Genomic DNA, 55,683 nt, shown 5'->3' with positions numbered 1-55,683 from the left:
CGTACGACAGATTTACGAGACGCAATCGTTGCCGTATAAGCATAATCAATGAAAAAAGTATCCCGTAACCGCCACTATTGTCGCATTTTGGTATAGGATAGCGACGAATTTTCCCTCCTTGTTCGGAAATTGATGATGAGTCAACAACACACAACCCAGACATCTGGTCAGGGTCTGCTTGAGCGCGTATTCAAACTGCGCGAGCACGGCACAACGGCACGCACCGAAGTGATCGCCGGTTTCACCACCTTCCTGACGATGGTCTATATCGTTTTTGTGAACCCGCAAATTCTGGGCGTCGCTGGCATGGACACCAGCGCCGTCTTTGTTACCACCTGTCTGATCGCGGCCCTTGGCAGCATCCTGATGGGCGTTTTCGCTAACCTGCCTGTGGCGCTGGCACCCGCTATGGGCCTGAATGCGTTCTTCGCGTTCGTGGTGGTTCAGGCGATGGGCCTGCCGTGGCAGGTTGGTATGGGCGCTATCTTCTGGGGTGCGGTCGGCCTGCTGCTGCTGACCATCTTCCGCGTCCGCTACTGGATGATTGCCAATATCCCGGTGAGCCTGCGCGTGGGTATCACCAGCGGTATCGGTCTGTTCATCGGCATGATGGGGCTGAAAAACGCCGGTGTGATCGTGGCGAACCCGGAAACGCTGGTGAGCATCGGTAACCTGACCTCGCACAGCGTGCTGCTGGGCGTGCTGGGCTTCTTCATCATCGCGATCCTGGCGTCGCGCAACATCCACGCTGCGGTGCTGGTCTCTATCATCGTGACCACGCTGCTGGGCTGGATGCTGGGTGACGTGCATTACAGCGGTATTGTCTCTGCGCCGCCGAGCGTCTCTACCGTGATTGGTCACGTTGACCTGGCGGGTTCCCTGAACCTGGGCCTGGCGGGCGTGATCTTCTCCTTCATGCTGGTCAACCTGTTTGACTCCTCCGGTACGCTGATTGGCGTGACGGACAAAGCGGGTCTGGCTGACGAGAAAGGCAAATTCCCGCGCATGAAGCAGGCGCTGTATGTGGACAGCATCTCGTCCGTCGCCGGCTCTTTCATCGGCACCTCATCTGTTACCGCTTACATTGAATCCTCTTCCGGCGTGTCCGTGGGTGGCCGTACCGGCCTGACGGCGGTGGTGGTGGGTATCCTGTTCCTGCTGGTGATCTTCCTCTCTCCGCTGGCGGGTATGGTTCCACCGTATGCGGCTGCCGGCGCGCTGATTTACGTGGGCGTGCTGATGACCTCGAGCCTGGCGCGCGTGAAGTGGGAAGATTTAACCGAAGCGGTGCCGGCCTTTATTACCGCCGTGATGATGCCGTTCAGCTTCTCGATCACCGAAGGTATCGCGCTGGGCTTTATCTCTTACTGCGTAATGAAGATCGGTACCGGCCGCTTCCGCGAACTCAGCCCGTGCGTGATTATCGTTGCGCTGCTGTTTGTGTTGAAGATTGTGTTTATTGACGCGCACTAAGGTGCGGTTTGTGGTGTCAGGTGGCGCTTCGCTTACCTGACCTACAGACGAGTGTAGGCCCGGTAAGCGCTAGCGCCACCGGGCTTTTTTATCAGGCTTTAACCCGCTTAATATAATCCCCAAACGCGGTCAGCTGGCCAGAGAGATGGTCACGCGTGCTCTGTTCCACCACTTCACCCGTCTGCGGGTCGACCTTGTTTTGAATCACACCGCCCATAAATTCCGGCTTGTTCATCACCATCGCATCCAGGAACACCAGGATCTGACGCAGGTGATACTGGCAGCGTGCGCCACCAATCGCGCCCATTGAGCTGGTCTGGATCAGCACCGGTTTGCCAGACAGCGGCTGCTCCGGTAAACGGGATAACCAGTCAATCGCGTTCTTCAGGCCACCCGGCACCGAGTAGTTATACTCCGGCGTGACAATGACCACACCGTCGGCCTGGCGGATTTGCTCGGCTATCGCCTCCACGCTCTGCGGGAACCCCTCTTCCTGCTGGACATCTGCATCATACAGCGGGATATCGCCAATAGATGGCAGGGCACTAATTTCCATACCTGCCGGGGCCAGCTGCGGCAGCGTGCGGGCAACCATTCCGTTAAATGAACCTTTGCGCAGGCTTCCCAGCAACGTAACTACTTTCAACGTATCAGACATGATTACTCCTGTTTCATCATGATGACCCTGATTGGATCAGCTATGGGTAAATGCTTTTTCTGCCGGTAAACTGGTTAAACGCATCAGGCGTGCGGCGGGCTCGTTGGCGCGCTCGGGCACATCCGGAAGGCTACTCCATCCCTCTTTACTGTCAAATTCCCAAATCTTTAGCCGTTCGATGGCTGGGCTAACTGCAACAGACCATATCAACACATCTTCTGCATCGCTGAGCGCCTCTACAAGCGTAGCTTTAGCGGCACGCAGGCGTCCGGAGCCGGGCAACAATTGCAACAGACTGGCGTCGTCTGAAGCGCATCCGCAGAGCTTGCGAATACTCTGGCGCAGGGTGATGAGCTGGGCTCTGGCCTCGACGGAGTCGTTCTGGTTGCGTACCCACAGCTTCTCATTACTGGAGAGCGGGTAGTCATCGTGCGGGCTTGCGCCGTGGAAGCTCCGCGTCGCACGCTGAAGCTCCATATCCAGCCCGCAATCCCCTTCGGTGGTCAGCGCCACGCCAATGATATTGCCCGTATAGGCAATGGAAAAACGGGGGAGTTCCGGGTCAGCAAAGACCGGGCGGCCTTCTGGTTGCGTGACGATCTCCGGCAGTTCGCTGGTGCCGTACAGCATAAACAGCAGTTCTGCGAGAAGTGCTCTCGAGGCTAAAAACCGCGTCCTGCGGTGTTCGGGGAGTTTGAGCGCCTCACTGTGACAGGCTGAAGAGAGTCTGGCCGATACGAGACGTCCTTCTGTAAGTATCCCTCTTGCAAAGTGCGTTGCCATTTTTCGCTCCTTGATAATGGTCGTAATCGGTTAAACGGTTACATGATTATCGCTTAACTTGACTCCTGTTTTAATCAGTAAATCGGAGTAAGAGAAGCCTGAAGGCCGAACTTTACATTTTCTTAGGCAAAAATTGGATCGCTGCCACCGTACAACGCCTTGATGGTCTCCCGCAGCCAGAGGATTTTCGGATTATGGCTGTTCCGTTTATGCCAGATCAGCGTGAAGGGAACGGTCAGCTTTTCAGCCTGCGCTTCGTCAATGGGAATAGGAAGCGCGATCAGCTTCCGCTGGTGGAGATCATTGTAGTGGCGGCAGTAGTGGGGAGCCGTGGCGATATAGTTATGGCCGGGCTGCGCCGCCATAAACATCGACTGCTCAAAACCCGGCAAACACATGGCAATGTTTCTCTCCCGCCCCATCTCTTTTAGCACCTCATCCAGCGCCCAGGTGTCGCTCCGTTCCCAGAAGATACTGATATGGGGATAGCGCAGGAAGGTCTCCAGATTCCACTCCTCCTGCAGAGCGGGGTGGTCCTCACGCAAATAGACGTATGGACGGTCGCTAAACAAGATTTCGTAGTCGATAAACCACGGCATCAGCTTCAGCAGTTCACGCGAGCGCGGGTGGGTTTCGCGACCGGTGAAGCCAACGTCCACTTCCCCGCGCGTAATGGCGTCCAGCGAGTCGTAATCCCAGTGACGCATCTTCACCGTCGCCTGCGGATAACGCTGGTTCACCTGCTCAAGCAGGGCGTTAAAGCGGATGAGCATCAGCGGCGTTTCGGCGGCCAGCACAAACGTCAGCCCGCCAGGCGAATCATGGTGAGATTTATCGAGGATCTGGTTGCCAATCTGCATCCAGTCGGCCAAATCCTGCTCCAGGCTGACCGTCAGCGGCGTAGGCAGCAGCCCTAACGGCGTTTTGACAAACAGCGGGTCGTCAAACCAGTCGCGCAGCCTGGCCAGCGATTTACTCACCGCCGACGGCGTCACGTTCATCCGCTTTGCGGCTTTGGTGACGCTGCGCTCCTGCAGCAAAAGCTGCAGGCAAAGCAACAGGTTAAGATCGAGACTGCTGATGGGCTTCTTCATACTGTGCCGCGGGCTGGATGACCATAAGTAAGGTGATGCAGACTATGCTACAGCCAATCAGAATCCCGATCAGCATATTGAGCGCGTTAAGTCCGATGACTGCCGCCAGCCATATCCACAGAGACGAACCGCAGACCTGCGCGATCCCCAGGACCGAGCTTGCCACGCCTGCCCGCAGCGAGAAGGGACCAAGCGCCTGACTCATCGCCACGCCAAAGCCAACCGAGAACCCGGCACAGATGAGGGTAATGCCCGCCAGCATCAGCGCATGCGAGCTGGTGGTTGCCAGAACCACACCTGCGGCGAGAAACAGTGCCTGCGAGGTCAGCATCAGCGTGCGCTGGCGGAAGATATTCAGCGCAAACGGGGTGGAGAACGATACAGCCATACTGACCATAGCGGTTAATGCCATCACGGTGGAATACTCACCGCGATCGAAACCCATGGTCTCCATCAGCAAAACCGGGGAAACGTTTACATACGTCAGGATCACCGCCACGCTTAACGTGGTTACGGCCAGACGGCTGAGGAAAAAGCGATTGAGAAGTTTCTCTGCCGGATGAATGGTCGCGGTATGGCTGGGATTCTGCGAGCCCGGGTGGGTTTCTTTCAGTACGGCGATCGACAGCATAAAGACCAGGGCGCCCATTGCAGCCATGGTCCAGAACAGGCTCTGCCACGGGAATTTCAGCATGATCAGATAGCCTACAACCGGTGCCAGCACCGGAATGATGCAGGTTATCCCGTTCAGCATGGAGAGCACTTTAGCACGGCGCTGGGCGCTTAAGGTGTCGCGCAAAATGGCAAACGCCACCACGTAACAGCCGCCGGCACCAATGCCCTGGATGAACCGTCCTGCCAGGAACAAGGTGCTGTTCTGTGCCTGTGAGCAGAGAAGAGAGGCCAGGGCAAAGATAATGGCTCCGGTTATTGCGACGGGCTGACGGCCAGCCTTATCCGCGATCTTCCCGGCAAAGACCATCGACGACGCCATTCCTGCGAGGTAGGCCGAAAACGCGATGTGCAGCTGCGCTTCGCTGGCACCCAGATCGCGGGCGATGTGCGGTAATCCCACCAGATACATATCAATACCCGACGGATAAAGCAGAACTAATGCGAAACTACAAAACAGAAAACGCGCCATAAACCCCCCATAAATGCAGGCATGCAGAATAGGGGGTGAAAAGGGTTAAGGCGAGTTGCCATTTGGACAATGGTGATTTCCTGAGAGGAAATCACCATCAATTAGCGGAAACTATTTACCAATACAGAAGCTCGAGAAAATCCTGCCCAACAGATCGTCCGACGTGAACTCCCCGGTGATCTCGCTCAGATTCTGCTGCGCCAGACGCAGTTCTTCCGCCAGCAGTTCACCCGCCCACGCACCAATCAGCTGCGCTTTACCCTGGTCAAGATGGCGTGCCGCCTCTTCCAGCGCCTGCAGGTGACGGCGACGCGCCAGGAAGCCGCCTTCCATGCTGGTATCAAAGCCCATGCTCTGCTTGAGATGGTTACGCAGGGCTTCCACGCCTTCCCCTGTACGTGCCGAAAGGCGAATAAGTGAGTGACCATTCACATCGCTGATGCCCAGCGTTTCGCCGGTCACGTCTGCCTTGTTGCGCACTACGGTGATCGGCAGTTTGGCCGGCAGACGGGCGATAAAGTCCGGCCAGATCTCCGCCGGGTCAACGGCGTCGGTCGTGGTGCCATCTACCATAAACAGCACGCGGTCGGCCTGCTCAATCTCCTGCCAGGCGCGTTCGATGCCGATACGCTCGACTTCATCGCTGGCATCGCGCAGGCCCGCGGTGTCGATAATGTGCAGCGGCATCCCGTCGATGTGGATATGCTCGCGCAGCACGTCGCGGGTGGTCCCGGCTATGTCGGTTACGATTGCCGCTTCACGGCCCGCCAGGGCGTTCAGCAGGCTCGATTTCCCGGCGTTAGGGCGACCAGCAATGACGACCTTCATCCCTTCACGCAGCAGGCTGCCCTGACGCGCTTCGGCGCGGACGGCATCCAGATCGCTCATCACCTGGTTCAGCTGTGCTTCGATTTTACCGTCAGAGAGGAAGTCGATTTCCTCGTCCGGGAAGTCGATAGCCGCTTCGACATAGATTCGCAGGTGAGTAAGTGCTTCCACAAGGTGATTCACACGTGCGGAAAACGCGCCCTGCAGCGAGTTCAGGGCGGAACGGGCCGCCTGTTCAGAGCTGGCGTCGATCAGGTCTGCAATCGCCTCGGCCTGTGCCAGGTCGAGCTTGTCGTTCAGGAAGGCACGCTCGGAGAATTCGCCCGGCTTCGCAATGCGCAGGCCAGGCAGGGTCAGAATACGTTTTAACAGCAGGTCGAGGATAACCGGGCCGCCGTGGCCCTGAAGCTCCAGCACGTCTTCACCGGTAAAGGAGTTTGGGCCGGGGAACCACAGCGCAATGCCCTGGTCCAGCGGCGTGCCGTCGGCATCTTTAAACGGCAGGTAATCAGCGTAGCGCGGCTTTGGCAATTTACCCAGCACCGCTTCAGCCACCTCGCGCGCCTTCAGGCCGGAGATACGCAGAATGCCTACACCACCGCGTCCCGGTGGGGTTGCCTGGGCGACGATAGTGTCGTTATGGCTCATGGTTGCTCTCGTTCAATACAAATAAAAAAGGCGGTCAATCGACCGCCCTTATTTTAGCGTTATCTTACCGAATCAGGACTTTTTCTTTTCGCGGCTATGCAGGCCACGTTTTTCCAGACCACGGTAAATCAGCTGCTGCTGGATGATGGTCACCAGGTTGCTGACGATATAGTACAGCACCAGACCTGACGGGAACCACAGGAAGAACACGGTGAAGATGACCGGCATAAAGGTCATGATCTTCTGCTGCATCGGGTCGGTTACGGTGGTTGGCGACATCTTCTGGATGAAGAACATCGTCACGCCCATCAGGATCGGCAGGATGTAGTACGGGTCCTGTGCGGACAGGTCATGGATCCACAGGGCGAACGGCGCGTGGCGCAGCTCAACGGAACCCATCAGCATGTAGTACAGCGCAAGGAAGATTGGCATCTGAATCAGCAGCGGGAAACAACCACCCAGTGGGTTCACTTTCTCTGCCTTATACAGGGCCATCATCTCCTGGCTCTGACGCTGTTTATCATCGCCCAGACGCTCACGCATCGCCTGAATCTTCGGCTGCAGCATGCGCATCTTCGCCATGGAGGTGTACTGCGCTTTGGTCAGCGGGTACATGATGCCACGAACGATGAAGGTGATAACGATGATGGAGAAGCCCCAGTTACCCAGGAAGCTGTGGATGAACTTCAGCAGCTTAAACAGCGGCTGAGAGATGAACCACAACCAGCCGTAATCAACGGTCAGATCCAGGTGAGGCGCGACGGCAGCCATTTTGTCCTGAATTTCCGGGCCGACCCACAGGGTGCTTGCCAGCTTACCGGTTTGACCCGGCTGAACCAGAACAGGCTGTGATTTGTAGCCGATGGCTGCAATACCGTTGCCCAGGTTCGCGGTGTAGAAGTTATTCGTACCGTCGTTATTCGGGATCCACGCGGTCGCGAAATACTGCTGCAGCATTGCTACCCAACCGCCTTTGGAGCTGACGTTCAGGTTTTCGTTATCGGCAATGGTGTCGAATTTGTATTTCTCGTACTTCGCATCAGGCGTGGAGTACGCCGCGCCACGGAAGGTATGCAGCGCAAAGTTGCTGCTTCCGGTGTCACGGTGTGACGGCAGATTGATGGACTGCTTCAGCTGACCGAAGGTAGACAGTTCCAGCGGTTTCGCACCGGCGTTCTGTACGCTGTAGCCCACGTTCACCGCATACTCACCGCGTTTCAGGGTGAAGGTTTTGGTGAAGGTGTTGCCTGCCGCGTCGGTGTAGGTCATCGGGATAACGAGTTCGTTCTGGCCATCAGCCAGTACAAAGGTGTCGTTCTCGACGTTATACAGTGGACGCGCACCGTTAGCCGGATTGTCCGGGCCATCACGACCGGTCAGGCCGCTCTGCGCCTGATACAGGAACTCCGGTGTGGTTTCCAGTAACTGGAACGGTTCGTTAGACTTCAGCTCTTTCGGGTAGGTCAACAGCAGCGCCTGCTCAACATCACCACCACGGGTGTTGATAGTCAGCTCAAGCACATCGGTCTTAACCGTAATCTGTTTCCCCTGGCCACTGGCCGGTACGCCCTGGTCGGCGGCGCTACCCGCTGCGGTGGTCGTGGTCTGCGTGGTCTGCTGCTGGGGTTGAGGATTTTTATCCTGCTCCCATGCCTGCCAGATCATGAAAGACACGAACAACAAAGCGATGATAAGAAGATTGCGTTGCGAATCCATCGTTAGTGTTCTCTGGTATCAAAAGGTCCTGGGGGGACGGGGTCGTCTCCACCGGGGTGTAAAGGGTGGCATTTTAATACGCGTTTCACCGTCAACCAACTGCCTTTTATCACTCCAAACCTGCGCAATGCCTCAATTCCGTAGCTTGAGCATGTTGGTGTGAAACGGCAGTGCGGCCCGAGTAGCGGACTAATCAGGCGTTGATAGACCCGAATGAGGGCTATCAGGACCCGTGAGCCAGGCGACAGTGGCGGCGCCATAATTTTTCCAACGCTTCCGAGAGAGCACGGTTATCGAGGTCGGCAACCCCCTTTTTAGCCACCACCACGAAATCCATAGAAGGCAGTTCGTGCTGACGTAAACGGAAGCTTTCACGCGTCAGACGTTTAATCCGGTTGCGTTCATGCGCACGCTTAACGTTTTTCTTAGCGACTGTGAGACCGATGCGGGGATGCCCCAGCGAATTTTGGCGGCCGAGGATGGTGATTTGCGGCGTGCCAGCCCGTTGTGGCTGCTGGAAGACGAAAGTGAAATGAGTGGGAGTTAACAAACGTAACTCCCTGGGAAATGCTAGCTTAACCACTCAGGGGTTAGCTTTATTACTTGGAAACGGTCAGACGAGCGCGGCCTTTAGCACGACGACGTGCCAGAACCTGACGACCATTTTTAGTAGCCATACGAGCACGGAAGCCGTGAGAACGGTTGCGCTTCAGTACAGACGGTTGAAAAGTGCGTTTCATGGCGATTTCTACCTAAACTTGAAAAAATTCATGACTTTTGCGGATGCCCGACCGAGTTTCGAATGACGGACGCCGAAGCCGTGGGTGATTAAAGAGGCCGGATTGTAATAATTGTACACTCCGGAGTCAATTCTCTTTCCTTATTTCCCGCGTATTTCCGCACGATTTCGCGTGGAAAATGAGCAACGGACGACGCAGGAAGATGAGCATCACGCGCCGGGTCGAGGATTATACGGCCTCGCCAACAAAGCGCAAGGATCGTCCCGGATCTTCGTTAGATCATTTAAGCAATAAATTGTCGCTGCTCATTAAATTTTCCAATATGCGGGCTAAATCGCGGGGCACTCGCCTCAGGATCGTTTACACTTACCCGGTTTCGGATCTTCCTGTGGATAAATCGGGAAGAATCTGTGAGAAACAGAAGATCTCTGGCTCAGTTTACGCTATGATCCGCGGTCCCGATCGGGATCCGAGGATCCTGGTCAGGATAAATTGCAGATAGCAATTCGCACGTCCCCCTTTACGCAGGGTCATGTCGATGTGCGCCAACAATCATGAATATTCAATAGTTTTCTTTTATTGTTCGAGTGGAGTCCGCCGTGTCACTTTCGCTTTGGCAGCAGTGTCTTGCCCGATTGCAGGATGAGTTACCAGCCACAGAATTCAGTATGTGGATCCGCCCGTTGCAGGCGGAGCTGAGCGATAACACGCTGGCTTTGTATGCGCCAAACCGTTTTGTGCTCGATTGGGTAAGAGACAAGTATCTTAATAACATCAATGGCCTGCTGAACGATTTTTGCGGGTCAGATGTCCCACAGCTGCGTTTTGAAGTGGGCACAAAGCCGGTCACCCAAACCGTTCGTGAAACCGTAAATGTAGCCGCGCCCGCTCAGGCTGTTCCGGCTCCGGCGCCTCGCGTTGCACCTGCTCGTCAGGGCTGGGATAACGTCCCTGCCCCCGCAGAGCCAACCTACCGCTCTAACGTTAACGTGAAACACACGTTCGATAACTTCGTTGAAGGTAAGTCGAACCAACTGGCGCGCGCGGCAGCCCGTCAGGTTGCCGATAACCCCGGCGGTGCTTACAACCCGCTGTTCCTGTATGGCGGCACGGGTCTCGGTAAAACCCACCTGCTGCATGCGGTGGGTAACGGCATTATGGCGCGCAAGCCCAACGCGAAAGTGGTGTATATGCACTCCGAGCGCTTCGTTCAGGACATGGTAAAAGCCCTGCAAAACAATGCGATCGAAGAGTTTAAACGCTACTACCGTTCCGTTGACGCGCTGCTGATCGATGACATCCAGTTCTTTGCCAATAAAGAACGATCGCAGGAAGAATTTTTCCACACCTTCAACGCCCTGCTGGAAGGTAATCAGCAGATCATTTTGACCTCGGATCGTTATCCTAAAGAGATCAACGGCGTTGAAGATCGTCTCAAATCCCGCTTCGGCTGGGGCCTCACCGTGGCGATCGAGCCACCGGAGCTGGAAACCCGCGTCGCGATCCTGATGAAGAAAGCCGATGAGAACGACATCCGCCTGCCGGGTGAAGTGGCGTTCTTCATCGCCAAGCGCCTGCGCTCCAACGTGCGTGAGCTGGAAGGGGCGCTGAACCGCGTTATCGCCAATGCCAACTTCACCGGTCGTGCGATCACCATCGATTTTGTGCGTGAAGCGCTGCGCGATTTGTTGGCATTGCAGGAAAAACTGGTCACCATCGACAATATTCAAAAGACGGTGGCTGAGTACTACAAGATCAAAGTGGCAGATTTACTGTCTAAACGTCGTTCCCGCTCGGTGGCGCGTCCGCGTCAGATGGCGATGGCGCTGGCAAAGGAGTTAACCAACCACAGTCTGCCGGAAATCGGCGATGCGTTTGGTGGCCGTGACCATACGACCGTGCTGCACGCCTGTCGCAAGATTGAGCAGTTACGCGAAGAAAGCCACGACATAAAAGAAGATTTTTCCAATCTAATCAGAACATTATCATCGTGACGCTATGAAATTTACCGTTGAACGTGAACATTTATTAAAACCGCTGCAACAGGTGAGTGGCCCATTAGGCGGCCGCCCAACGCTGCCTATTCTCGGAAACCTGCTGCTTCAGGTCGCGGACGGTACGCTGTCGCTGACCGGTACAGATCTGGAAATGGAAATGATCGCGCGCGTTACGTTGACGCAGCCGCACGACGCGGGCGCGACCACGGTTCCGGCACGTAAATTCTTTGATATTTGCCGCGGGTTGCCGGAAGGCGCTGAAATCGCCGTGCAGCTGGAGGGTGACCGCATGCTGGTGCGCTCTGGCCGCAGCCGTTTCTCGCTCTCCACGCTGCCCGCTGCGGACTTCCCGAACCTGGACGACTGGCAGAGTGAAGTTGAATTCACTCTTCCGCAGGCGACGATGAAGCGTCTGATTGAAGCCACGCAGTTCTCCATGGCGCATCAGGACGTTCGTTACTACTTAAACGGCATGCTGTTCGAAACCGAAGGTGAAGAGCTGCGTACCGTCGCCACCGACGGCCACCGTCTGGCGGTCTGTTCCATGCCGATTGGCGACTCGCTGCCGAATCATTCGGTGATCGTGCCGCGTAAAGGCGTGATTGAACTGATGCGTATGCTCGACGGCGGTGACACGCCGCTGCGGGTGCAGATTGGCAGCAATAACATCCGTGCCCACGTGGGCGATTTTGTCTTCACTTCGAAGCTGGTTGATGGCCGTTTCCCGGATTATCGCCGCGTATTGCCGAAGAACCCGGACAAAACGCTGGAAGCGGGCTGCGATAGCCTCAAGCAGGCGTTTGCCCGCGCGGCCATTCTCTCGAACGAGAAATTCCGCGGCGTGCGCCTGTACGTGAGTGAAAACCAGATCAAAATCACCGCCAACAACCCGGAGCAGGAAGAGGCAGAAGAGATTCTGGACGTCACCTACGCCGGGGCTGAGATGGAAATCGGCTTCAACGTCAGCTACGTGCTGGATGTGCTCAATGCACTGAAATGCGAGAATGTGCGCATTCTGCTGACCGACTCCGTTTCGAGCGTACAGATTGAAGATGCGGCCAGCCAAAGCGCGGCTTATGTTGTCATGCCAATGAGACTGTAATGTCGCTCACCCGTCTGTTGATCCGCGACTTTCGCAATATCGAAAGCGCGGATCTCGCATTATCCCCCGGCTTTAACTTTCTGGTTGGCGCGAACGGCAGCGGCAAAACCAGCGTGCTGGAAGCCATCTATACGCTCGGCCATGGCCGGGCGTTTCGCAGTTTGCAGATTGGTCGCGTCATTCGCCACGAGCAAGAATCCTTTGTTCTGCACGGGCGTTTGCAGGGCGCAGAGCGGGAAACCGCCATCGGCCTGACCAAAGACAAGCAGGGCGATAGCAAGGTGCGCATCGACGGCACCGACGGCCATAAGGTGGCGGAGCTGGCGCTGCTGATGCCAATGCAGCTGATTACGCCTGAGGGGTTTACTTTACTCAACGGCGGCCCCAAATACAGAAGAGCGTTCCTCGACTGGGGATGCTTTCACAATGAAGCCGGTTTCTTTAACGCCTGGAGCAACCTGAAGCGTCTGCTTAAACAGCGTAACGCCGCGTTGCGCCAGGTCACGCGCTACGCCCAGCTGCGTCCGTGGGACATGGAACTCATCCCTCTTGCGGAACAGATCAGCCGCTGGCGTGCCGAATACAGCGCGGGTATCGCCGAAGATATGGCTGACACCTGCAAACAGTTTTTACCCGAGTTCTCTCTCTCCTTCTCCTTCCAGCGTGGCTGGGAGAAAGAGACGGATTATGCCGAGGTGTTAGAGAGAAGCTTCGAGCGCGATCGGATGTTGACCTACACCGCGCACGGCCCGCACAAGGCGGATTTCCGCATTCGTGCCGACGGTGCGCCGGTGGAAGACACGCTGTCGCGCGGGCAGCTCAAGCTCCTGATGTGCGCGCTACGCCTGGCGCAGGGGGAGTTCCTCACCCGCGAGAGCGGACGACGCTGCCTGTACCTGATAGATGATTTTGCCTCGGAACTTGACGACGCGCGGCGCGGGCTGCTTGCCAGCCGCTTAAAAGCCACGCAGTCGCAGGTTTTCGTCAGCGCCATTAGCGCTGAACACGTTATGGACATGTCGGACGAAAATTCGAAGATGTTTACCGTGGAAAAGGGTAAAATAACGGATTAACCCAAGTTGAAATGAGCGAGAAACGTTGATGTCGAATTCTTATGACTCCTCCAGTATCAAAGTCCTGAAAGGGCTGGATGCGGTGCGTAAGCGCCCGGGTATGTATATCGGCGACACGGATGACGGCACCGGTCTGCACCACATGGTATTCGAGGTGGTAGATAACGCTATCGACGAAGCGCTCGCGGGTCACTGTAAAGACATCGTGGTCACCATCCATGCGGACAACTCCGTCTCCGTTACCGATGACGGCCGTGGCATCCCAACCGGTATTCACCCGGAAGAGGGCGTATCGGCTGCGGAAGTGATCATGACCGTACTGCACGCAGGCGGTAAGTTCGACGATAACTCCTATAAGGTTTCAGGCGGCCTGCACGGCGTAGGCGTTTCCGTAGTAAACGCCCTGTCGCAAAAGCTGGAGCTGGTTATTCAGCGCGAAGGCAAAATTCACCGTCAGATCTATCAGCACGGCGTGCCTGAAGCCCCGCTGGCCGTTACCGGTGATACCGATAAAACCGGTACCATGGTGCGTTTCTGGCCGAGCCTTGAAACCTTCACCAACGTCACTGAATTCGAGTACGACATCCTGGCGAAGCGCCTGCGTGAACTGTCGTTCCTGAACTCCGGCGTCTCTATTCGCCTGCGCGACAAACGCGACAATAAAGAAGACCACTTCCACTACGAAGGCGGTATCAAGGCGTTTGTTGAGTATCTGAACAAGAACAAAACGCCAATTCACCCAAATATCTTCTACTTCTCCACCGAAAAAGACGGTATCGGCGTGGAAGTGGCGCTGCAGTGGAACGACGGTTTCCAGGAAAATATCTACTGCTTTACCAACAACATTCCACAGCGCGACGGCGGTACTCACCTTGCGGGCTTCCGCGCGGCGATGACCCGTACCTTGAACGCCTACATGGACAAAGAAGGCTACAGCAAAAAAGCGAAAGTCAGCGCCACCGGTGATGACGCCCGTGAAGGCCTGATTGCCGTGGTCTCCGTGAAGGTGCCGGATCCGAAGTTCTCCTCACAGACCAAAGACAAGCTGGTTTCTTCTGAGGTGAAATCGGCGGTTGAGCAGCAGATGAACGAACTGCTGAGCGAATACCTGCTGGAAAACCCGAACGATGCGAAAATCGTGGTGGGCAAAATTATCGATGCGGCACGTGCCCGTGAAGCGGCGCGTAAAGCCCGTGAAATGACCCGTCGTAAAGGCGCGCTGGACCTGGCAGGCCTGCCGGGCAAGCTGGCTGACTGTCAGGAACGCGACCCGGCACTGTCTGAACTGTACCTCGTGGAAGGGGACTCCGCGGGCGGCTCTGCGAAGCAGGGCCGTAACCGTAAGAACCAGGCGATCCTGCCGCTGAAGGGTAAAATCCTCAACGTTGAGAAAGCGCGCTTCGATAAGATGCTCTCTTCTCAGGAAGTGGCGACGCTCATCACCGCGCTCGGCTGCGGCATTGGCCGCGACGAGTACAACCCGGACAAGCTGCGCTATCACAGCATCATCATCATGACCGATGCGGACGTCGACGGCTCGCACATCCGTACGCTGCTGTTGACCTTCTTCTATCGTCAGATGCCTGAAATCGTTGAGCGCGGCCACGTCTACATTGCGCAGCCGCCGCTGTACAAGGTGAAGAAAGGCAAGCAGGAACAGTACATTAAAGATGACGACGCGATGGATCAGTACCAAATCGCGATCGCCCTTGATGGCGCGACCCTGCATGCGAACTCCAGCGCGCCGGCACTGGCAGGCGAGCCGCTGGAGCGTCTGGTCTCCGAGTTCAACGCCACGCAGAAAATGATTGGCCGTATGGAACGCCGCTATCCAAAAGCGCTGCTGAAGGAGCTGGTCTATCAGCCAACCCTGACCGAAGCCGATCTGAGCAACGAGCAGGCCGTGACCCGCTGGGTGAATACCCTGGTGAGCGAGCTGAACGAGAAAGAGCAGCACGGCAGCCAGTGGAAGTTCGACGTTCAACAGAATGCGGCACAGCAGTTTGAGCCGATTGTTCGCGTGCGTACTCACGGCGTCGACACCGACTACCCGCTGGAGCACGAATTCGTGACCGGCCCGGAATACCGCCGTATCTGCACCCTCGGCGAGAAGCTGCGCGGCCTGATTGAAGACGATGCCTTCATCGAACGTGGCGAGCGTCGTCAGCCGGTAGCAAGCTTCGAGCAGGCGCTGGACTGGCTGGTGAAAGAATCCCGTCGCGGTCTGTCTATTCAGCGTTATAAAGGTCTGGGCGAAATGAACCCGGATCAGCTGTGGGAAACCACCATGGATCCGGAAAGCCGCCGCATGCTGCGCGTCACCGTTAAAGACGCGATTGCAGCGGATCAGCTGTTCACCACCCTGATGGGCGATGCGGTAGAACCACGTCGTGCGTTCATTGAAGAGAACGCACTGAAAGCGGCGAATATCGATATTTAACAGTCGCTATCCCGCATGAAAACTGGCCGCGCTTTTAGCGCGGCTTTTTTATGGGCGCAGGAATGTCCAGCGACATCGCCGCCGGTAAACGGCTCGCCAGCGCATCTATGGCCATTCTTACCCTCAGGGGCAGGTACGGCGTCTGTTGCCAGACGGCGTGGACGTCAAAATGGACATCCGGCGCCTGCTTAAAGAGCGGGACAAGCTTTCCCTGATGAATTTCTTTGATGGCCATCCAGCAGGGGAGCCAGGCAATGCCGTGCCCGGTCACCGCCGCGTCGCAGATGGCCTGCAAATCATCCATATTGAGTGATGACCGCGGCGTAAACGTGCGCGGCGTTCCGTCGCTGTCCATAAGCTGCCAGGATAGCACGCGGCCTGCGCGCAGATAGTTAATGGCCGCGTGCCGGGATAAATCATCCACAGCGTCTGGATGACCTCTTTTTTGCAGATAGTCGGGCGAGGCGCACAGGACCATGCGGTGTTCTCCCAGCTTTCTGGCCACCAGCACGCTGCTGTCCTGCAGCGTGCCGTTACGTACCGCCATATCGAAGCCTTCCTCGACCAGATCCACCACGCGGTCGCTGAACGACATTTCAAGCTCAAGCCCAGGGTGTTCCTGCGCCAGTTCAATCAGCAGCGGCGCGACGCACTGGCGTCCAAACAGCACCGGCATGGCAACACGAAGCCGACCGTTGATCTGATGTTTCCCCGTTTCCAGCAGGGATTCCGCGCTCCTGATCTCCTCCAGCGCGCGCAGGCAGCGCTCGTAGAACAGGGCGCCGTTATCGGTGAGCCGCTGGCTGCGGGTGGTGCGCTGAAACAGCCGCACTCCCAGACGTTCCTCAATTCGAGCAATGCTTTTACCCACCGCAGAGCGTGACAGGTGCAGGCGAACTGCGGCCTGTGCAAAGCTTCCTGCCTCCACGGCAGCGACAAAAACAGGAATATCTTTCAGCGTATCGGTCACGGTTTGTATCCATTCAGGCGTCAATGAAGAGAAAACTTATCGCCACTGGTGACGAGGAGTCAACGGTAGACTGTCATTACTGAAGCTTATCTGATGGCAGGAGAAAAAAATGACAGAGACAATGCAGCGCTGGTCAATGAACGCCCTCGGGCGCGAGAATCTCAAACTCATTCATGAATCGGTTCCACAGCCAGGCCCCGGTGAGGTTCGCGTACGGGTAAATGCCGTTGCGCTCAACTATCGCGATAAAATGGTCATCGAAGGCACGATGCCGATTCCGCTTTCCTTCCCGTTCACCCCGGCGTCTGACATGGCGGGCGTGGTGGACAGCGTAGGGGAAGGGGTCACGCGTTTCAAACCCGGCGCTCGCGTCATTTCAACCTTCTTCCCGGAGTGGATCGACGGCAAGCCGCAGGCAGACGCGCGTGATTTGCCCTACAAAACGTCCGGCGGCTATTTCCAGGGAATGCTGGCCGAATATGTGGTTGTAAATGAAAACGCGCTGGTAGCCTCTCCGGAAACTCTGAATGACGCAGAGGCCAGCACGTTACCCTGCGCAGGGCTTACCGCCTGGTTCGCGCTGGTGGAGCGGGGTCAGCTCCGCGCCGGGCAATCGGTGCTGGTACAGGGGACGGGCGGCGTGGCGATTTTCGCCCTGCAAATTGCAAAAGCGCACGGCGCAGAGGTTATTGTCACGTCCGGGAGCGATGAAAAGCTGGCGCTCGCCAAAAAACTGGGCGCCAGCCAGGGCGTTAACCGCCTGAAGAGTGACTGGGCTGAAGAGGCATTGGCGCTGACTCAGGATCGCGGCATCGACCATATTATCGAAACCGTAGGTGGGGAAAACCTGAAGCATTCCCTGCGCGCCGTTGCCGTTCATGGGCGTATCTCCGTCATTGGCGTGCTGGCCGGGACTGATATTTCGCTGCCTGCTGGCGAGCTGCTGCTGAAATCCCCCGTCATTCAGGGGATTGGCGTGGGACACCGCCGGGCGCTGGAGGATTTCGTCCGCGCTGTTGACGTCACGGGACTGAAGCCGGTGATTGAGCATCGCTACCGTTTTAACGAGCTTGAACAGGCCCTTGAACATCTGGATCGCGGCGCATTCGGTAAAATCGTTCTCACCCGCGAGTAAGTCGTCGTTCCCCGGGATAAGCGTAAAAGGGGTGTTTCTGTTGCGCAATGTAGCTCTATTTTTGTGTGCTTAATCGCGTTAGCATGAGGTAGCACTCATTTATCCCGGGGAACTCATGGCTATCAAACTCATTGCAATCGATATGGACGGCACGCTGCTGCTGCCAGACCACACTATCTCTCCTGCCGTTAAAAACGCGATCGCCGCCGCACGAGCGAAGGGCGTGAATGTGGTTCTGACCACGGGGCGTCCGTATGCGGGCGTACACAGCTACCTGAAAGAGCTGCACATGAATCAGCCGGGCGATTACTGCATCACCTATAACGGCGCGCTGGTGCAGAATGCCGTAGACGGCAGCACGGTTGCGCAAACTGCGCTGAGCTATGATGACTACCTGTTCCTCGAAAAACTGTCCCGTGAAGTGGGCTCCCACTTCCACGCGCTCGATCGCAATACGCTCTACACCGCCAACCGCGATATCAGCTACTACACGGTGCATGAATCCTACGTTGCGACCATTCCGCTGGTGTTCTGTGAAGCCGAGAAAATGGATCCGGCGACGCAGTTCCTGAAGGTGATGATGATTGACGAGCCGGAGATCCTGGATAAAGCCATCGCGCGCATTCCGGCAGAGGTAAAAGAGAAGTACACCGTGCTGAAAAGTGCGCCGTACTTCCTCGAAATCCTCGATAAACGCGTCAATAAGGGCACCGGCGTGAAATCACTTGCTGATGCGTTAGGGATTAAGCAGGAAGAAATCATGGCGCTCGGCGACCAGGAAAACGACATCGCGATGATTGAATTCGCGGGCGTTGGCGTGGCAATGGATAACGCCATTCCTTCGGTGAAAGAGGTGGCTGATTTCGTCACCAAATCCAACCTCGAAGACGGCGTTGCCTACGCGATCGAGAAGTTTGTGCTGCAGTAACGCTTATTTTCAATCATCAGCCCTGGTTATCAACCGGGGCTTTTTTTTGCCCTGTATTTATCGAATTGTTCTTTTTGTGATCTTGATTGTAGTACAACATTAACTGATTGTACTACATTGTCACCACGGCAAAGACGAATGACCTCACGTTTGTACTGCAAAAGTGAGGCGAAATTCAGCGGTCGCGGTAAAGTAGTGATGGACATACAGAGCACAAGGACTCTCCATGACTCTCAATAAAACCGATCGCATCGTTATTACGCTGGGCACCCAGATTGTGGGCGGTAAATACGTTCCCGGTTCGCCGCTCCCCGCAGAGGCTGAACTGTGCGAGGAGTTTGAAACCTCGCGCAACATCATCCGGGAGGTGTTCCGCTCGCTGATGGCGAAGCGGCTGATTGAAATGAAGCGCTATCGCGGCGCGTTTGTTGCTCCGCGCAACCAGTGGAACTACCTCGATACCGACGTGCTGCAGTGGGTGCTGGAAAACGACTACGACCCGCGGCTTATCGGCGCGATGAGTGAAGTTCGAAACCTGGTGGAGCCGGCAATTGCGCGCTGGGCGGCGGAACGCGCGACCTCCGGTGATTTGGCCCAGATTGAATCGGCTTTAAACGACATGATCGCCAATAACCAGAACCGGGAGGCGTTCAACGAGGCGGACATTCGCTACCACGAAGCGGTGCTGCAGTCGGTGCATAACCCGGTATTACAGCAGCTTAGCGTGGCGATCAGCTCGCTACAACGAGCGGTATTTGAACGTACCTGGATGGGTGATGAGGCCAATATGCCAAAAACGCTCCAGGAACATAAAGCGCTGTTCGATGCGATACGGCATCAGGACGGCGATGCGGCAGAGCAGGCGGCGCTTACCATGATTGCCAGCTCGACACGAAGGCTGAAGGAAATCACATGACATCTCGCTACATCGCAATTGACTGGGGATCGACCAATCTGCGCGCCTGGCTTTATCAGGGCGAGCAGTGCCTGGAGAGCAGGCAATCAGAAGCAGGCGTGACGCGCCTGAACGGTAAATCCCCCGAGGCGGTGTTAGCAGAGGTCACACAAAGCTGGCGCGACAGCGCCACGCCGGTGGTAATGGCGGGAATGGTGGGCAGTAATGTAGGCTGGAAAATTGCACCTTATCTGCCGGTTCCCGCCCATTTCTCCGCTATTTGCGAGCAGTTAACGTCCGTTGGCGACAATATCTGGATTATTCCCGGTTTGAGCGTCTCTCGCGACGATAACCACAACGTGATGCGCGGCGAAGAGACGCAGCTGCTTGGCGCGCGCGCTCTCTCTCCTTCTTCTGTCTACGTCATGCCCGGCACGCACTGTAAGTGGGTCCAGGCTGACGCTGAGCAAATCCACGATTTTCGCACCGTAATGACCGGCGAGCTGCACCATTTGCTGCTCAACCATTCGCTGGTCGGGGCCGGTTTACCTGAGCAGGAATCCTCGTCAGAGGCGTTTGCCGCCGGGCTTGAACGTGGGATCGCCTCCCCTGATGTGTTGCCGCAGCTTTTTGAGGTTCGCGCCTCGCACGTGCTGGGACTTCTCCCGCGCGAGCAGGTCAGCGAGTTTCTCTCCGGCCTGCTGATTGGCGCAGAGGTCGCCAGCATGCGTGAGTTCATCGCGCACGAACAGGCCATTACGATTGTCGCAGGCGCATCGCTAACGTCGCGCTACGAACAGGCATTTCGCGCCGTTGGGCGTGATGTTTCGACGGTATCCGGCGACACGGCATTTCAGGCAGGAATAAGGAGCATCGCTCATGCAGTGGCAAACTGATCTTCCCCTTATCGCGATTTTACGCGGTATCACGCCCGATGAGGCGTTAGACCACGTCGGCGCGGTTATCGACGCCGGATTCGACGCGGTAGAAATCCCGCTCAACTCGCCCGACTGGGAAAAAAGCATTCCGGCCGTGGTGGAGGTTTTCGGCGATAAGGCGCTGATTGGCGCAGGCACCGTGTTACAGCCTGAGCAGGTCGATCGGCTGGCAAAGATGGGCTGCAGGCTTATCGTCACGCCCAATATTCAGCCTGAGGTGATCCGCCGCGCGGTGGGTTACGGCATGACAGTCTGCCCGGGCTGCGCCACCGCCACGGAAGCCTTTACTGCCCTTGATGCGGGAGCGCAGTCGCTCAAAATTTTCCCGTCATCGGCTTTTGGACCGGACTACATCAAGGCGTTGAAAGCGGTATTGCCCGCCAGCGTACCGGTCTTTGCCGTGGGCGGCGTAACGCCAGAAAACCTGGGCCAGTGGATGAGCGCTGGCTGTGTGGGCGCAGGGTTGGGTAGCGATCTTTATCGTGCCGGACAGTCCGTGGAACGTACCGCACAGCAGGCGGCAGCATTTGTGAAAGCGTATCGAGAGGCAGTGAAATGAAAATAACCAAACTCACCACGTACCGTTTACCCCCGCGCTGGATGTTCCTGAAAATCGAAACCGATGAAGGGGTTGTAGGCTGGGGCGAACCGGTGATTGAAGGGCGCGCGCGCACCGTTGAAGCGGCAGTACACGAGCTGGGCGAATACCTGATTGGTCAGGATCCGGCGCGCATTAACGACCTGTGGCAGGTGATGTACCGCGCGGGCTTCTACCGCGGTGGTCCGATCCTGATGAGCGCCATCGCCGGTATCGACCAGGCGCTGTGGGATATCAAAGGTAAAGTGCTTAACGCACCGGTCTGGCAGCTTATGGGCGGCCTGGTGCGCGACAAAATCAAAGCCTACAGCTGGGTAGGCGGCGACCGCCCTGCGGAAGTGATCGACGGCATCACGCAGTTGCGCAATATCGGCTTTGACACCTTCAAGCTCAACGGCTGCGAAGAGATGGGCGTTATCGACAATTCGCGTGCGGTAGACCGGGCGGTTAATACCGTGGCGCAAATTCGTGAAGCCTTCGGCAACGAGATTGAGTTTGGCCTGGATTTCCACGGCCGCGTCAGCGCGCCGATGGCCAAAGTGCTGATTAAAGAGCTGGAGCCGTATCGCCCGCTGTTTATCGAAGAGCCGGTGCTGGCCGAGCAGGCGGAGTACTATCCGAAGCTGGCTGAACAGACCCACATTCCTATCGCGGCGGGTGAACGTATGTTCTCGCGCTTCGAGTTTAAACGCGTACTTGAAGCGGGCGGCATAGCGATCCTACAGCCGGACCTTTCTCATGCGGGCGGCATCACCGAATGCTACAAAATTGCCGGGATGGCAGAAGCTTACGATGTGGCGCTGGCACCGCACTGCCCGCTCGGCCCAATCGCGCTGGCGGCCTGCCTGCACGTCGACTTCGTCTCCCGCAATGCGGTGTTCCAGGAACAGAGCATGGGGATTCACTATAACAAGGGCGCGGAACTGCTCGATTTTGTGAAAAATAAAGAAGACTTCTGCATGGAAGGCGGTTTCTTTAAACCGCTTACGAAGCCGGGCCTTGGCGTGGAAATTGACGAAGCTAAAGTCATTGAGCTGAGTAAGAATGCGCCGGACTGGCGAAACCCGCTGTGGCGTCATGAGGACGGCAGCGTAGCGGAATGGTAATCGCCATCCCGTAGACCCGGTAAGCCTCCGGGCAAAAATCATACATACAAAAATATAACCCTCTGTAAATTACAGGGCATGGTGAGCGGCTTCGCTATGCCCAAAATCTGGAGACAGATTGCGATGGATATTCCAGTTACCGCTACAAAAATCGGGCGTCGCCGCTACCTGACGCTGATGATGATCTTTATTACCGTGGTCATTTGCTATGTCGACCGCGCCAACCTTGCCGTGGCATCGGCCCATATTCAGGAAGAGTTTGGCATCACCAAAGCGGAAATGGGCTACGTCTTCTCGGCGTTTGCCTGGTTGTATACCTTATGCCAGATCCCCGGCGGCTGGTTTCTTGACCGCGTGGGTTCACGTCTGACCTACTTTATCGCCATATTAGGCTGGTCCGTGGCGACCCTATTCCAGGGCTTCGCCACCGGGCTGATTTCGCTGATTGGCCTGCGTGCCATCACCGGGGTTTTCGAAGCGCCCGCGTTTCCGACCAACAACCGTATGGTGACCAGCTGGTTCCCGGAACACGAGCGCGCGTCCGCCGTTGGTTTTTACACCTCTGGCCAGTTTGTCGGCCTGGCGTTCCTGACGCCGCTGCTGATCTGGATCCAGGAGCTGCTGAGCTGGCACTGGGTGTTCATCGTCACCGGCGGGATTGGCATTATCTGGTCGCTAATCTGGTTCAAGGTCTACCAGCCGCCGCGTCTGACCAAAAGTATCACCAGGGCCGAGCTGGACTACATCCGCGACGGTGGCGGTCTGGTGGATGGTGATGCGCCGGTGAAAAAAGAGGTGCGCCAGCCGCTGACCAAAGCGGACTGGAAGCTGGTCTTCCACCGTAAGCTGGTGGGCGTTTATCTGGGTCAGTTCGCGGTTACTTCTACGCTGTGGTTCTTCCTCACCTGGTTCCCGAACTACCTGACCCAGGAAAAGGGGATCGCGGCGCTAAAGGCGGGCTTTATGACCACTGTGCCGTTCCTCGCCGCATTTTTCGGCGTGCTGCTCTCCGGCTGGCTGGCCGATAAGCTGGTGAAAAAAGGGTACTCGCTGGGCGTGGCGCGTAAAACGCCGATTATCTGCGGCTTGCTGATCTCAACCTGCATCATGGGTGCCAACTACACCAACGATCCGGTGTGGATTATGGCCCTGATGGCGGTGGCGTTCTTTGGTAACGGTTTCGCCTCTATCACCTGGTCGCTGGTGTCGTCCCTTGCGCCGATGCGGCTGATTGGCCTGACCGGCGGTGTGTTCAACTTTGTCGGCGGACTGGGCGGGATCACCGTACCGCTGGTCATCGGCTACCTGGCGCAGGACTACGGCTTCGGCCCGGCGCTGGTCTACATCTCTGCCGTGGCGCTGATCGGGGCACTCTCCTACATCCTGCTGGTGGGCGATGTGAAACGAGTAGGCTAATCCCTGCGGATGTTTTACCCTGATGCACTCACCGTGCATCAGGGTATCCTCATGAAACAAATTACCTTCGCCTCCCGCAACCACCAGCTGACCAACATCAATACCTGGACGCCGGACAGCCAGTGGCTGGTCTACGACGTGCGCCCGTCAGGCGCGTCATTTACCGGCGAAACCATTGAGCAGGTCAACGTCGTTACGGGTGAGGTGGAGGTGGTTTATCGCGCTACTGACGGCGCGCATGTTGGCGTGGTGACCGTTCATCCGGCACAGGACAAATACGTCTTTATCCACGGTCCGAAAAACCCGGATGCTGACTGGCACTACGATTTTCATCATCGTCAGGGTGTGATTGTGCATCACGGTCAGGTGAGCAACCTGGACGCGATGGATATCACCGCGCCTTATACCGCAGGCGCGCTGCGCGGCGGCAGCCACGTGCACGTCTTCAGCCCGAACGGGCAGTTCGTCAGCTTCACCTATAACGACCATGTTTTACATGAGCGCGATCCGAAGCTCGATTTACGCAACGTCGGCGTGGCGGCACCGTTTGGCCCGGTGAACCCGCAGGGGAATCATCCACGTGAATATTCAGGCACGTTCTGGAGCGTGCTGGTCAGCCGCACAACACCCAACCCGCAACCGGGCAGCGATGAAATCAACCGCGCCTACGAAGAGGGCTGGGTGGGCAACAACAGGCTGGCGTTTATCGGCGACACCCTCTCCGCGCAGGGCGAAAAAGTGCCTGAACTGTTTATTGTTAACCTGCCAGAAGACGAGCAGGGCTGGAAACGAGCGGGCGATGCGCCGCTGCAGGGCACCCCAGACACCCTGCCAGCGCCGCCTGCCGAGGTGAAGCAGCGTCGTCTGACCTTTACCCACCAGAGGGCCTACCCGGGTCTGGTGAACGTGCCGCGTCACTGGGTGCGCAGTAACCCCCAGGGGACGCAAATCGCGTTTCTGATGCGGGATGATAACGGCATTGTGCAGCTGTGGCTGATCTCTCCTGAGGGCGGCGAGCCGCGCCAGCTGACGCGCACCGGGAGCGGTATTCAGTCTGCGTTTAACTGGCACCCTTCCGGGAACATGCTGGGATTTGTGCTTGAAAACCGAATCGCCTGCTGTGACGCGAAGACTGGAGAAGTGACGTTTTTGACGTCCGATCACGGCAATCCGCCGTCTGCTGATGCGGTCGTGTTTTCCCCGGACGGGCGCTTTATTGCGTGGATGCAAGAGACGGGCGGTTTCCGTCAGCTTTGGGTAACGGAAACCGCGAAGGACTAGCGCGGCGGCATCTCGGCGGGCGGGATAACGGCGTTTGTCGCCAGATTTTCCTGCTCGCTTTTCTCTACCCGTGAGCGCACGGAATCGTCCTTACGGAATACATCCCACGGCAGCAGAAGCGTATCCGCCACTGCTGTAAAGGGCATATCCAGGATAACCAGGGATTTGGTGCCCCAGTTCGTATCGTCATCGGAGATCATCGCCGCGCTGGCGCGCGTCCCCGGATATGTTCCTTCTTTACCGCCGGTGTGAGACATCACGCTCGAACACCCGCAAAGTAAAACCACCCCGCTGAACGTCGTCAGCTTTATCAGAACATTTTTCATCATCACTCAGTCATCGTTAATGGCACTGCATAGACCTGCAACTCAGGGTTATAGCGAGCCTTATCCGAAATGAATAGCCCGATAACCCCGCACTGTGGCAGCCATCGCAATTTAACCCTTTGTGCTGTTGTCCCAGAGTCTATGCGACAACCAGCAAAGTGCAAAAAAATCTCGCCTAAATAGTCTTGAAAAGCTCGGTTCCAGACCCATTTTAAGAATGTGACCCGATAACGAACACGCCTGATGGGTGCTCGGGGGCGCAAAGGCCTGTCCATGGTGGAAGGCTACAATTTCTCGCTGATTTCAGGAGTATTATCTATGCGTAACTTCGATCTTTCTCCGCTATACCGTTCTGCAATTGGTTTTGACCGCCTGTTTAACCATTTAGAAAATAACCAAAGCCAGAGCAACGGCTACCCTCCATACAATGTTGAGCTGGTTGACGAAAACCACTACCGCATCGCCATTGCCGTCGCCGGTTTTGCAGAAAACGAGCTGGAAATCACCGCGCAGGACAACCTGCTGGTGGTGAAAGGTTCCCATACGGCCGAGCAGAAAGAACGTACCTACCTTTACCAGGGCATCGCCGAGCGCAACTTTGAACGCAAGTTCCAGTTAGCCGAGAACATTCACGTTAAAGGCGCGAACCTGGTTAACGGCCTGCTGTTTATCGAACTGGAACGCGTGATTCCGGAAGAGAAAAAACCGCGCCGTATCGAAATTAACTAATTACGCGGGTCGCGCGGGCGGCCCACCCAGACTTGCTTGCCGTAACGGGAGCATATGCGAATCCATCAGGATTTGCAGGAACAACTGTGCACAAAATTAAACTGTGCCGAACTCGCTTCTCAGAAGGAGATTTAGTATGCGTAACTACGATTTATCCCCCCTGCTGCGTCAGTGGATTGGTTTTGACAAACTGGCTAATGCCCTGCAAAGCACCACCGAGCAACAGACATTTCCGCCGTACAACATTGAAAAAAGCGACGATAACCACTATCGCATCACCCTTGCGCTGGCCGGGTTCCGCCAGGAAGATCTGGATATCCAGCTCGAAGGTGCGCGCCTGACCGTGAAGGGTACGCCGGAAAAACAAGAGACCGAAACCCGGTGGCTGCATCAGGGTCTGGTTAATCAGCCGTTTAGCCTGAGCTTTACCCTGGCAGACCATATGGAAGTGTCCGGTGCGACGTTTACCAACGGGCTGCTGCATATCGATCTTATCCGTAACGTGCCGGAAGCCATCGCGCCGCAGCGTATCGCCATTAGCGAGCGGCCGGCGTTGAACAGCTAATCCGCTTTACTCACAGACTGCACAAAGCCCTGCTCCGGCAGGGCTTTTTTGTGCGCCATCGCCCATACAACCGCATCCGGCTCTGAGAGAATCCATAGCATAACTAAGGTTATACACAGGATGTGGATCATGAGTGATATCGCGTTAACCGTCAGCGTGTTGGCCCTGGCCGCGGTTGTAGGGCTATGGATTGGCAATATCAAAATCCGTGGCGTCGGGTTTGGGATTGGCGGGGTGCTGTTTGGCGGCATTTTTGTCGGGCATTTTGCTGACAAGCTCGGGCTGGTTCTCAGCGCCGATATGCTCCACTTTATTCAGGAGTTCGGCCTGATCCTCTTCGTCTACACCATCGGGATTCAGGTAGGGCCGGGCTTTTTCGCTTCCCTGCGCGTCTCCGGGCTACGGCTCAATCTGTTTGCCCTCGGCATTGTGGTGATGGGCGGGCTGGTCACCGCGATCCTGCACAAAATCTTTGCTATCCCCCTGCCCGTGGTGCTGGGCATTTTCTCCGGGGCGGTCACCAACACGCCGGCGCTCGGTGCCGGGCAGCAAATCCTTCGCGATTTGGGCATTGAACCCGGCATTGTTGACCAGATGGGGATGAGCTACGCCATGGCCTATCCGTTTGGGATTTGCGGCATTCTGCTCTCCATGTGGCTGGTCCGCGTCCTGTTTCGCGTTAACGTCGACAAAGAGGCGAAAGATCACGAAACCACGCTCACCAATGGCCACATGCCGATCAAAACCATCAACATTCGCGTCGATAACCCCAACCTGAACAATATGGCGATTCAGGACGTACCGATCCTGAACAGCGCCAATATTATCTGCTCCCGCCTTAAGCGCGACGACGTGCTGATGGTGCCTGCGCCCGGCACGATGATCCAGCAGGGTGACCTGCTGCACCTGGTCGGCCAGCCGGGGGATTTAAACAACGCGCGGCTGGTGATTGGTCAGGAAGTGGATACCTCGCTTTCGACTCGCGGCACCGATATGCGCGTGGAGCGTGTTGTGGTGACCAACGAGCACGTTCTTGGCAAGAAAATACGCGATCTGCAGGTAAAAGAGCGCTACGACGTGGTCATCTCCCGCCTCAACCGTGCGGGCGTCGAACTGGTTGCCAGCCCGGAGGCCAGCCTGCAGTTCGGGGATATCCTCAACCTGGTCGGACGCCCGTCGTCCATCGATGCCGTGGCGGATATGGTGGGCAACGCCCAGCAAAAACTGCAGCAGGTGCAGATGCTGCCGGTGTTTATCGGCATCGGGCTTGGCGTGCTGCTCGGCTCTATTCCGCTGTACGTGCCGGGCTTCCCGGTGGCGCTCAAGCTCGGCCTGGCGGGCGGGCCGCTGATTATGGCGCTGATCCTCGGGCGTATCGGCTGTATCGGGAAGCTCTACTGGTTTATGCCGCCGAGCGCTAACCTGGCGCTGCGCGAGTTGGGCATCGTGCTGTTCCTGGCGGTTGTCGGGCTGAAGTCCGGCGGGGATTTTGTCGATACCCTGGTCAAGGGCGAAGGGATGAGCTGGGTCGGCTACGGCATCTTTATCACGGCGATCCCGCTGCTGACGGTGGCAATCCTGGCGCGGATGTTCGCCAAAATGAACTACCTGACGCTGTGCGGTATGCTGGCAGGCTCCATGACCGACCCGCCAGCGCTCGCTTTTGCCAACAACCTGCACGCCACCAGCGGCGCGGCCGCGCTCTCCTATGCCACCGTCTACCCGCTGGTGATGTTCCTGCGCATCATCACCCCGCAGCTACTGGCGGTGCTGTTCTGGGGGATGGGCTAACAGCTCTTCCGGGTGGATGCGCCGCAGATGGTAGTCCACCTGGTAATCGCTGGTATTTCGGAACATCACGGAATAATTGAGGAACTCGCCGCTGTCGCTGTAGGAGAGAGAGGTAATTCGCAGCAGCGGCGTCTGTTCCGGCAGATTCAGATAACCAGCCAGCTGTTTATCTGCCAGCACCGGCGTCAGGCTCTCGTAGTTGCCGCTGATGGTGATCCCGCACTCCTTCTCAATGTAATCAAACTTAGACCCCTCAAGATGCGCCAGTGACAGGTTGCGGAACAGCTTCACCGGCATAAAGCTGTCCTCCAGCATCAGCGGCTTTCCGTCCACGTAGCGCACCCGCCGTGAAAAGTAGATCCGCTCATCCACCTGGATCCGCAGCTGGCTGGCGATGGCGGGCGGGGCGGGCATCACTTCGAATTGCAGCACCTTGCTCTGCACCTCTTTTCCCTGCTGACGCAGTACCTCCACCAGCCCGGTCAGGTTAGTGGTTTCGTGGTGAACGTCTTTGCGCGAGACAAACGTTCCGCTGCCGTGCCGGCGCTCAACCAGCCCCCAGCTCACCAGCAGATCCAGCGCCTTGCGGATGGTCATGCGCGCCACGCCAAACTCCTGCGCCAGCGCTTTTTCACCAGGCAGCGGGCTGCCGATGTTGTAGTCCGATGAATTCAGCCGCAGCCGCAACCTGTCAGCAATTGATTTGTAGATCACCAGTAGACCTCTCTGCCCTTATCAGGGCGTGGAATGCGTCCTGACATGTCCATATTTACCGCAAGAAGTAGACCTGACTGGTCAAAATAAAACCATGAATGCGATCACGAATCGCAGCGGCACGCCATGTTCGTACATCAGTAAGTTCTTATGCTCACCTCAGGCCAGCACAAAACCATAAAGGCCTCTACCCCTACAGGTTGTTACGTGAGGATTTAAAAATGCTCAGTCAAATACAACGTTTTGGCGGTGCCATGTTTACCCCGGTGTTGCTGTTTCCGTTTGCCGGGATCGTGGTGGGAATCGCTATCATGCTTCGCAACCCGCTGTTTGTCGGCGAAGCCTTAACCGCCCCCGATCATCTTTTCGCGCAGATCGTTCACATCATTGAAGAGGGCGGCTGGGCGGTGTTTCGCAATATGCCGCTGATTTTTGCCGTCGGCCTGCCGATTGGGCTGGCGAAGCAGGCGCAGGGCCGCGCCTGCCTGGCGGTGCTGATTAGCTTCCTGACCTGGAACTACTTCATTAACGCGATGGGGATGACCTGGGGCCACTTCTTTGGCGTCGACTTCTCCGCCGAACCAACGGCGGGAAGCGGGCTGGCGATGATTGCCGGGATCAAAACACTCGATACCAGCATCATCGGTGCCATCGTGATCTCAGGCATCGTCACCGCCATCCACAACCGCTATTTCGACAAGCCGCTGCCGGTCTTTCTGGGGATTTTCCAGGGCAGCTCGTTTGTCGTTATCCTCGCGTTCTTCGTGATGATCCCCTGTGCCTGGCTGACGCTGCTAGGCTGGCCGAAAGTGCAGATGGGCATCGAATCCCTGCAGGCGTTCCTGCGCTCTGCCGGTGCGCTGGGCGTGTGGGTGTATACCTTCCTGGAACGCATTCTGATCCCAACGGGGCTGCACCACTTCGTCTACGGCCCGTTCATCTTCGGCCCGGCGGCGGTGGAGGGCGGTATTCAGGTCTACTGGGCGCAGCATCTGCAGGAATTCAGCCAGAGCACCCTGCCGCTGAAGACCCTCTTCCCGGAAGGTGGCTTCGCACTGCACGGCAACTCAAAAGTGTTTGGCTCGGTCGGGATTGCCTTCGCTATCTGGTACACCGCGTCGCCAGAAAATCGCGTCAAGGTGGCGGGCCTGCTGGTTCCGGCCACGCTCACCGCCGTGCTGGTAGGCATTACCGAACCGCTTGAGTTCACCTTCCTGTTTATCTCGCCGCTGCTGTTCGCCGTGCACGCCGTGCTGGCGGCCACCATGGCGACGGTGATGTACGCCTTCGGCGTCGTGGGGAATATGGGCGGCGGCCTGCTGGACCAGTTCCTGCCGCAAAACTGGATCCCGATGTTCCATAACCACGCCTCGACGGTGTTCACCCAGATAGGCATTGGTGTCTGCTTCACCGGCATCTACTTCGTGATCTTCAAAACGCTGATTGAGCGTCTGAACCTGAAAACGCCGGGCCGGGAAGAGAGCGAAATCAAACTCTACAGCAAGGCCGACTATAAGGCGGCGCGCGGGCAAACCACCGCCCCGGCGGCGGCCAGCCAGCAGGTTGGGCAAGCCGCCGGATTCCTGCAGGCGCTCGGCGGCGCGGCCAACATCGAAAGCATCAATAACTGCGCCACCCGCCTGCGTATCGCACTGGTGGATATGGCGAAAACCCAAAGCGACGACGTCTTCAAAGCCCTGGGCGCACACGGCGTAGTGCGACGCGGCAACGGCATTCAGGTGATTGTCGGCCTGCACGTTCCTCAGGTGCGTGACCAGCTGGAATCGCTGATGAAAACTCCTTTAACAAATGAACAAACCACCCTGACAGAGGCTATATCATGAAAAAATTCTCAGTTGTCATTGCAGGCGGCGGCAGCACCTTTACGCCTGGTATCGTCCTGATGCTGTTAGCCAACCGTGACCGTTTTCCGCTGCGCGCCCTGAAGTTCTATGACAACGACGGCGCGCGTCAGGAGACCATCGCCGAAGCGTGCAGAATCATCCTTAAGGACCAGGCCCCGGAGATTGAATTCAGCTACACCACCGATCCAAAAGCGGCGTTTACCGATGTCGATTTCGTGATGGCGCACATCCGCGTGGGCAAATACCCGATGCGCGAAAAAGATGAAAAAATCCCGCTGCGCCACGGCGTGCTGGGCCAGGAAACCTGCGGACCGGGCGGTATCTCTTACGGCATGCGCTCTATCGGCGGCGTGCTGGAGCTGGTGGATTATATGGAACAGTACTCTCCGAACGCGTGGATGCTGAACTACTCCAACCCGGCGGCGATTGTCGCAGAAGCCACGCGCCGCCTGCGTCCGAACGCTAAAATACTCAACATCTGCGATATGCCGATCGGCATTGAAGGGCGCATGGCGCAGATTGTCGGCCTGAAAGACCGCAAAGAGATGCGCGTGCGCTACTACGGCCTGAACCACTTCGGCTGGTGGACGTCGATTGAAGACCTGAACGGCAACGATCTGATGCCGAAGCTGCGCGAATACGTGGCGAAAAACGGCTATGTTCCGCCTTCGGAAGATGCGCATACCGAAGCGAGCTGGAACGATACCTTTGCCAAAGCTAAAGACGTGCAGGCGCTGGATCCGGACACCATGCCTAACACCTACCTGAAGTATTACCTGTTCCCGGACTACGTGGTCGCGCATTCCAACCCGGAACGGACCCGCGCCAATGAAGTTATGGATCACCGTGAGAAGCATGTGTTCAGTTCCTGTCGGGCGATTATCGAAGCCGGCAACTCCGCCGCCGGTGAGCTGGAAATCGACGAACATGCGTCGTACATCGTCGATCTGGCGACTGCGATTGCCTTTAATACCCAGGAGCGGATGCTGCTGATAGTGCCAAACAACGGTGCCATCCATAACTTTGACGCCGACGCGATGGTGGAGATCCCGTGCCTGGTGGGCCATAACGGACCGGAGCCGCTTACGGTGGGTGATATTCCGCACTTCCAGAAAGGGCTGATGAGCCAGCAGGTGGCGGTGGAAAAACTGGTGGTGGATGCCTGGGAGCAGCGCTCGTACCAGAAGCTCTGGCAGGCCATTACCCTGTCGAAAACCGTGCCGAGCGCCTCCGTCGCGAAAGCGATTCTGGATGACCTGATCGAGGCCAACAAAGAGTACTGGCCAGAGCTGCATTAATCGTCCTGACCGGCATCGCCCGATGCCGGTCTCCTTGTCCTTGTCGATTTACGCTATGCTGAAGCCTGCCCGTAGCACGACAAGGAACCTCCATGAAAATTTCCCGCCTCGGCGAAGCGCCGGACTACCGCTTCTCTCTGGCTAATGAACGCACGTTTTTAGCGTGGATCCGCACCGCACTGGGCTTTCTGGCCGCAGGTGTCGGCCTTGACCAGCTCGCCCCCGATTTTGCCACGCCGCTGATTCGTGAAGTGCTGGCGCTGCTGCTGTGCCTGTTCGCGGGCGTGCTGGCGATTTACGGCTACCTGCGATGGCTGCGCAATGAGAAGGCGATGCGCCTGAAGCAGGATCTGCCCTATACGCGCGGGTTACTCATCATCAGCGTGATTCTGCTGGCGGTGGCGGGCGTGGTGATGGGGCTGGTGTTCTATGGCGGATAGCCGCAAAGCGCGGCGCGAAGCGGACCCCGGCCTGCAGCCGGAGCGGACGTCGTTGGCCTGGCTGCGCACGCTGCTGGGGTATGGCGCGCTGATTGCCCTGGCGATTAAGCACAACTGGCACCGAACCGGGGTGCCATTCTGGATCTCTATTATTGTGCTGGCGCTGGTGGCCATCATTTTATGGCGCTATACCCGCAGCCGTAACCTGATGGACGTGGCGCAGAACGATTTTGTACAGCCGAAAGCGGTGCGGGATAAGTTCCTGATTGCGCTGGCTGTTCTCTCGCTGTCGCTGCTGTTTGCGGTAACCAATATTCAGCAAATTTTGAGCCTGTAAGCCCGGTGGCGGCTTAATTACTTCCCTTTAGCCAGATACTTCGCCATCTCGTCTTCCGGCACCATGCCGCCGCCGGTTGCCCACACCAGGTGGGTAACGTTGGTATGCGAATGAACGCGCAGCGGCCCGGCCATCCCCGCCAGCGCTGAAGGCTCAAGGCGGATCCCTTCCTCCTGCGCCAGCCAGCCAAGCATGTCGTACATGCTCCGATCGGAAAGCGTATAGAACCCGTCGAGCAGGCGCTCCATCGCGCGGCCCACAAAGCCGGACGCGCGCCCAACCGCCAGACCGTCCGCCGCCGTCACGTTATCAATGCCCAGATCCTGCACCGCGATTTCATCGTGCAGGCCGGTGTAAACGCCCAGCAGCATGCACGGCGAGTGCGTTGGCTCCGCGAAGAAGCAGTGCACGTTATCACCAAAGGCCAGCTTCAGACCAAACGCCACGCCGCCAGGCCCGCCGCCTACGCCGCACGGCAGATAGACGTACAGGGGATGATCCGCATCCACCACGCGGCCCTGTTCGGTGAACTGCGCTTTCAGGCGCTCGCCCGCCACCGCATAGCCCAGGAACAGGGTGCGGGAATTCTCATCGTCAATGAAGAAGCAGTTCGGATCGCTTTCCGCCGCTTTGCGCCCTTGCTCCACCGCCACGCCGTAATCCTGCTCATATTCCACGACGATGACGCCGTGGCTGCGCAGCCTGGCTTTCTTCCACTCGCGGGCGTCGGCGGACATATGGACCGTCACCTTAAAGCCGATGCGTGCGCTCATTATGCCAATGGATAACCCCAGGTTGCCGGTGGAGCCCACGGCAATGCTGTACTGGCTGAAGAAGGCCTTAAAGCGTGGCTCCAGCAGAACGCTGTAGTCGTCTTCAACGCTCAGCAACCCGGCGTCCAGCGCCAGTTTTTCCGCGTGGGTCAGCACCTCATAGATGCCGCCGCGCGCTTTAATCGAGCCGGAAATCGGAAGGTGGCTGTCTTTTTTCAGCAGCAGCGTGCCGGGAATGGATTTGCCAGATTCTCTCTCCAGCCGCGCCTGCATTGCCGGAATGGCGACCAGTTCAGATTCAATAATCCCACCCGTTGCCGCCGTCTCCGGGAAGGCTTTCGCCAGATACGGCGCGAAGCGGTTGAGGCGCGCGTGGGCGTCGTCCACGTCGGCTTTGGTCAGCCCGACATAGGGCAGCCCTTCTTCAAGCGTGGTGGTGTTCGGGTTAAGCCAGGTGGTTTCTTTCAGGGCAATCAGATCCTCAACCAGAGGAAACTGTGCGGTTAAAGTGGTGATAGTTGCGTTTTCCATAATATGTCTCTTCGCGCTCAGATAATGAAAGAAAGCAGGAATGTGCCGCCAAGTGCAAGCACCGAGGCGATAAACGTCGCCGTCGTATAGTATTTGAAGGTCTCATTCAGGGTCGCGCCGCAGTATTGCTTCACCAGCCAGAAGAGAGAATCGGTCACGATCGTGCAGCCAATGGCGCCAGAACCGATGGCAATGGTGATGATCTCCGGGCTGACGTTCGGGTAGAGCGGCAGCATCGGCGCGACGATGGCCGTGGCGCCCATCATCGCGACCGTGGCGGAGCCTACGGCGGCATGCAGCACCAGCGCCACCAGCCAGGCGAGCAGGATAGGGTGCATGTGCAGGTTCGAGAGAATTTGCGCCAGCGAGTCCGCCAGTCCGCTGGTTTTCAGGATGGCGTTGAACGCGCCGCCCGCGCCGATAATCAGCAAAATGTTGGCGATAGAGCCAAAGCCGTGCTCGGTGTGCGTCAGCATCGCGCCCATGCCCATGTGCTGGCGGATGCCCAGCAGGTAGTAGGCGATAAACACGGCGATAAACATGGCGGTGATCGGGTTGCCGATAAACTCCAGCAGCGTATACAGCATGCCGTCTTTTGCCATATTCAGTTCAGCGATGGTCTTCACCAGCATCAGGGCAATCGGCAGCAGCACCGTAAACAGCGTGGCGCCCAGCGACGGCAGGGTATGCTCCTCCCGCACCTTCAGGTCTGAAAATTCCGCCGGAACCGGTTTAAACGGCAGACGATTGCCGAGCAGCTTCAGGAACAGCGGGCCGCCGACCAGAGAGGCCATCAGGCCGACCATCAAACCGTAGACAATGACCGTTCCAACGTCCGCCCCTAATTTATTGGTCACAAACAGCGCGGCCGGATGCGGCGGCACCACGCAGTGCACCGCCATCAGCGCGGTACAGAGCGGAATGGCCAGCTTGAGCAGCGACGTGTGGGTCTTTTTGGCGATGGAAAACGCCAGCGGTATCAGCAGGACCACGCCCACTTCCACGAACAGCGTAATGCCGCAGATCAGGCCCACCAGCACCATAATCACGTCTGCTGACAGCCAGCGGCAGCGCTGCAACGTAATCCCGATGCGCTCTGCCGCGCCGGAAACCTCCATCATCTTGCCGAGAATGGTCCCAAGACCAATCACGGCCGCCAGGAAGCCCAGCGTGCCGCCAATCCCACTCTCAATGGCGTTTACCATATCCAGCGGGCTCATTCCCATCATTGCGCCGACGAAAAAGCTCGCCAGCAGCAGCGCGAGGAACGGGTGAAACTTTAGCTTAACGATGGTTAAAACAATCAACACAATGCTGACCAGCAGCGTTGCCACAACCCAGACCTGAGATCCCATATCTCACCTCACCCTTATGTCATCTGGGGGTATTGGACGAAAAAGCGGCGTGGGCTGACAAACGATATAAATTGGCGTTCAGGTGAGCCAGATTGAATCAACTGAGTGACTGCGCTCTAAAAAACGCACTTAAACCGCATTAGGTTCACATATATTCACCCTTAAACAGTATGCTGAGCGCACAAACCACGCGTGAGAATTGTGATGACCGATGCAAATGAAGCCAGAAACCGGCTGCTCAACGGCTGGCAGCTGTCGAAAATGTACACCTTTGAAGTGGCGGCTCGACATGAATCCTTCGCGCTGGCGGCGGAGGAGCTGTCGCTCAGCCCCAGCGCGGTGAGCCACCGCATCAACCTGCTCGAAGAAGAGCTCGGTATTCAGCTGTTTGTCCGTTCGCACCGTAAAGTCGAGCTGACGCAGGAGGGAAAGCGCGTTTACTGGACGCTAAAATCGTCCCTCGACACCCTGAATCAGGAGATCCTGGACATCAAAAACCAGGCGCTGTCCGGCACGCTGACGGTCTACTCCCGGCCGTCGATCGCTCAGTGCTGGCTGGTACCCATGCTGGGCGACTTTACCCGCCGCTATCCGTCGATTTCGCTCACCGTCCTGACCGGCAATGATTACATCAATATGCAGCGAACGGGGGTCGATCTGGCGCTCTATTTCGACGATACGCCGCCAAACCATCTGTCTCATCACTTACTGATGGACGAAGAGATTTTGCCCGTCTGCTCGCCGCAGTATGCCCGCGAGCATGAGCTGTTGAAAAACCCCGATAACCTTAGCCACTGCACGCTGCTGCACGACCGTCAGGCCTGGAGCAATGATTCCGGTACGGATGAGTGGCTGAGCTGGGCGCAGCACTTTGCGGTGAATATGCCGCCATCGTCGGGTATTGGTTTCGATCGTTCCGACTTAGCGATTATTGCGGCCATCAACCACGTCGGCGTCGCGATGGGGAGAAAGCGGCTGGTGCAAAAACGGCTTGAACGGGGCGAACTGATCGCCCCGTTTGGTGACAAGACCCTGAAATGCCATCAGCACTACTATGTTTCGACGCTTTCGGGCCGACAGTGGCCGAAAATAGACGCCTTTATCGGCTGGCTGAGAGAACTGGCAGGTTGAAGAATTATTACGCTTTCGCGCTACACCAAATGTGAAAAAGCGTGCTAAATACAGGTAATGCTTTCGATTTATCCAGGGTAAACCGTGTTAAAGCCTCTTATAGCGACCGCGTTACTGATCTCTTCCGGCTGGGCCATTGCCGCTGAGCCGCCGCTGACGGCTGCCCGTTATGCGCAGCAGCTGGGCGTCGGGATGGATGTGGACTGGGCGCGCACCGAGCGCGGCATACGCGAGTTCGACCCGCTGGTGGTTCGCGATTTTCGCGCAAAAGGCATTACCCACGTGCGCATTCGCGTCGCCGATGAGCCGACGGAAGCACGGCTGATCCACCTGCGCAAGCTGGTGGAAGCCTGCGAGCAATATGGCGTGATCCCGATTATCGCTTATCAGGCCGATGAATATAAAAACGACCCCAAAGCCGATAACGAGAAAGAGACGATCAACTGGTGGATTGCCGTGGCGCACTATTTCGGCCAGAGCTATCCGCTGCTGGGTTTTGACCTCATTTATGAGCCAGCCGACAAGCTTAACCACAACCTCGCGTCGTTAAACCGCGTGTATGAAAAAACCATTAAAGCGATCCACGACATCGACCCGCAGCGCATGATTTTCATTGCGCCGCGCCTGCGTGCCGCGCCGGAAGATTTATCCGGCCTGAAGCTGCCTGCGCACAGTCAAAACTACCTGCTGGCGGAGTGGCATATTTTCCCGTGGGGGCCGCTGAAAAATAGCGGTAAATACCCGTGGACGTCCGGCACGGCGGCTGAGAAGGCGGCTATCCGTAACCGCATCAGCGCCGCGCTGCGCTGGCAGCAAAAAACCGGGCACGTCAGTTGGGTTGGGGGCTGGGGCGTGGGGGAGTCAAACCACCTCACGCCAACCGCTTCGCAAATGGCCTTCGCCACCTTTATGGCCTGCGAGCTGCAAAAGGCGAAAATCCCGTATGCGCTTAACGCGGATTTCCAGTTTTATGACGGGGAAGAGGGGGCCTGGCGGCCTGCGCCGGAGCCGTTATTGCAGGCGATGATTGCGCCCGTCTGTGAAAAGCCCGGCGAGAAGCCGGGCCATCATGCGGTTAAACCGGCTGCTCGTGATGCGGAACGCGCGACGACAGCGGCAGCCAGCACAGTAAAATCAGCAGCCCCATTAGCGTCATCAGCAGGCCCAAACTAGCCTGCCCGGTCTGCGGCATCATGGCCGAGAGCCAGGCCAGCGCGCCGGAACCGATGTTCTGCAAACCGCCCACCAGCGCGCCCGCCGTGCCGGCGAGGAACGGGAACGGCTCCATCGCGCCGCTGGTGGCGAGCGGGAACAGCATTCCCGCGCCGAAGAAGAACAGCGCCGCCGGAATCAGCAGCGTCCAGACGGTCATCACGCCAAACAGCCCCGGGATCCACATCATCAGACCCGCCAGCAGGCAGCTGATCACGGCCTGCCACATCAGGGTTGAAAAGCGCTTGTTCTGACGCCCGGCAAACCAGGCGCCAAAGAACGCCGCCGGGATTGGCAGAATAAACAGAATGCTCACCACCATGCTGCTCAGGCCAAGACCCGCGCCCAGCAGCACGCCGGAGCAGGCTTCGAACACGGCAATACCCGCCAGGCCGCCGATCAGCATCAGCAGGTAGCAGGTAAACGCGCCGTTGCCGAACAGCGTCTTATAGCTTGTGAGAAGCTTCGTGCGCGGCGCGTCTTTTGGACGGGTTTCCGGCATCCAGCGCGCCATGCTGAAGGTGACAATTACGCAGAGCACCAGCAGAAAGGCGTAACAGGCGCGCCAGGACCACATTGTGTCCAGCAGGCCGCCAATCAGTGGAGCGAGAAGCGGGCTGACCAGAATGCCCATATTTAACAGGCTGTTGGCGTGGCGGAGCTGGGTGCCCTGATACATATCGCGCGGTAAGGTTCGCGCCATCACCCCGCCGACACCCGTCCCAACGCCCTGCAGGGCGCTGGCGGCAATCAGTACGGTCAGGCTGTGGGTGGTAATGGCAATCACCGTCGCTACCATGAAAATGCTCATGCCCACCAGGATCACCGGGCGACGCCCGACGCGGTCGGAGAGCGGGCCGTAGAAGAGCTGTGAAACGCCATAGGTCAGCAGGTAGGCTGCCATCACGCTCTGCACCGCGCCTTCGCGGACGTTCAGTTCCTTTGCCATGTCGGCAATCGCCGGAATGTAGATGGTTTGCGCCATCTGACCGACGGCCACCAGTAACACCAGCATCAACAATAAGTTAACGTTCCTTTGCTTTTTCATGTCGCTGAATACTTTTGCCAAAAGAGAGAAATGAAGAATAAGTGACTACGCATTCCCATAAATGCGCGAGGAATCTACCACAGACAGATGACAATTTAAGCATTGTTGCGGTGAATGAAAAAACCGGGAAAGGCAGGATTTGTAAACAAGAACGGCAACTAATGTTGCCAGCGATTTACGCCAGACGCAGCAGAATAGCGCCGACAGCAATACCCAGCGCTGCCGCGATGCGCAGGCCCGCAACCTTCTCTTTTAAAAGGACAAAGGCGATCAGCGCCCCGAAAAGAATCGAGGTTTCACGCAGCGCGGCGACCACCGCCAGCGGCGCCTGCGTCATCGCCCAGAGGGCCAGACCGTAAGAGCCCATGGTCCCCACGCCGCCGAGCAGCCCTTTTTTCCAGTGCAGACGCAGGTAGCTGGACGCCTCGCGCCGACGCGCCACCATCGCCCAGCCCAGCAGGCAGAAGCCGTTCATAAAGAAGGTCCAGAGCGTGTAGCCCAGCGCGGTGTCCGACAGCCGCACGCCGGTGCCGTCCACCAGCGTATACCCGGCGATAAAACAGGCATTCAGCAGCGCCAGCCAGATCCCCCTGCGTGACTGCATGCGGCCATTCATCGCCATCGCCAGAATCGACAGGCAAATGACTCCGATACCGGACCAGGCGAGCCAGGAGAGATGGTCGCCGAGCGCCAGCACGCTGATCAGCGCCACCAGCAGCGGGGCGGTGCCGCGCATCAGCGGATAGGTCTGGCTCATGTCCGAGACCTGATAGGTCTTCGCCACCAGCACGGTGTAGACAACCTGTAAGGCGCAGGAGACGATCAAAAACGGCCAGCTTGCCGCAGAAGGCTGTGGTGAGAAGGGCAGTAAAATCAGGGCAATAATCGCGGCTGAGCCGCTAACGCCGATCGCAGAGTAGAGTTTATCCGTTCCGGCTTTAACGATAGCGTTCCAGCTGGCATGCAGCAGTGCGGCGAAAAGCAAAATGCAGAAAACGGTGATGGTCATGGCGTATTGGGTGATGAATTGTCACTCAACTGTAACATTCACATCCTGTTGCCGCCAGCCAGTTACACCGCACAAAAAAGGCGGTGCGTCACCCGTGGTTCGTCTGAGACCAGCGTAAAACCGGCTCGATTGTAAAATCCGTACGCGCTGTCCGGCGCGTGAGTATTCAGAAAATCAAACCAGATGCTGGCATCCGCCATCACTACGGTTAAAAGCTGTTTTCCAATGCCCAGCCCGCGGCACTTCTCGCTGACGTAGAGATGGCGAATGCGTCCGGCACGCGGCTGCTGGCTGAACGGATCGCGGTTGAGTCCACACACGCCCACCAGCTTGCCGTTAAGAAACGCACCCAGCAGCTTTTCACCCGGCGCGTTAAAGCGGTTCTCACCCCGCAGCCAGTTCTCTTCCAGCCTGCGCAGCATGTTGAAATTCAGCGCGATACTTTCCGCCTTCAGGGCGATATACCCCGGCTCATCCGGTGTGACAGGCTCAATTAACAGACGCGACATAGCATTCCCTCGTTATTAAAGAGGGGCGGTTGCCCGCCCCTCTCAGGTGCGACTTGAACCTGAATTACCGAACGTATTTCAGGACAGCATCAAGCAGTTGCAGTACTGCAACAATGAGTTTGAGGATAAGTATCACCATATCCACTACGCTCATACGCGTCTCCTTTTGGTTAAAAGGAGCACGATGCTGGCGTACCTTTCCGCCGCCTGTTGCCAGCACCTGGATTGACGTAACACAGTGTGCTCACTTCAGGGGTTAAGGCACTGACGGCACCACCCGTTTCAGCCAGGACTTCGTTGCGCCGGTAAACTGCGGCCCCCTCGCTCACTGCGAACACCCTCAGTATAGATAAATACTGTATGCATGAACAGTATTTTTTGGACAAAATTCGGAAGGTGATCCATACTCAAAAACGTCAAAATCCGTGCCGGAATTGCGCGTTCGAGTTCGATCGCGTATACTTTTTCCGTTGACGTAACACAGTGTGTTCTGCGGCGACCAACCGCAAAACCCTGATAAAAACCTCGCTCCGGCGGGGTTTTTTGTTTTCTGGTCTGCCCACAAAAAAATACCGGGATAAGCGGTGGCCTGGTCAGGCTTCTTAAGAAATCAATTTTATGCAGGGGAACCAGGATAGTTTTACGAGATGCAGCACCAAATAAGTCATTTAATATAAAAAACAGACTCGCCAGGATATTAAAACCGCATCGGATATAGCCGTAAAAAATAATATTCAATCGAATTATTTTTCTCGTGAATGTATTTTTTAGGCAATTCACCAGTTTGAATTACACTGCTTTTCATTGTATATTTCTATAGCCACAATCATGATATGGATATCTTATGCAAGCATCGGATTATTTGAAGATGAAGTTCCAGGGCGACAGACAGTTGGCTATTTATGGACAGCAAGGCGTTGCCGGGACATGGAAAGCATTAAAGGGAATCGGCTCTGATATCTATTCAGGAATGGAGCGTGTAAGCTGGTACTCATCATGCTTAATCCCCAGCTATCACGATGTATGTGATGAGCTTCTCTCAGAAGAAAAGAGAATGTACCTCTCCATTGTGTCTCTTTACCGTTATCGCGATGTAATAGCACAGATGCTCTATCTTTATTTTAAAAGTGTTCTAAATGACTCTAAAAATGGAAATGAACAAAATCGCGCCCGCAAGACGGGTTCACAAGTAACCGGATTTGTTAAAAATATCCCGACAAGCAAAGCAGCGCGTTTAGCAATAGCATGGGGGTTGGCAATATATCTTTCCAAATCTGGCCTGCTCTCAGAAATCGTCGTCGAACGGCTTGCACGTCGCGTACCGAACGTTGTCATGGCATTTCAATTGATTGGCACGGACCAGAAGTGCGCGCTTGCTGCTCGTCGCCTGAAAACGTTGGACCCAAAGTATTACGCTACCCTCTATGCCGCACAACTGGAAATGCTCTATTACTTTATTGAACCATTCCTGTCTGAACTGATTAAGAAGGTTCAAATGGGTTTCTACAGGGATTTTGAAGCGATTTATGACGACTTAAGGGACAAGTAGCGTGTTTAAGAGTCTGTTATCAATTCTATTTACGGATATTTTATTTCCCGTTTATGTTTTTGTATGCGCCTCTTTTTTTCTATGGTTGATACCTGACCACTGGGTATTACTCACATTTATTGCTATCGGTGTATTTATTCTTGTTCATCCAATAATTTTTGGTCGTTTTGATAAGTACGATTGATTTTTAAAAAAAGGTATTCTTTATGTCAAATCCGGCTTATTTATTTCTTACAGATGAAAATGGTTCCCCCATGGTTGGCCCCTGCCTTGTGACAGGGCGTGAAGGTTCAATTGAACTCAAATCATTCACTCATAATGTCAACATTCCAGTCGACGGGAATACCGGGAAATTGACGGGCACGCGCATACACATGCCCATCATGTTCCAGAAAGAATTTGATCGTGTAACCCCGCTTCTCTTTCGCGCGCTGAGTACGGGAAGAACACTCCAGTCAGCCACCATTAAGATGTATCAGATTAATGAGGCGGGTTTAGAACAGGAATATTTTAATATCCTCCTGGAGAATGTGAAAATAACTTCAATCACACCTGACCTGTATCCCGGCGCAAACACGGGAACACACCTTGAAACGGTTCTCATACGCTATGAGAAAATCACCTGGAAGCATTGCGACGGCAATGTCATGTATAGTGACTCCTGGAATGAGCGAGCAACGTACTGAAACGTGATCCCTGACGCATTTTTGCGCAGATGAAAATATTTCCATTGTCACGCCCGAAAACCTGTGTTTGTATAAATTCAATCAATGATTCCAAACACAGGTCCCCAATGACTTCATCCATCTTCACTTCGACCCTACTAAAAACTGCGCAACCTGCCGCAGTGGTCGTCGTGCGTGTGGTGGTGGTCGTCGGCAATGCGCCGTAGGGACTGGATCAACACACGAATCCAAAACCCCGCCGGCGCAAACCGGGCGGGGTTTTTCGTTTAGGACCCTCCCCGGAAAGTCGGCCCAGAAGAAAAGGACTGGAGCATGGCAAGTTCGGGCACAACATCCACAAAGACGCGTTTTACAGGCGCGCAGCTGATTGTTCATTTACTGGAACGACAGGGCATCACCACGGTTGCGGGTATCCCGGGTGGAACCGTGCTGCCGCTGTACGATGCGTTGAGCCAAAGCACGCAGATCCGCCATGTGCTGGCGCGTCACGAGCAGGGGGCAGGATTTATCGCTCAGGGCATGGCGCGTACGCAGGGCAAACCGGCGGTCTGTATGGCCTGCAGCGGCCCCGGCGCAACCAACCTGGTGACCGCCATCGCCGACGCGCGCCTCGACTCCATTCCGCTGATCTGCATTACCGGCCAGGTGCCGTCCTCGATGATCGGCACCGATGCGTTCCAGGAAGTGGACACCTACGGCATCTCTATCCCCATCACCAAACATAACTATTTAGTTCGCGATATCAGCGAGCTGCCTCAGGTTATCAGCGATGCGTTCCGTATCGCCCAGTCTGGCCGCCCGGGCCCGGTGTGGATAGACATTCCTAAGGATGTCCAGACCGCAGAGATCGAGATCGACGTGTTGCCGGAGCCGGGCGAGCGTGCCCCCGCGCCGGAATTCAGCGCTGAAAGCGTGCGCGACGCCGCCGCCATGATTAACGCCGCCAAACGCCCGGTGCTCTATCTGGGCGGCGGGGCGATTAACGCTGCGGATGAAATCCGCCAGTTTGCGGAAAAGGCCAACCTGCCGACCACCATGACCCTGATGGCACTGGGTATGCTGCCTAAAGCGCATCCGTTGTCATTAGGCATGTTGGGCATGCACGGTGCGCGCAGCACCAACTACATCCTGCAAGAGGCGGATTTGCTGATTGTTATGGGCGCACGTTTTGATGACCGGGCGATTGGCAAAACCGAGGAGTTCTGCCCGAACGCCAAAATCATTCACGTGGATATCGACCGCGCCGAGCTGGGTAAAATCAAACAGCCGCACGTGGCGATTCAGGGCGACGTGGCCGAAGTGCTGGCGCAGCTGATCCCGCAGACGGACGCAACTGACCGGGCCGACTGGCGTCAGCTGGTGGCGGATCTGCAACGCGAGTTCCCGGGCGCCATCCCAGCTGAGGGCGACCCGCTGAGCCACTACGGGCTGATCAACGCCGTGGCCGCCTGCGTGGACGACAGCGCGATTATCACCACTGACGTGGGCCAGCACCAGATGTGGACCGCGCAGGCGTATCCGCTGAATCGTCCGCGCCAGTGGCTGACCTCCGGCGGCCTCGGCACCATGGGCTTCGGCCTGCCGGCGGCAGTAGGCGCGGCGCTCGCCAACCCGGACCGCAAGGTTATCTGCTTCTCCGGCGACGGCAGCCTGATGATGAACATTCAGGAGATGGCGACTGCAGCCGAAAACCAGTTAGACGTGAAAATCATCCTGATGAACAACGAGGCGCTGGGTCTGGTGCACCAGCAGCAGAGCCTGTTCTACAAGCAGGGCGTGTTTGCGGCGACCTATCCGGGGATGATTAACTTTATGCAGATTGCCGCCGGCTTTGGCCTGCACACCTGCGATCTGAACGCGGAAGAAGACGCCCACGCGGCGCTGCAGGCGGCGATCTCGCGTCCCGGCCCGGCGCTGATCCACGTGCGTATCGACCCTGAACAAAAAGTGTATCCGATGGTGCCGCCGGGTGCGGCCAATACTGAGATGGTGGGGGAATAAGCCATGCAGAAACAATATGATAACGTCATTCTGGAACTCACCGTCCGCAACCACCCTGGCGTTATGACCCACGTCTGTGGGCTGTTTGCCCGCCGCGCGTTTAACGTGGAAGGTATTCTCTGCCTGCCGATTCAGGGCAGCGAGCACAGCCGCATCTGGCTACTGGTCAACGACGATCAGCGTCTGGAGCAGATGATGGCACAGATCGACAAGCTGGAAGACGTCACCAAAGTGGCGCGCAACCAGTCCGATCCCACCATGTTTAACAAAATTGCGGTGTTTTTCGAGTAAATCGCTTAAGGTAAGCGTCTTTCGCTCTTGTAGGCCGGATAAGCGCAGCGTTATCCGGCTTTTTCAGACCGCAGGAACACACATGACCACCATCGCTCTCATCGACGACCACCTTATCGTCCGCTCCGGCTTTGCCCAGCTTCTTAACCTCGAACCGGATTTCCAGGTCGTGGCCGAGTTTGGCTCCGGTCACGAGGCGCTGGCGGGCCTGCCGGGGCGCGGGGTGCAGGTCTGTATCTGTGACATCTCGATGCCGGATCTCTCCGGGCTGGAGCTGTTGAGCCAGCTGCCGAAAGGGATGGCGACGATCATGCTCTCGGTTCACGACAGCCCGGCGCTGGTCGAGCAGGCGCTCAACGCGGGCGCACGCGGCTTCCTCTCCAAACGCTGTAGCCCGGACGAGCTGATCGCCGCCGTGCGCACCGTCTCCACCGGCGGCTGCTACCTGACGCCGGATATCGCCATCAAGCTGGCGACCGGACGTCAGGATCCGCTCACCAGACGCGAGCGCCAGGTGGCGGAGAAGCTTGCCCAGGGCATGTCGGTGAAAGAGATTGCCGCCGAGCTGGATCTGTCGCCGAAAACCGTGCACGTCCACCGCGCCAACCTGATGGAAAAACTCAACGTCAGCAATGACGTCGAGCTGGCGCGCCGCATGTTCGACAGCTGGCAATGAGTCCCGTGTTTTCGCGGCTGATCGCCGTCGTCGCCAGTTTTTTTATCTTCTCCGCTGCGTGGTTTTGCCTGTGGAGCATCAGCCTGCACCTGGTGGAGCGTCCGGAGCTGGCGGTGCTGCTGTTTCCCTTCGGCCTGCGTCTGGGGCTAATGCTCCAGTGCCCGCGCGGCTACTGGCCCGTTTTGCTCGGCGCGGAGTGGCTGATGCTGGTCTGGCTGGCGCAGGAGGTGGCCCTCGCGCATCTTCCCTTATTGATGACCGGAAGCCTGCTTACGCTTCTCCCCGTTGCCCTGATTTCCCGCTACCGCTACCAGCGCGACTGGCGCACGCTGCTGCGTCAGGGGGCGGCGCTGATTGCCGCCGCGCTGTTACAATCCCTGCCGTGGATCGGCGAGAAGGAGATGCTTAACGCCCTGCTGCTGACCCTTACCGGCGGTCTGACCCTCGCGCCGACCTGTCTGGTTTTCTGGCACTACCTCACCAGCACCGTCTGGCAGCCGCTCGGCCCCGCGCTGGTCTCCCAACCGGTGAACTGGCGCGCCCGGCACCTCATCTGGTATTTGCTGCTGTTTATGGTGAGCCTGTGGCTGCAGCTTGGTCTGCCCGCCGAGCTTTCGCGCTTCACGCCGTTTTGCCTGGCGCTGCCGATCATCGCTCTGGCCTGGCACTACGGCTGGCAGGGGGCGCTGATCGCCACGCTGATGAACGCCATCGCGCTGATCGCCAGCCAGACCTGGCACGATCATCCGGTGGATCTGCTGCTCTCGCTGCTGGCCCAGAGCCTGACCGGGCTGCTGCTCGGGGCGGGCATTCAGCGTCTGCGCGAGCTGAACCAGTCCCTGCAAGCCGAGCTGGCGCGCAACCGTCGTCTGGCGGAGCGTCTGCTGGAGACCGAGGAGAGCGTGCGGCAGGAGGTGGCCCGCGAACTGCACGATGATATCGGCCAGACCATAACCGCCATCCGCACGCAGGCGGGCATCGTCCAGCGTCTGGCGGCGGATAACGCGGGCGTGAAGCAGGGCGGGGCGCATATCGAACAGCTTTCGCTGGGTGTCTATGACGCCGTTCGCCGCTTGCTGGGACGGCTGCGTCCGCGCCAGCTTGATGATCTGTCGCTGGAGCAGGCGATACGCTCCCTGATGCGCGAGATGGAGCTGGAAAGCCGCGGCATTGTCAGCCATCTCGACTGGCGCATTGATGAATCATTGCTCAGCGAAGGCCAGCGCGTGACGCTGTTCCGCGTCTGTCAGGAGGGGCTGAACAATATCGTTAAACATGCCAATGCCAGCGCGGTGACGATCCAGGGCTGGCAGCAGGACGAGCGCCTGATGCTGGTGATTGAAGACGACGGCTGCGGCCTGCCGCCGGGCTCCGGCCAGCAGGGCTTTGGCCTGGCGGGCATGCGCGAGCGCGTGAAGGCGCTGGGCGGCACGCTGAACCTTTCCTGCACTCACGGGACGCGCGTCAGCGTCAGTTTGCCGTTAAGGACGTATCATGTTTAAAACCCCAACCAGCGCGGCTCCGTTGCGCGACAAGGCGGAAATCGACGCCCGCTATCGCTACTGGCGTCGCCATATCCTGATCACCATCTGGCTCGGCTACGCGCTGTTCTACTTCACCCGTAAAAGCTTCAACGCCGCCGCGCCGGAAATCCTCGCCAGCGGCGTGATGACGCGCACCGATATCGGCCTGCTGGCGACGCTGTTTTACATCAGCTACGGGCTGTCGAAGTTCTTCTCCGGCATCGTCAGCGACCGCTCCAACGCCCGCTATTTCATGGGCGTTGGGCTGATCGCCACCGGCGTGGTGAACATCCTGTTTGGCTTTTCCACTTCGCTGTGGGCCTTTGCCCTGCTGTGGGCGCTGAACGCCTTTTTCCAGGGCTGGGGCGCGCCGGTCTGCGCCCGCCTGCTCACCGCCTGGTACTCGCGCAACGAGCGCGGCGGATGGTGGGCGATCTGGAACACCGCGCATAACGTCGGCGGGGCGCTGATCCCGATGGTCGTGGGAGCCGCAGCGCTGCACTACGGCTGGCGCACGGGGATGATGATTGCTGGTGGCCTCGCGATTGTCGCCGGGCTGTTCCTCTGCTGGCGCCTGCGGGACAGGCCGCAAACCGTCGGCCTGCCTGCGGTGGGCGACTGGCGGCACGACGAGATGGAGATTGCCCAGCAGCAGGAGGGCGCCGGGCTGTCCCGCCAGCAAATCCTCACCAAGTACGTGCTGAAAAATCCGTACATCTGGCTGCTGTCCCTCTGCTACGTGCTGGTCTACGTGGTGCGCGCGGCGATCAACGACTGGGGCAACCTGTACATGTCCGAGACGCTCGGCGTGGACCTGGTGACCGCCAACTCTGCGGTGACGATGTTCGAGCTGGGCGGGTTTATCGGCGCGCTGGTGGCGGGCTGGGGCTCGGACAAGCTGTTCAACGGCAACCGCGGCCCGATGAATCTGATTTTTGCCGCCGGGATTTTACTCTCCGTCGGCTCGCTGTGGCTGATGCCGTTCGCCAGCTACGTGATGCAGGCGGCGTGCTTCTTCACCATCGGCTTTTTTGTCTTTGGCCCGCAGATGCTGATCGGCATGGCGGCGGCGGAGTGCTCGCACAAGGAGGCGGCAGGCGCGGCGACGGGCTTTGTCGGGCTGTTTGCCTACCTCGGCGCATCGCTCTCCGGCTGGCCGCTGGCACGGGTCATCGACGTCTGGCACTGGAGCGGTTTCTTCGCGGCGATCGCCATCGCGGCGGGGATTTCCGCCCTGCTGCTGCTGCCGTTTTTGCACGCCCAGGCGCCGCGCGAAGCGTGACGTGCCTCACCTTTTGTTGCCGAATGGCGCAAAACTAAGAAATTTTCCCGGTTTCACCTGGACGCTGTCTCAGGCATCTCTCCCGGCTGATTTTTACAATGCTGCAAAAATCAGCTCAGGAGTAAACCAACCATGCTGGCCTTCTTAAACCAGGTGCGCAAGCCGACCCTGGATCTGCCGCTCGACGTGCGGCGCAAGATGTGGTTCAAACCGTTCATGCAGTCTTATCTGGTGGTCTTCATCGGCTACCTGACCATGTACCTGATCCGCAAAAACTTTAACATCGCGCAGAACGACATGATCTCCACCTACGGGCTGAGCATGACGCAGCTGGGGATGATTGGCCTGGGCTTCTCCATCACCTACGGGGTGGGGAAAACGGTTGTGTCCTACTACGCGGACGGCAAAAACACCAAGCAGTTCCTGCCGTTTATGCTGATCCTCTCCGCCATCTGTATGCTCGGCTTCAGCGCCAGCATGGGCGCGGGCTCCGTCAGCCTGTTCCTGATGATCGCCTTCTACGCCCTGAGCGGTTTCTTCCAGAGCACCGGCGGGTCGTGCAGCTATTCCACCATCACCAAATGGACGCCGCGCCGCAAGCGGGGTTCGTACCTCGGCATGTGGAACATCTCCCACAACCTCGGCGGGGCGGGTGCGGCAGGCGTGGCGCTGTTTGGCGCGAACTATCTGTTCGACGGCCACGTGATCGGCATGTTTATCTTCCCCTCGATTATCGCCCTGATCGTCGGCTTTATCGGCCTGCGTTTCGGCAGCGACTCCCCGGAATCGTACGGCCTCGGCAAAGCCGAAGAGCTGTTCGGGGAGGAGATCAGCGAAGAGGACAAAGAGACCGAAGAGAACGAGATGTCCAAATGGCAGATCTTTGTTGAGTACGTGCTGAAAAACAAAGTGATCTGGCTGCTGTGCTTCTCAAACATTTTCCTGTACGTGGTGCGCATCGGCATCGACCAGTGGTCTACGGTGTATGCCTTCCAGGAGCTGAAGCTCTCGAAAGAGGTGGCGATTCAGGGCTTCACCCTGTTCGAAGTGGGCGCGCTGGTCGGCACGCTGCTGTGGGGCTGGCTCTCCGACCTCGCCAACGGCCGTCGCGCGCTGGTGGCCTGCGTCGCGCTGGCGCTGATTATCGCCACGCTCGGCATCTACCAGCACGCCAGCAACCAGTACGTTTACCTGGCGTCCCTGTTCGCGCTCGGCTTCCTGGTATTTGGCCCGCAGCTGCTGATTGGCGTGGCGGCAGTAGGGTTCGTGCCGAAAAAAGCGATCGGCGCCGCCGATGGGATTAAAGGCACCTTCGCCTACCTGATCGGCGACAGTTTCGCCAAGCTTGGCCTGGGGATGATCGCCGACGGCACGCCGATTTTCGGCCTTACCGGCTGGGCGGGCACCTTCGCGGCGCTGGATGCGGCAGCGATTGGCTGTATCGTCCTGATGGCGATGGTCGCGGTGCTGGAAGAACGTAAAATTCGCCGCGAGAACCGCGCGCAGAAATTAAAAGCGGCCTGAGTGTGCAGGTAACGTCTTTGCCCGGTGTGTGATGCCGGGCTTTTTTTATTTGCTCGTCCTACCTTTACCCCGCTTTACACACCCACTCCTCTCCATGCTCTACAGTGTTTTTTGCTGCCGCCTTTCGTGCAGCCTTAGCCCCTTTTGCTAACGGAGAGCTTGCATGTTAACCCGACGATTGTCCTGCCTGGCGCTGCTGATGGCGCTGGCGTCCCCCGCAATGGCTGCGGATGCCCCCACCTACGGCGAGAAGCTGGAAGGTTTCGACTACGGCTGGCCGGTAAAACACTTTACCTTTACCTCGCAGAACCAGCCTCTGGATATGGCTTACCTGGACGTGAGGCCGGAAAACCCCAACGGACGCACCGTGGTGCTGATGCATGGCAAAAATTTCTGCGCCGGAACCTGGGACGGCACGATCCGCGCGCTGTCGGCCAGCGGCTATCGCGTGATCGCACCCGACCAGATCGGCTTCTGTAAATCCACCAAGCCGGCGCATTATCAGTACACCTTCCAGCAGCTGGCGGACAACACCCACGCGCTGCTCACATCGCTTGGCGTCGATCGCGCGACGGTTATCGGCCACTCGACCGGCGGCATGCTGGCGACCCGCTACGCGCTAATGTGGCCGCAGCAGGTAGAGCAGTTGGTGATGGTGAACCCGATAGGCCTGGAAGACTGGAAAGCCCGCGGCGTGCCGCATATTACGGTCGACCAGTGGTACCAGCGCGAACTGAAGGTCAGCGCCGACGGCATTCGTCAGTACGAGAAAAATACCTACTACGCCGGGGAGTGGAAGCCGGAATACGAACGCTGGGTCACGATGCTTGCCGGGCTGAACAACGGGCCGGGCAAAGCGCGCGTGGCGTGGAACTCGGCGCTGCTCTACGACATGATCTACACCCAGCCGGTCATCTATGAATTTAGCGACCTGAAGATGCCGGTATTATTGATGATCGGCACGAAGGACAACACCGCCATCGGGAAAGACCTCGCCCCGCCGGAGGTCCGCAAGACGCTTGGCAACTATGCGGTGCTGGGCAAAGAAACGGCGAAGCGCATACCGCACGCGACGCTGGTGGAGTTTAACGACATGGGCCACGCGCCGCAGATGCAGGATCCCGCCCGCTTTCACGAGGCGCTGTTGAAGGGGCTTCAGGCGCGCTGACGGGTCTCCAGCAACAGCCCGCGCAGCCACGCCTGCGCGGGATTGCTTTCATCGCATTTATCCAGCTTTTTTCGGTTCACTATTCTGGCCGTACCCGCTGTCGACACGCTGCGTTTCCCGCTATGATGAGCGGCTAGTCTAAGGAGAACGCATGGTCTGGATAATGCTGGCAACGCTTGCCGTGGTGTTTGTGGTGGGATTTCGCGTCCTGACCTCAGATTCCCGCCGCGCCATCAAACGTTTAAGCGAACGGCTGGGGATTACCCCGATGCCGATCGAGTCGATGATTGACCAGTTCGGTAAAACACCGGGCAATGAATTTATCCGCTACCTTGAGCGGCCTGACGAGGCGCATCTGCAAAACGCCGCGCAGGTGCTGCTCATCTGGCAGGTCTGTATTGTCGACGGTAGCGAAGAGAATCTGCATACCTGGCACCGTATGCTGCGTAAAGCCCGCCTTGCCGCACCCATTACCGATGCGCAAATTCGTCTGGCACTTGGCTTTATGCGCGAAATGGAGCCCGATCCGCAGGAGCTGAACGCCTTCCAGCTGCGCTATAACCAGCTATTTCTGCCGGAAGAAGGTGTGTTTTATCTGCATTAAGCCTTTTTGCCGCACAAGATATTCTGAGCGTTCAGGATCTCCTCTCTGTTTTCATTGAGGCGAGTTGCGGCATAGATATCAATATTTAATCTCTTTGCCTCATCGTCCGTTAGTTCGCGATAGCATAGCCCCTCCTGATTGAAGGTGCATTTTGACTGAGGCAGCAGCGCAAACCCTTTCCCTCTTGCGATACGGCTTAGCATCACGAGGGAATCATCCGGCTCTTTAATACGCTTCAGCGGCCTTTTCAGCGTGTCAAAGTAGCTTTCGCATTTATCATAGAATGACGGATTAGCGCTTCTCGAAAACCAAAAAAGTGGAAGATCGCTAATGTCTTCCAGCGAGACTTTCTCTTTCAGACTGGCAGGATGTAAAGAAGGCATTGCGATGAGCAACGGTTCCTGGCAGACCCAGCGGTATTGAACAATGTCTTCATGACCCGTTCCTTTTTCCCCGGTCAGCACCAGATCCAGCATATTTTTAGACAAGCTTTGCAGCAGCTGTGCTGACGTCAGGTCGGGCGTTTCAACGTCATCTCCGGCGTTCATTTTTTGAAGCTGGGTATTTACAGGTTCAATATATTCAAAATTAAGCGTGCGCGTGAGACCGATGCGCAGATTCGTTTCTGAAGAGTGAGGATCTTCTTTTAAGCTGCTGATGTCTTTGAGTATTTTTTCTGCCTGAACGACCAAGGCTCGACCTGCTTCAGTGAGGCTAACGTCATGCGTACTGCGACTGAACAACTGACGTTTCAACACCGCTTCAAGGCATTTTATCTGACGCGTCAGAGGCGGTTGAGTCATGCGCAGACGTTCGGCAGCCTTACGAAAGTTCAGTTCATGTGCAACAGCGAGAAAGCATTGTAATTGTTTGATACTGGGCAGGTTATTGCTGATTAAATGTTCTGCTGTAGCCATACGTGGGTCCTAAATGCGAAAAGGTATTTCGTCTTTTTTCCATTTCGATATTACACGCTAAATGCTGGCAGCAAAACCAGTTTTAACAGTAATACAAAAAATATATTACAAATTTAACAATTCCAATAGTTTCCTGTATTGATAAATTTCTATCCGAATCCTCACTTAATCAATACTCGGAGTAATTATGTCGTCTAAATATGTACTGGTATCACGCTTCCCATTAAAAAACACTTTTTCTGAAAAAGAATTTACTTCCTTAAAAAGCAATGAAAACGTTCGCTACTATACCTGTGAAGAAAACGGCGTTAATGAATTGCTGGAATTACGCGCATTCAACGATATTAACGAAATTGCATGGGTTGAAAGTGAAATGGAATCCATGTTCCATCGTTTCTCTGAGGTTCTTTCTGCCGATATCCGTCGCGAACTGCTTAAGTTTGTTGAATCCCCAATTGATAATAAAAATAGCTTGCCACAATCAAATTATATTCAACTCCGACACGTCGAAGTGCCTGCGCATAACTATCAGCAGTACCGTCAGTGGCGCGATGAAACCATTTTTAATGTTGTAAGAGATAACAAAGATAAGATTGAAAGTTTCGAAGCATTTCATTCACTGATCAGCGGCGTTCCGGGTGTAATGTTTATCTCCTCATTCAACGGTGATAAAGCAGCATATAAAGAAGCATTTACCAATGCGCGTTATCAGGAAATCATTCAACAGGCCGGCGATAACTTTATTACTGGCGGTAATGACGGCCTTTATACACGTATCTATCGTGCTTGCTGTTGTTGAGGGACAATGAATGAACTGTAAAAAGTTGGTAGTTGTTGGCGATAAATTTAATGAATTTGCCAATGGTAAAGATGTACTGACTATATCTCAGCTAGAATTATTGACTCAAATCCCTGCGAATATCATTGATAAAGAACATGAAATTATTGTTGGGCAGGGCGTGCGCAAGGATTTTGCCGGAAAGGTAATTTCAAACCAGGCAAGAAATGCGATTCATGGTAATAAGTTAAAAATGTGCTCTCTGGAAAAACTGGTTAGCGACAAAAAAAATGCTTATTGCCATAAAAGACTGGAACAGAATGTACTTATAGGACCTGCGGAACAAGCTGAGCATAACCACGATCTTTATGCGATGCCGCTGTTAATCGATGAGCGTTGCGAATTGATGGCGGATCATCAGACGGGGCAGCATATTCAGGGAATGCTCCTGGTTGAAGCCAGCCGACAGGCCTTTATCGGCGTCACCGAAGAATTTATTTACCAGCAGGAAAGTGGACGCTATTACGTCATTAATAGCATGGCAATCAATTTCGCCAGTTTCCTGTTCCCTTTACCGGCGCTGGTCCACTTTGAATTTCTTGAAAAAGATATTAACGACCGCCGGGGGCGTTTCAGGGCTCAGGTTCGCGTCACTCAGCACCAAACGCTTTGCGCGACAATGGATGTCTCGTTCACCGTCTATCCTTCCGCCCTGATTACAGAGAAAGAGAAATCTCTGGCTGAGGTTGCCATGCAGGCGACCCTTGTTGAGCAGCAAGGGGTGACTCAGGGGGTAACGCATGCCTGAATTACGTAGCCAGAAATACCGTCTGGCTGCGACCACGCAGGGGCCGCTTTACCCCCCTGCGGAGGTCATGGACGGGAAGGGTAATTTTGTCGTGGTGGGCATGGTGCCAGGGGATAACGGACTGCAGTGGCGAAGCGTCATTGTCTCTCCGGACAGCCCGCTTCCGGCATTTGGGGAAGTCGCACCCTATAACATTCTGTGCGATCTGGACAAGATGCCTCAGGACGCGTTGAAGGACATCATTCTTCATACTCTTCCTTTACCCATTCCGATGAACAACTATCGGATGGTTTTCGCACCAGAACAGCGGCCGCAGGCCAATAATGAAATAAGGCCTGGCCTGCCACTTCATGAAGGCTATATCGCGGATTATCGCAGCAGCGATGGAAAGCGAGAGATCGAGCCAGTGACCCTCGCTGCCTGGCTCGAGGCAGAGGGCACCTTTGAGGTCACATTGTCCGAAGATAAGAAACGAGCCCGGTTCACGTTTTCGTTCCGGAGCCTTGTTCCGGATAGCGTTTACACCGTGATGAGTCTCAGGGAAAACGATCTAGCCTCGGAGGATCCGAGCAGGCCAGGTCCGCTGGGAATACCCAACGTATTTATAACCGATAGTGAAGGTAATGCCGAATATTGGGCAGAGTTAACCGATCCTTTCCCGGCTCCGGCGAGGAAAGGAAACAGAATTATTAACGTAGTCGTACTTTATATGAGCTCGCGTCAGAGCTACGGCGGTGCAATTGGCTTTTATGGTCTTGGAGGCGATATCCATGCCCATTTAAAACTCAAAGGCCGTTCCTTCGATGAATTTACAACTATAGAGTGAGAAAAATATGCCATTTGTTCATGTTATGACCTGGCCTGCGAAAGATGAAAATCAAATCATCAGACTCCAGGAAGATATTACATTTGCCGTTCACAAAAACACGGGTGCGCCGCTGGATAAAATTTCCGTGGTGGTTTCTGAAATTGCGCCTTCCCGCTGGGCGGATGCAGGCGTGTCTGGTACGGATAGAGATTTTCCGGTTAAGAGTCGAAGAAAAAACTACGAGGAATAAAGTTTGCGTAAACATGCCGCTTTTTTTGATGTTGATGAAACGCTTATAAATATTAAAAGCATGTTTGATTTCTATGATTTCTGGTGCAGGGAAAATAATCAAAACGATCGTCTTCAACGCTATATGTCTCGTTTTCGCACCGACGTGAAAAACGGCGTGCCAAGGGAAGCCCTGAACAGAGATTATTATCGTCAGTTTAAAGGTGTGTCTTGTCGTTATCTG

At 56.6% G+C, this 55,683-nt stretch carries 58 protein-coding genes and 1 other annotated feature (1 of these 59 running past the window's edge); of the genes, 38 read left to right on the top strand and 20 right to left on the bottom strand.

Going from position 1 to position 55,683, the window contains the following annotated elements; translation table 11 throughout:
- Positions 1-135: 135 nt before the first annotated feature.
- Positions 136-1,473 carry an adenine permease AdeP gene (gene adeP, locus A6013_RS15760; protein ID WP_028014926.1) on the top strand — a complete coding sequence of 446 codons (1,338 nt, stop codon included), beginning with the start codon at positions 136-138 and terminating at the stop codon, positions 1,471-1,473.
- A 91-nt stretch (positions 1,474-1,564) separates the two neighbouring features.
- Here adeP and A6013_RS15755 read toward each other — a convergent pair whose 3' ends face one another.
- The 9 genes from A6013_RS15755 to rpmH all read right to left on the bottom strand — a co-directional run bounded on the left by A6013_RS15755 (position 1,565) and on the right by rpmH (position 9,084).
- The gene (locus A6013_RS15755) at positions 1,565-2,131 is read right to left on the bottom strand and encodes an NADPH-dependent FMN reductase (protein WP_069733404.1); all 567 of its coding nucleotides are present in this window, start codon (positions 2,129-2,131) and stop codon (positions 1,565-1,567) included.
- Positions 2,132-2,167: 36 nt separating this feature from the next.
- Positions 2,168-2,914 carry a 4'-phosphopantetheinyl transferase superfamily protein gene (locus A6013_RS15750; RefSeq protein ID WP_047366738.1) on the bottom strand — a complete coding sequence of 249 codons (747 nt, stop codon included), beginning with the start codon at positions 2,912-2,914 and terminating at the stop codon, positions 2,168-2,170.
- Between the two features lie 122 nt (positions 2,915-3,036).
- A complete protein-coding gene (gene yidZ, locus A6013_RS15745) occupies positions 3,037-4,008 on the bottom strand; it encodes an HTH-type transcriptional regulator YidZ (protein ID WP_069733403.1) in 972 nt (323 codons plus the stop codon).
- Entirely contained in the window at positions 3,977-5,152 is a 1,176-nt protein-coding gene (locus A6013_RS15740) for an MFS transporter (protein WP_069733402.1), read from the bottom strand. The genes yidZ and A6013_RS15740 overlap by 32 nt, the downstream gene beginning before the upstream one ends.
- Positions 5,153-5,263: 111 nt before the next feature.
- Positions 5,264-6,628: a tRNA uridine-5-carboxymethylaminomethyl(34) synthesis GTPase MnmE gene (gene mnmE / locus A6013_RS15735; RefSeq protein WP_028014930.1), complete on the bottom strand. Its 1,365-nt coding sequence runs from the start codon at positions 6,626-6,628 to the stop codon at positions 5,264-5,266.
- A 72-nt stretch (positions 6,629-6,700) separates the two neighbouring features.
- Complete coding sequence (yidC, locus tag A6013_RS15730; RefSeq protein WP_028014931.1) at positions 6,701-8,344, bottom strand: membrane protein insertase YidC; 1,644 nt, start codon at positions 8,342-8,344, stop codon at positions 6,701-6,703.
- Positions 8,345-8,346: 2 nt separating this feature from the next.
- Positions 8,347-8,604 (bottom strand): membrane protein insertion efficiency factor YidD, encoded by a 258-nt coding sequence (yidD, locus tag A6013_RS25330; RefSeq protein WP_001307474.1) that lies wholly within the window; start codon positions 8,602-8,604, stop codon positions 8,347-8,349.
- Entirely contained in the window at positions 8,568-8,927 is a 360-nt protein-coding gene (rnpA, locus tag A6013_RS15725) for a ribonuclease P protein component (protein WP_014072458.1), read from the bottom strand. The genes yidD and rnpA overlap by 37 nt, the downstream gene beginning before the upstream one ends.
- A 16-nt stretch (positions 8,928-8,943) precedes the next feature.
- A complete protein-coding gene (rpmH, locus tag A6013_RS15720) occupies positions 8,944-9,084 on the bottom strand; it encodes a 50S ribosomal protein L34 (RefSeq protein ID WP_000831330.1) in 141 nt (46 codons plus the stop codon).
- A gap of 599 nt (positions 9,085-9,683) precedes the next feature.
- On the opposite strand from rpmH, the gene dnaA reads away from it, so the two are divergent.
- Genes dnaA through gyrB form a run of 4 tightly spaced genes read left to right on the top strand, consistent with a single transcriptional unit; the run spans position 9,684 to position 15,696 of the window.
- A complete protein-coding gene (dnaA, locus tag A6013_RS15715) occupies positions 9,684-11,078 on the top strand; it encodes a chromosomal replication initiator protein DnaA (RefSeq protein WP_032644944.1) in 1,395 nt (464 codons plus the stop codon).
- A 4-nt stretch (positions 11,079-11,082) separates the two neighbouring features.
- Positions 11,083-12,183 carry a DNA polymerase III subunit beta gene (gene dnaN, locus A6013_RS15710; protein WP_008500170.1) on the top strand — a complete coding sequence of 367 codons (1,101 nt, stop codon included), beginning with the start codon at positions 11,083-11,085 and terminating at the stop codon, positions 12,181-12,183.
- The gene (gene recF, locus A6013_RS15705) at positions 12,183-13,256 is read left to right on the top strand and encodes a DNA replication/repair protein RecF (RefSeq protein WP_069733401.1); all 1,074 of its coding nucleotides are present in this window, start codon (positions 12,183-12,185) and stop codon (positions 13,254-13,256) included. Before dnaN ends, recF begins: the two co-directional genes overlap by 1 nt.
- Positions 13,257-13,284: 28 nt before the next feature.
- Entirely contained in the window at positions 13,285-15,696 is a 2,412-nt protein-coding gene (gene gyrB / locus A6013_RS15700; protein ID WP_028014934.1) for a DNA topoisomerase (ATP-hydrolyzing) subunit B, read from the top strand.
- A gap of 34 nt (positions 15,697-15,730) precedes the next feature.
- Here gyrB and A6013_RS15695 read toward each other — a convergent pair whose 3' ends face one another.
- On the bottom strand, positions 15,731-16,666 hold the full coding sequence (locus A6013_RS15695; RefSeq protein WP_069733400.1) for a LysR family transcriptional regulator: 936 nt from the start codon (positions 16,664-16,666) through the stop codon (positions 15,731-15,733).
- Positions 16,667-16,775: 109 nt separating this feature from the next.
- Between A6013_RS15695 and A6013_RS15690 the strand changes: the two genes are divergently transcribed.
- The 8 genes from A6013_RS15690 (at position 16,776) to A6013_RS15655 (ending at position 24,963) form a co-directional block, all read left to right on the top strand.
- Entirely contained in the window at positions 16,776-17,801 is a 1,026-nt protein-coding gene (locus tag A6013_RS15690) for an NAD(P)-dependent alcohol dehydrogenase (RefSeq protein WP_028014936.1), read from the top strand.
- Positions 17,802-17,916: 115 nt separating this feature from the next.
- Positions 17,917-18,729: a sugar-phosphatase gene (gene yidA / locus A6013_RS15685; RefSeq protein ID WP_069733399.1), complete on the top strand. Its 813-nt coding sequence runs from the start codon at positions 17,917-17,919 to the stop codon at positions 18,727-18,729.
- Between the two features lie 226 nt (positions 18,730-18,955).
- Positions 18,956-19,645, top strand: coding sequence for a D-galactonate utilization transcriptional regulator DgoR (gene dgoR / locus A6013_RS15680; protein WP_003861109.1), 690 nt, complete (start codon positions 18,956-18,958; stop codon positions 19,643-19,645).
- On the top strand, positions 19,642-20,520 hold the full coding sequence (locus A6013_RS15675) for a 2-dehydro-3-deoxygalactonokinase (protein ID WP_069733398.1): 879 nt from the start codon (positions 19,642-19,644) through the stop codon (positions 20,518-20,520). Before dgoR ends, A6013_RS15675 begins: the two co-directional genes overlap by 4 nt.
- Positions 20,504-21,121, top strand: coding sequence for a 2-dehydro-3-deoxy-6-phosphogalactonate aldolase (locus A6013_RS15670; RefSeq protein WP_041911729.1), 618 nt, complete (start codon positions 20,504-20,506; stop codon positions 21,119-21,121). The genes A6013_RS15675 and A6013_RS15670 overlap by 17 nt, the downstream gene beginning before the upstream one ends.
- The gene (gene dgoD, locus A6013_RS15665) at positions 21,118-22,266 is read left to right on the top strand and encodes a galactonate dehydratase (protein ID WP_028014940.1); all 1,149 of its coding nucleotides are present in this window, start codon (positions 21,118-21,120) and stop codon (positions 22,264-22,266) included. The genes A6013_RS15670 and dgoD overlap by 4 nt, the downstream gene beginning before the upstream one ends.
- Positions 22,267-22,344: 78 nt before the next feature.
- Positions 22,345-23,682 (top strand): MFS transporter, encoded by a 1,338-nt coding sequence (locus A6013_RS15660; RefSeq protein ID WP_080351169.1) that lies wholly within the window; start codon positions 22,345-22,347, stop codon positions 23,680-23,682.
- Positions 23,683-23,733: 51 nt separating this feature from the next.
- Positions 23,734-24,963 carry a DUF3748 domain-containing protein gene (locus A6013_RS15655; protein WP_175437390.1) on the top strand — a complete coding sequence of 410 codons (1,230 nt, stop codon included), beginning with the start codon at positions 23,734-23,736 and terminating at the stop codon, positions 24,961-24,963.
- On the opposite strand, the gene A6013_RS15650 is transcribed toward A6013_RS15655, so the two are convergent.
- Entirely contained in the window at positions 24,960-25,292 is a 333-nt protein-coding gene (locus tag A6013_RS15650) for a YceK/YidQ family lipoprotein (protein WP_014881914.1), read from the bottom strand. The genes A6013_RS15655 and A6013_RS15650 overlap by 4 nt on opposite strands.
- 250 nt (positions 25,293-25,542) lie before the next feature.
- Positions 25,543-25,614 (top strand) — a sequence feature (ROSE (Repression Of Heat Shock gene Expression) occurs in the 5'-region of heat shock genes and acts as an RNA thermometer to modulate expression.).
- Between A6013_RS15650 and ibpA the strand changes: the two genes are divergently transcribed.
- From ibpA to A6013_RS15635, 3 genes are all read left to right on the top strand, one after another.
- Positions 25,608-26,018 (top strand): small heat shock chaperone IbpA, encoded by a 411-nt coding sequence (gene ibpA, locus A6013_RS15645; RefSeq protein ID WP_008500162.1) that lies wholly within the window; start codon positions 25,608-25,610, stop codon positions 26,016-26,018. (Overlaps the previous feature by 7 nt.)
- Positions 26,019-26,154: 136 nt before the next feature.
- Positions 26,155-26,583, top strand: a complete 429-nt coding sequence (ibpB, locus tag A6013_RS15640; protein ID WP_028014943.1) for a small heat shock chaperone IbpB — start codon at positions 26,155-26,157, stop codon at positions 26,581-26,583.
- A gap of 129 nt (positions 26,584-26,712) precedes the next feature.
- Positions 26,713-28,374 (top strand): putative transporter, encoded by a 1,662-nt coding sequence (locus A6013_RS15635; protein ID WP_028014944.1) that lies wholly within the window; start codon positions 26,713-26,715, stop codon positions 28,372-28,374.
- On the opposite strand, the gene A6013_RS15630 is transcribed toward A6013_RS15635, so the two are convergent.
- The gene (locus A6013_RS15630; protein WP_059357501.1) at positions 28,342-29,088 is read right to left on the bottom strand and encodes a GntR family transcriptional regulator; all 747 of its coding nucleotides are present in this window, start codon (positions 29,086-29,088) and stop codon (positions 28,342-28,344) included. The genes A6013_RS15635 and A6013_RS15630 overlap by 33 nt on opposite strands.
- Positions 29,089-29,309: 221 nt before the next feature.
- Here A6013_RS15630 and A6013_RS15625 point away from each other — a divergent pair, with 221 nt between their 5' ends.
- The 4 genes from A6013_RS15625 (at position 29,310) to A6013_RS15610 (ending at position 33,028) form a co-directional block, all read left to right on the top strand.
- On the top strand, positions 29,310-30,932 hold the full coding sequence (locus A6013_RS15625) for an alpha-glucoside-specific PTS transporter subunit IIBC (RefSeq protein WP_028014946.1): 1,623 nt from the start codon (positions 29,310-29,312) through the stop codon (positions 30,930-30,932).
- Positions 30,929-32,251, top strand: a complete 1,323-nt coding sequence (locus tag A6013_RS15620; protein ID WP_069733396.1) for a 6-phospho-alpha-glucosidase — start codon at positions 30,929-30,931, stop codon at positions 32,249-32,251. The genes A6013_RS15625 and A6013_RS15620 overlap by 4 nt, the downstream gene beginning before the upstream one ends.
- 92 nt (positions 32,252-32,343) lie before the next feature.
- Entirely contained in the window at positions 32,344-32,691 is a 348-nt protein-coding gene (locus A6013_RS15615) for a YidH family protein (RefSeq protein WP_028014948.1), read from the top strand.
- Positions 32,681-33,028, top strand: a complete 348-nt coding sequence (locus A6013_RS15610; RefSeq protein ID WP_069733395.1) for a DUF202 domain-containing protein — start codon at positions 32,681-32,683, stop codon at positions 33,026-33,028. Before A6013_RS15615 ends, A6013_RS15610 begins: the two co-directional genes overlap by 11 nt.
- A gap of 17 nt (positions 33,029-33,045) precedes the next feature.
- Here A6013_RS15610 and dsdA read toward each other — a convergent pair whose 3' ends face one another.
- A complete protein-coding gene (gene dsdA / locus A6013_RS15605; RefSeq protein ID WP_069733394.1) occupies positions 33,046-34,332 on the bottom strand; it encodes a D-serine ammonia-lyase in 1,287 nt (428 codons plus the stop codon).
- Positions 34,333-34,349: 17 nt separating this feature from the next.
- Positions 34,350-35,687, bottom strand: a complete 1,338-nt coding sequence (gene dsdX, locus A6013_RS15600; RefSeq protein WP_069733393.1) for a D-serine transporter DsdX — start codon at positions 35,685-35,687, stop codon at positions 34,350-34,352.
- 204 nt (positions 35,688-35,891) lie between these two features.
- Here dsdX and dsdC point away from each other — a divergent pair, with 204 nt between their 5' ends.
- Positions 35,892-36,818, top strand: a complete 927-nt coding sequence (gene dsdC / locus A6013_RS15595; protein WP_069733392.1) for a DNA-binding transcriptional regulator DsdC — start codon at positions 35,892-35,894, stop codon at positions 36,816-36,818.
- A gap of 84 nt (positions 36,819-36,902) precedes the next feature.
- Positions 36,903-37,991 (top strand): glycoside hydrolase family 5 protein, encoded by a 1,089-nt coding sequence (locus A6013_RS15590; protein ID WP_047366722.1) that lies wholly within the window; start codon positions 36,903-36,905, stop codon positions 37,989-37,991.
- Here A6013_RS15590 and emrD read toward each other — a convergent pair.
- From emrD to A6013_RS27310, 5 genes are all read right to left on the bottom strand, one after another.
- On the bottom strand, positions 37,894-39,078 hold the full coding sequence (gene emrD / locus A6013_RS15585; RefSeq protein ID WP_039024559.1) for a multidrug efflux MFS transporter EmrD: 1,185 nt from the start codon (positions 39,076-39,078) through the stop codon (positions 37,894-37,896). The two genes, A6013_RS15590 and emrD, sit on opposite strands and share 98 nt — an antisense overlap.
- Before the next feature lie 175 nt (positions 39,079-39,253).
- Positions 39,254-40,087 (bottom strand): EamA family transporter, encoded by an 834-nt coding sequence (locus tag A6013_RS15580; protein WP_028014955.1) that lies wholly within the window; start codon positions 40,085-40,087, stop codon positions 39,254-39,256.
- Between the two features lie 62 nt (positions 40,088-40,149).
- Complete coding sequence (locus A6013_RS15575; RefSeq protein WP_028014956.1) at positions 40,150-40,596, bottom strand: GNAT family N-acetyltransferase; 447 nt, start codon at positions 40,594-40,596, stop codon at positions 40,150-40,152.
- 64 nt (positions 40,597-40,660) lie between these two features.
- The gene (gene tisB / locus A6013_RS25320) at positions 40,661-40,750 is read right to left on the bottom strand and encodes a type I toxin-antitoxin system toxin TisB (protein WP_045260836.1); all 90 of its coding nucleotides are present in this window, start codon (positions 40,748-40,750) and stop codon (positions 40,661-40,663) included.
- Between the two features lie 128 nt (positions 40,751-40,878).
- Positions 40,879-41,334: a hypothetical protein gene (locus tag A6013_RS27310; RefSeq protein ID WP_164558229.1), complete on the bottom strand. Its 456-nt coding sequence runs from the start codon at positions 41,332-41,334 to the stop codon at positions 40,879-40,881.
- Positions 41,335-41,440: 106 nt separating this feature from the next.
- Here A6013_RS27310 and A6013_RS15565 point away from each other — a divergent pair, with 106 nt between their 5' ends.
- From A6013_RS15565 to A6013_RS15515, 11 genes are all read left to right on the top strand, one after another.
- On the top strand, positions 41,441-42,145 hold the full coding sequence (locus A6013_RS15565) for a hypothetical protein (RefSeq protein ID WP_048957713.1): 705 nt from the start codon (positions 41,441-41,443) through the stop codon (positions 42,143-42,145).
- 206 nt (positions 42,146-42,351) lie between these two features.
- Positions 42,352-42,831, top strand: a complete 480-nt coding sequence (locus tag A6013_RS15555; RefSeq protein WP_069733391.1) for a type VI secretion system tube protein TssD — start codon at positions 42,352-42,354, stop codon at positions 42,829-42,831.
- 107 nt (positions 42,832-42,938) lie between these two features.
- The gene (gene ivbL, locus A6013_RS26875; protein ID WP_057979964.1) at positions 42,939-43,037 is read left to right on the top strand and encodes an ilvB operon leader peptide IvbL; all 99 of its coding nucleotides are present in this window, start codon (positions 42,939-42,941) and stop codon (positions 43,035-43,037) included.
- Between the two features lie 106 nt (positions 43,038-43,143).
- On the top strand, positions 43,144-44,832 hold the full coding sequence (ilvB, locus tag A6013_RS15550) for an acetolactate synthase large subunit (RefSeq protein ID WP_059353827.1): 1,689 nt from the start codon (positions 43,144-43,146) through the stop codon (positions 44,830-44,832).
- A 3-nt stretch (positions 44,833-44,835) separates the two neighbouring features.
- The gene (ilvN, locus tag A6013_RS15545) at positions 44,836-45,123 is read left to right on the top strand and encodes an acetolactate synthase small subunit (protein ID WP_038414990.1); all 288 of its coding nucleotides are present in this window, start codon (positions 44,836-44,838) and stop codon (positions 45,121-45,123) included.
- An 82-nt stretch (positions 45,124-45,205) separates the two neighbouring features.
- Positions 45,206-45,799: a transcriptional regulator UhpA gene (gene uhpA, locus A6013_RS15540; protein WP_069733390.1), complete on the top strand. Its 594-nt coding sequence runs from the start codon at positions 45,206-45,208 to the stop codon at positions 45,797-45,799.
- A complete protein-coding gene (gene uhpB, locus A6013_RS15535; protein ID WP_069733389.1) occupies positions 45,796-47,301 on the top strand; it encodes a signal transduction histidine-protein kinase/phosphatase UhpB in 1,506 nt (501 codons plus the stop codon). The genes uhpA and uhpB overlap by 4 nt, the downstream gene beginning before the upstream one ends.
- On the top strand, positions 47,294-48,604 hold the full coding sequence (locus A6013_RS15530; RefSeq protein ID WP_069733388.1) for an MFS transporter: 1,311 nt from the start codon (positions 47,294-47,296) through the stop codon (positions 48,602-48,604). Before uhpB ends, A6013_RS15530 begins: the two co-directional genes overlap by 8 nt.
- A 132-nt stretch (positions 48,605-48,736) precedes the next feature.
- On the top strand, positions 48,737-50,128 hold the full coding sequence (gene uhpT, locus A6013_RS15525) for a hexose-6-phosphate:phosphate antiporter (RefSeq protein ID WP_028014963.1): 1,392 nt from the start codon (positions 48,737-48,739) through the stop codon (positions 50,126-50,128).
- Positions 50,129-50,291: 163 nt separating this feature from the next.
- Positions 50,292-51,296, top strand: a complete 1,005-nt coding sequence (locus tag A6013_RS15520) for an alpha/beta fold hydrolase (RefSeq protein ID WP_069733387.1) — start codon at positions 50,292-50,294, stop codon at positions 51,294-51,296.
- 151 nt (positions 51,297-51,447) lie between these two features.
- Positions 51,448-51,900: a DUF1198 domain-containing protein gene (locus A6013_RS15515; RefSeq protein ID WP_028014965.1), complete on the top strand. Its 453-nt coding sequence runs from the start codon at positions 51,448-51,450 to the stop codon at positions 51,898-51,900.
- Here the strand turns inward: A6013_RS15515 and A6013_RS15510 are convergent.
- The gene (locus A6013_RS15510; protein ID WP_069733386.1) at positions 51,897-52,817 is read right to left on the bottom strand and encodes a LysR family transcriptional regulator; all 921 of its coding nucleotides are present in this window, start codon (positions 52,815-52,817) and stop codon (positions 51,897-51,899) included. The genes A6013_RS15515 and A6013_RS15510 overlap by 4 nt on opposite strands.
- A gap of 187 nt (positions 52,818-53,004) precedes the next feature.
- Here A6013_RS15510 and A6013_RS15505 point away from each other — a divergent pair, with 187 nt between their 5' ends.
- The 5 genes in view from A6013_RS15505 to A6013_RS15485 are tightly spaced (at most 10 nt apart) and all read left to right on the top strand, a layout consistent with a single transcriptional unit that may run on beyond the window.
- Positions 53,005-53,616, top strand: coding sequence for a hypothetical protein (locus A6013_RS15505; protein ID WP_069733385.1), 612 nt, complete (start codon positions 53,005-53,007; stop codon positions 53,614-53,616).
- A gap of 10 nt (positions 53,617-53,626) precedes the next feature.
- Positions 53,627-54,403, top strand: a complete 777-nt coding sequence (locus tag A6013_RS15500; protein ID WP_069733384.1) for an AfsA-related hotdog domain-containing protein — start codon at positions 53,627-53,629, stop codon at positions 54,401-54,403.
- A complete protein-coding gene (locus A6013_RS15495; RefSeq protein WP_028014969.1) occupies positions 54,396-55,229 on the top strand; it encodes a hypothetical protein in 834 nt (277 codons plus the stop codon). The genes A6013_RS15500 and A6013_RS15495 overlap by 8 nt, the downstream gene beginning before the upstream one ends.
- Positions 55,230-55,236: 7 nt before the next feature.
- Positions 55,237-55,461: a 2-hydroxymuconate tautomerase gene (locus A6013_RS15490; RefSeq protein ID WP_041911708.1), complete on the top strand. Its 225-nt coding sequence runs from the start codon at positions 55,237-55,239 to the stop codon at positions 55,459-55,461.
- A gap of 3 nt (positions 55,462-55,464) precedes the next feature.
- A protein-coding gene (locus A6013_RS15485) for an HAD family phosphatase (RefSeq protein WP_045260826.1) crosses the window boundary here: on the top strand, positions 55,465-55,683 show its 5' portion. It continues 432 nt past the right edge of the window; 219 of the gene's 651 nt are visible here — the first part of the coding sequence; it begins with the start codon at positions 55,465-55,467; the stop codon falls past the right edge of the window.

Origin of the sequence: Enterobacter sp. IF2SW-B1 (assembly GCF_001743375.1) — a bacterium.
Lineage (GTDB): Bacteria > Pseudomonadota > Gammaproteobacteria > Enterobacterales > Enterobacteriaceae > Enterobacter > Enterobacter bugandensis.
Note: the sequence above shows the minus strand (reverse complement) of the source record. Positions and strands in the feature narration are given on the sequence as shown.

Bases quoted from the DNA above. Each gene is read 5' to 3' on its own strand.
- adeP (WP_028014926.1), top strand. From the start codon at position 136: ATGAGTCAACAACACACAACCCAGACATCTGGTCAGGGTCTGCTTGAG.
- A6013_RS15755 (WP_069733404.1), bottom strand. From the start codon at position 2,131: ATGTCTGATACGTTGAAAGTAGTTACGTTGCTGGGAAGCCTGCGCAAA.
- A6013_RS15750 (WP_047366738.1), bottom strand. From the start codon at position 2,914: ATGGCAACGCACTTTGCAAGAGGGATACTTACAGAAGGACGTCTCGTA.
- yidZ (WP_069733403.1), bottom strand. From the start codon at position 4,008: ATGAAGAAGCCCATCAGCAGTCTCGATCTTAACCTGTTGCTTTGCCTG.
- A6013_RS15740 (WP_069733402.1), bottom strand. From the start codon at position 5,152: ATGGCGCGTTTTCTGTTTTGTAGTTTCGCATTAGTTCTGCTTTATCCG.
- mnmE (WP_028014930.1), bottom strand. From the start codon at position 6,628: ATGAGCCATAACGACACTATCGTCGCCCAGGCAACCCCACCGGGACGC.
- yidC (WP_028014931.1), bottom strand. From the start codon at position 8,344: ATGGATTCGCAACGCAATCTTCTTATCATCGCTTTGTTGTTCGTGTCT.
- yidD (WP_001307474.1), bottom strand. From the start codon at position 8,604: ATGGCGCCGCCACTGTCGCCTGGCTCACGGGTCCTGATAGCCCTCATT.
- rpmH (WP_000831330.1), bottom strand. From the start codon at position 9,084: ATGAAACGCACTTTTCAACCGTCTGTACTGAAGCGCAACCGTTCTCAC.
- dnaN (WP_008500170.1), top strand. From the start codon at position 11,083: ATGAAATTTACCGTTGAACGTGAACATTTATTAAAACCGCTGCAACAG.
- recF (WP_069733401.1), top strand. From the start codon at position 12,183: ATGTCGCTCACCCGTCTGTTGATCCGCGACTTTCGCAATATCGAAAGC.
- gyrB (WP_028014934.1), top strand. From the start codon at position 13,285: ATGTCGAATTCTTATGACTCCTCCAGTATCAAAGTCCTGAAAGGGCTG.
- A6013_RS15690 (WP_028014936.1), top strand. From the start codon at position 16,776: ATGACAGAGACAATGCAGCGCTGGTCAATGAACGCCCTCGGGCGCGAG.
- yidA (WP_069733399.1), top strand. From the start codon at position 17,917: ATGGCTATCAAACTCATTGCAATCGATATGGACGGCACGCTGCTGCTG.
- dgoR (WP_003861109.1), top strand. From the start codon at position 18,956: ATGACTCTCAATAAAACCGATCGCATCGTTATTACGCTGGGCACCCAG.
- A6013_RS15675 (WP_069733398.1), top strand. From the start codon at position 19,642: ATGACATCTCGCTACATCGCAATTGACTGGGGATCGACCAATCTGCGC.
- A6013_RS15670 (WP_041911729.1), top strand. From the start codon at position 20,504: ATGCAGTGGCAAACTGATCTTCCCCTTATCGCGATTTTACGCGGTATC.
- dgoD (WP_028014940.1), top strand. From the start codon at position 21,118: ATGAAAATAACCAAACTCACCACGTACCGTTTACCCCCGCGCTGGATG.
- A6013_RS15660 (WP_080351169.1), top strand. From the start codon at position 22,345: ATGGTGAGCGGCTTCGCTATGCCCAAAATCTGGAGACAGATTGCGATG.
- A6013_RS15655 (WP_175437390.1), top strand. From the start codon at position 23,734: ATGAAACAAATTACCTTCGCCTCCCGCAACCACCAGCTGACCAACATC.
- A6013_RS15650 (WP_014881914.1), bottom strand. From the start codon at position 25,292: ATGATGAAAAATGTTCTGATAAAGCTGACGACGTTCAGCGGGGTGGTT.
- ibpA (WP_008500162.1), top strand. From the start codon at position 25,608: ATGCGTAACTTCGATCTTTCTCCGCTATACCGTTCTGCAATTGGTTTT.
- ibpB (WP_028014943.1), top strand. From the start codon at position 26,155: ATGCGTAACTACGATTTATCCCCCCTGCTGCGTCAGTGGATTGGTTTT.
- A6013_RS15635 (WP_028014944.1), top strand. From the start codon at position 26,713: ATGAGTGATATCGCGTTAACCGTCAGCGTGTTGGCCCTGGCCGCGGTT.
- A6013_RS15625 (WP_028014946.1), top strand. From the start codon at position 29,310: ATGCTCAGTCAAATACAACGTTTTGGCGGTGCCATGTTTACCCCGGTG.
- A6013_RS15620 (WP_069733396.1), top strand. From the start codon at position 30,929: ATGAAAAAATTCTCAGTTGTCATTGCAGGCGGCGGCAGCACCTTTACG.
- A6013_RS15615 (WP_028014948.1), top strand. From the start codon at position 32,344: ATGAAAATTTCCCGCCTCGGCGAAGCGCCGGACTACCGCTTCTCTCTG.
- A6013_RS15610 (WP_069733395.1), top strand. From the start codon at position 32,681: ATGGCGGATAGCCGCAAAGCGCGGCGCGAAGCGGACCCCGGCCTGCAG.
- dsdA (WP_069733394.1), bottom strand. From the start codon at position 34,332: ATGGAAAACGCAACTATCACCACTTTAACCGCACAGTTTCCTCTGGTT.
- dsdX (WP_069733393.1), bottom strand. From the start codon at position 35,687: ATGGGATCTCAGGTCTGGGTTGTGGCAACGCTGCTGGTCAGCATTGTG.
- dsdC (WP_069733392.1), top strand. From the start codon at position 35,892: ATGACCGATGCAAATGAAGCCAGAAACCGGCTGCTCAACGGCTGGCAG.
- emrD (WP_039024559.1), bottom strand. From the start codon at position 39,078: ATGAAAAAGCAAAGGAACGTTAACTTATTGTTGATGCTGGTGTTACTG.
- A6013_RS15580 (WP_028014955.1), bottom strand. From the start codon at position 40,087: ATGACCATCACCGTTTTCTGCATTTTGCTTTTCGCCGCACTGCTGCAT.
- A6013_RS15575 (WP_028014956.1), bottom strand. From the start codon at position 40,596: ATGTCGCGTCTGTTAATTGAGCCTGTCACACCGGATGAGCCGGGGTAT.
- tisB (WP_045260836.1), bottom strand. From the start codon at position 40,750: ATGAGCGTAGTGGATATGGTGATACTTATCCTCAAACTCATTGTTGCA.
- A6013_RS15565 (WP_048957713.1), top strand. From the start codon at position 41,441: ATGCAAGCATCGGATTATTTGAAGATGAAGTTCCAGGGCGACAGACAG.
- A6013_RS15555 (WP_069733391.1), top strand. From the start codon at position 42,352: ATGTCAAATCCGGCTTATTTATTTCTTACAGATGAAAATGGTTCCCCC.
- ivbL (WP_057979964.1), top strand. From the start codon at position 42,939: ATGACTTCATCCATCTTCACTTCGACCCTACTAAAAACTGCGCAACCT.
- ilvB (WP_059353827.1), top strand. From the start codon at position 43,144: ATGGCAAGTTCGGGCACAACATCCACAAAGACGCGTTTTACAGGCGCG.
- ilvN (WP_038414990.1), top strand. From the start codon at position 44,836: ATGCAGAAACAATATGATAACGTCATTCTGGAACTCACCGTCCGCAAC.
- uhpA (WP_069733390.1), top strand. From the start codon at position 45,206: ATGACCACCATCGCTCTCATCGACGACCACCTTATCGTCCGCTCCGGC.
- uhpB (WP_069733389.1), top strand. From the start codon at position 45,796: ATGAGTCCCGTGTTTTCGCGGCTGATCGCCGTCGTCGCCAGTTTTTTT.
- A6013_RS15530 (WP_069733388.1), top strand. From the start codon at position 47,294: ATGTTTAAAACCCCAACCAGCGCGGCTCCGTTGCGCGACAAGGCGGAA.
- uhpT (WP_028014963.1), top strand. From the start codon at position 48,737: ATGCTGGCCTTCTTAAACCAGGTGCGCAAGCCGACCCTGGATCTGCCG.
- A6013_RS15520 (WP_069733387.1), top strand. From the start codon at position 50,292: ATGTTAACCCGACGATTGTCCTGCCTGGCGCTGCTGATGGCGCTGGCG.
- A6013_RS15515 (WP_028014965.1), top strand. From the start codon at position 51,448: ATGGTCTGGATAATGCTGGCAACGCTTGCCGTGGTGTTTGTGGTGGGA.
- A6013_RS15510 (WP_069733386.1), bottom strand. From the start codon at position 52,817: ATGGCTACAGCAGAACATTTAATCAGCAATAACCTGCCCAGTATCAAA.
- A6013_RS15505 (WP_069733385.1), top strand. From the start codon at position 53,005: ATGTCGTCTAAATATGTACTGGTATCACGCTTCCCATTAAAAAACACT.
- A6013_RS15500 (WP_069733384.1), top strand. From the start codon at position 53,627: ATGAACTGTAAAAAGTTGGTAGTTGTTGGCGATAAATTTAATGAATTT.
- A6013_RS15495 (WP_028014969.1), top strand. From the start codon at position 54,396: ATGCCTGAATTACGTAGCCAGAAATACCGTCTGGCTGCGACCACGCAG.
- A6013_RS15490 (WP_041911708.1), top strand. From the start codon at position 55,237: ATGCCATTTGTTCATGTTATGACCTGGCCTGCGAAAGATGAAAATCAA.